This is a genomic window from Tsukamurella pseudospumae, from assembly GCF_001575195.1.
In the GTDB taxonomy this organism is placed as follows: domain Bacteria; phylum Actinomycetota; class Actinomycetes; order Mycobacteriales; family Mycobacteriaceae; genus Tsukamurella; species Tsukamurella pseudospumae.
This window is the reverse complement of record NZ_LSRF01000058.1, coordinates 1,008,157-1,062,685: the sequence shown is the minus strand read 5'-3', so window position 1 is coordinate 1,062,685 and position 54,529 is coordinate 1,008,157. Positions and strand designations below refer to the sequence as shown.

The window sequence follows — 54,529 nt, the reverse complement described above, 5'->3', positions numbered from 1 at the left end:
AGAGCGCCAGGGCCGACTTGCCCGTACCGGCCTTGCCGCCGAGGGAGACGATGCCCACCGACTCGTCGAGCAGCAGGTCCAGCGCGACGCGCTGCTCCGCACTGCGGCCGTGCAGGCCGAAGGCCTCGCGGTCGCCGCGGACCAGCTGCAGCTGCTTCTCCGCGGTCACCCGGCCCAGCGCGCTGGACGTGCCGCCCAGTAGCCGAACGCCGGTGTTGCACGGCAGGTCCCGTGCGGCGTCGTGATCGACCACGCCGCCCGCGAACAGCGCGTCGATCACCGCGCGCGGAACCTCCAGCTCCTCCATGCCCGTCCACCCGGAGGTCACCACGTCCTGCGCCCGGTACTCGTCGGCCGGCAGGCCCACCGCGCCGGCCTTGACCCGCAGCGGGATGTCCTTCGACACCAGCACCACGTCCCGGCCCTCGGCGCGCAGGTTCAGCGCGCAGGCGAGGATGCGGGAGTCGTTGGTCTCGGTGCGGAATCCGACCGGCAGCACGGTCGGGTCGATGTGGTTGAGCTCCACCTGAGCCGTGCCGCCGCCCGGCGTGGGGATCGGCTGGTCGAGGCGGCCGTGCTCGAGGCGCATGTCGTCGAGCATGCGCAGCGACTCGCGGGCGAACCAGCCGAGCTCGGCGTGGTGGCGCTTGCCCTCGAGTTCGCTGATCACCACGAGCGGGAGCACGACGTCGTGCTCGGCGAAGCGGGTGATGGCCCAGGGATCGGACAGCAGGACGGAGGTGTCGAGCACGTACGTGCGGGGGGTCTCACGGAAAGACACGGTGACGCTCCTAGCCTGCGCGGCGCCCACGCAAGCGTGTAGCTGCGGCCGGCCGGTCCAAACGTCTCGGTGCGCGGTCTACGCCCCGACGACGAGGACCGGGGCCGGCCCTCTCGCGACGATCAGTCGAGTCACGGTTGGAACCTCCCGGGACGAACTGCTTCCCCGCAATCCGTCACCGTCAAACTAACGCCGAACGCGCCGCCCGGGCGGGACCCGGAGCGGCGCGTTCGTTAACAGTTCGTGACGACTTAGAGTGCGAGACCCCACGTCGCGAGGAGCCCGTTCAGGATCTCGCGGTCCCGCTCGGGCGAGCTGATGCCGGCCTCGGTGACGATGCGGCGGGCCTCGTCGAGCCCGTCGGCGGTCTCGGCACCGATCGGCGACGCGACGCGCGCCTGGCCCAGCAGGGCGTCCTTGACGTGGCCCTCGTTGACGTCCAGCGCGACGGTGAGCAGCTCGGTCCAGTACTGCTGCTGCACGCGGTCGTCGTTCGCGATCTTGCGCAGCGTGGTGACGAGGCCGGCGGGCGTGCTCTCGACGGTGTCCGCGTAGTCGGCGAGCCGGTCGAAGTAGTCGGCCGACAGCGCCTCGTGCACGATCACCATGGCGATCTGCTCCGCGATCTTGATCTCCTCGCGGGTGCCCTCGTACTGGCGGTAGCCGCGGGTCACGGCCTCGAGGCGCCACATCTCCAGCTGCTCGACATCGCAGGTGCGGCTGACCACGACGTGATCGCGCAGCGCGATGCCGTGGCGGTTCTCCTCCGCGGTCCAGTGGCCGACGAACTTGCCCCAGTCCGACTCGATGAGGTGGTGCTGCGCCAGCAGGCGGTGGAAGGACGGCAGGTGGTCCTTGGTCAGCAGGCCCAGGATGAGGCCGTTGCTGACCACCGCGTCGACCTTGACGTCGGCGGGGACGAAGTCCTCGCCGCCGAGGAAGGCGTAGTTGCGGCCGTCGTCCCACGGGATGTAGTCGTGCGGCTGCCACGCATCGCCGGCCTCGACATAGGCCGCGCGGATGTCCGGCAGCGCCTTGTCGATGGCGAGCGTCAGGTCGTCGTCGGAGATGCTGGAAGTCACCCGGCCACTCTAAAGCAGGCCCCACCCGGCCTTCAAATCCCAGGTGGGAGAGGTGACGAACCCGGAACCCGGGTTCAGCGCGAGAGCAGGCCCCAGTCCTCGAGGCCCTCGTACAGCGGCACCTCCAGTGCGAGCGCCGAGACGCGGGCGCGCAGCGCGGCCGTGTCGGCCGCCTTGCCCTGCGCGAGCGCGGTGCCGATGATGTCGGCGACCTCGGTGAACTCCTTGTCGCCGAAGCCGCGGCTGGCGAGCGCGGCGGTGCCGATGCGCAGGCCGGAGGTGACCATCGGCGGGCGCGGGTCGAAGGGCACGGCGTTGCGGTTGACGGTGATGCCCACCTCGTGCAGGAGGTCCTCGGCCTGCTGCCCGTCCAGGTCGCTGTTGCGCAGATCGACGAGGACCAGGTGCACGTCGGTGCCGCCGGTGAGCACGGTGACGCCGGCATCGGCCACGTCCTTGCCGTTCAGTCGCTCGGCGAGGATCCGCGCACCGTCGAGCGTGCGCTGCTGCTTCTCGCGGAACTCCTCCGTGCCCGCGACCTTGAGCGCGACGGCCTTGGCGGCGATCACGTGCATCAGCGGGCCGCCCTGCTGGCCGGGGAAGACCGCGGAGTTGAGCTTCTTCGCCCACTCCTGCTTGGCCAGGATGATGCCGGAGCGCGGGCCGCCGAGGGTCTTGTGCACGGTGCTGGACACGACATCGGCGTGCGGGACCGGGCTCGGGTGCAGGCCCGCGGCGACGAGGCCGGCGAAGTGCGCCATGTCGACCCAGAGGTGGGCGCCCACCTCGTCGGCGATGGAACGGAAGGCGGCGAAGTCGAGGTGGCGCGGGTACGCGGACCAGCCGGCGACGATCACCTTCGGCTTGGAGTCCAGCGCGATCTTGCGCACCTCGTCCATGTCGACCCGGTGGTCCTCCTTGGACACGCCGTAGAAGACGTTCTCGTAGAGCTTGCCGGAGAAGTTCAGGCGCATGCCGTGGGTGAGATGGCCGCCGTGCGCGAGGTCGAGGCCCATCAGCGTCTCGCCCGGCTCCATGAGCGCCTGCAGGACCGCGGCGTTCGCCTGCGCGCCCGAGTGCGGCTGGACGTTCGCGAACTCGGCGCCGAACAGCTCCTTGGCCCGGTTCCGGGCCAGATCCTCCACGACATCGACGTACTCGCAGCCGCCGTAGTAGCGGCGACCCGGGTAGCCCTCGGCGTACTTGTTGGTGAGAACCGAGCCCTGGGCCTGCAGCACCGCACGCGGCACGAAGTTCTCGGAGGCGATCATCTCCAGCGTGTCCCGCTGGCGCGCGAGCTCGCCGTTCATGGCGGCCGCGACCTCGGGATCGAGTTCGGCCAGGGACGCGGAGTTCACGCTGGAATCGCTCATGCGGTCATCCTAGTTCGAGGGTCGGCGATCTCACGCGGCGGCCGCCATCTCCCGCCGCAGCGCCGACGGGGTGAGGGGCTCGTCGAGCAGACGGCCGAACCGATCCAGTCGCGCCGCCCCCGGCTCCGCCTCGTCGAGCCACGCGCCGAGCAGCGCGTAGCCCTCGACATAGGTCGAGATGTAGGCCCGCCAGAGCGGCGACCCCACGAACCGCAGCGCCTGCCGCGCGCTGTTCTCCGCCATCAGCCCCCAGCGCTGCAGGTACGCGGCCACGGCGTCCTCCCCCGCGTTCCGGTCGTGCAGCAGCAGGGCCGCATCCTGGCGCACGTGGAGCAGCCCCGACGATGCCGCCGCGATCCGTTCGGCGAGGTCCCCGTCGAAGGACAGGCCCAGGTCGGCGTAGATCTCCTGCGCCCAGCGGCCCCAGCCGGGCCCGATCGCTGCGCCGAGCGCGTGGTCGGCGAGGCCCTCGGCCATGAGGCACTGCGGGGTGTTGACGAGGAAGATCGTCTGCTCCGGCTGCTGCGCTCCGCTCTCGGGGGACGCGACCAGTAGTTGCTCCTTGCGGCAGTGCTCGGTGTGGTGGCCGGGGTAGGCCTCGTGCGCGATGAGGTGCGGCAGCGACGACAAGTACTGCGGCAGGTCACCGTTCACGGCGACCCGCGATCGGTAGTCGCCGAGGTAGTAGTTGAAACCGGACCAGGGCTTGTCGTGCTCGATCTCGAAGGCCACGGTCTCGGCCTCCGGCAGCGGGTACCGCCCGCGCACGACATCGCGCAGCGCGCCGGCGAGCGCGTCCACCACCTCGGGCACGCGCTCCGTCGGGACCGCGAACCGCTCGCGCTGCGCCTGCATGCGGGGCTGCAGGGGGCCGGTGCCGGGAAGCAGCTCGTCGAGCTTCGCGTGCGCCGCCTCGTAGTCGGCGGTGTCTCCCATCGCGATGTCCACGTCGAAGTAGGCCTTGACCTCGTCGACGAAGCCGATCGGCGCACCGTCGAACTTGTGGGCCGAGCATTCGAGCGCGGAGACGTGCCCGACGAGGAACTCGCGCCGTGCCGGACTCAGGGAGGTGTCGGTGGCCAGGTCGCGCAGGAGCGCGCGGGCCTCGTCGGCGAGACGGGCCGGTTCGGGGGCGTCGTCGGCCTCCACGGCCCGACGGTGCGCCGGGTCACCGAAGTACGCGTCGACGAATCCTGATTCGATGCGGTCGAACCGCAAGCCGAGCCGCAGGTAGCGGTCAGTGAGACTGAGCTCGTCCATACATGCCAGACTAGGGATATGCCTTCCCCGGTGTGTCACGGAGTCGCCGCGTGAGCGAGCCGAGTCCGTACATCGAGATGGACCGAGCGCAGTGGCGGGAACTGCGGCAGTCCACCCCGCTCTCGCTCACCGAGGACGACCTGTCCCACCTGCGCGGCCTGGGCGAACAGGTCGACCTGGCCGAGGTCGCCGAGGTCTACCTGCCGGTCTCGCGTCTGATCCACCTGCAGGTCGCGGCGCGGCAGCGCCTGTACGCGGCCACCGCGACCTTCCTCGGGGAGCAGCGGCACGACGCGCAGGTGCCCTTCGTGATCGGCGTCGCCGGGTCGGTGGCGGTCGGCAAGTCGACGACCGCACGCGTGCTGCAGGCGCTGCTGGCGCGCTGGGACTCGCACCCGCGGGTGGACCTGGTGACCACCGACGGCTTCCTCTACCCCACGGCCGAGCTCGAGCGGCGCGGCATCATGCACCGCAAGGGCTTCCCGGAGTCCTACGACCGGCGGGCGCTGCTGCGCTTCGTGACCACGGTGAAATCGGGCGCGCAGGACGCGACCGCACCGATGTACTCGCACCAGCTCTACGACATCGTGCCCGGCGAGACCATCCACGTCCGGCGGCCCGACATCCTCATCGTCGAGGGGCTCAACGTGCTGCAGACCGGGCCGCGGCTGATGGTCTCGGACCTGTTCGACTTCTCGGTGTACGTGGACGCGCGGATCGAGGACATCGAGCGCTGGTACGTCGATCGGTTCCTGTCGATGCGGACGACCTCGTTCGCCGATCCGTCCTCGCACTTCCACCACTACTCGGGACTGTCCGACGTGGAGGCCCGGGACCGCGCCGAGGGCATCTGGGCGGGCATCAACCGCCCCAACCTCGTGCAGAACATCCTGCCCACCCGGCCGCGCGCAACCCTGGTGCTGCGCAAGGACTCCGATCACTCCATCAACCGGGTGCGCCTGCGCAAGCTCTGACGATGCGGCTCAGGCCCCGAAGCGACGGTGCCGGGCGGCGTAGTCGCGCAGCGCGCGCAGGAAGTCGACGCGCCGGAATTCGGGCCAGTAGGCCTCGGTGAACCAGATCTCGCTGTAGGCGCTCTGCCACAGCAGGAATCCGGAGAGCCGCTGCTCCCCGGACGTACGGATCACGAGGTCCGGGTCGGGCTGGCCCTTCGTGTACAGGTGCTGGTCGATCCCCTCGACGGTGACCGCGTCCACCAGTTCCTCGGCCGACATCCCTGCCGCCAGCCGATCCTTGAGCAGCGACTGGACGGCGTCGACGATCTCCTTGCGGCCGCCGTACCCGACCGCCACGTTGACGTGGGTGCCGGTGCGGCCCTTGGTCCCCTCGGCGGCGGCGGTGAGCCGGCGCGCGGCGTCGGAGGGCAGCAGGTCCATCGCGCCGACGATCTTCACCGACCAGTTCTTGTCGGGGCCGGAGATCTCCTCCACGACATCGGTGATGATCTCCAGCAACGCGGACAGCTCGTCGGGGTCGCGCTGCAGGTTCTCGGTGGAGAGCAGGTAGATGGTCGCGAGCTCGATACCGGCCTCGTCGCACCACTCGAGCATCTCGGCGATCTTCTTGGCACCCATGCGGTAGCCGTGGCTGACATCGGAGAACCCGGCGGCGCGGGCCCAGCGTCGGTTGCCGTCGCAGAGCACGGCGACGTGCCGGGGACGTTGCGCGCCGTCGCGGTACGCGTGCGCCAGCTCCGTGGCCAGCCTGCGCTCGTAGATCGCGTACACGGGGGACGCGATCGCCCGGGCAGGCCCGGACGGCAGCGACACTGGCAGTTTCGGGACGCTCACCACGCGTGCAAGACTACGCCGCGCGACCTGTGCGACAGCTGAGGTTCAGCCGTGGGCGGCGTAGATCGCCTCCGCGAGCTCGGTGCGCAGCGCCTGGAACTCGGGCGTCGCCGTCACCGACGGGTCGCGGACGGTGTCGGGCCCGTCGCCGGGCAGCTCGACCTTCCGGTCGATCACGATGCGGCCCGGGCGGGCGCTCATCACCAGCACGCGGGTACTGAGGAACACCGCCTCCTCCACCGAGTGGGTGATGAACACGATCGTCTTGCCCGCCTCGCGCCAGATCCGCAGCAGATCCACCTGCAGCCGCTCGCGCGTCAGCGCGTCGAGCGCGCCGTAGGGCTCGTCCATCAGGACGATCGCCGGGTCGTTGACCAGGACGCGGGCGATCTGCGCGCGCTGCTGCATGCCGCCGGAGAGCTCGTAGGGCCGCTTGTCGCCGAAATCGCCGAGCCCCACCAGGTCCAGCATCTTCTGCGCCCGCTCGCGGCGCTGCGTCTTACCGACCCCGCTGACCTTGGGTCCGAACTCGACGTTGCCGCGCACCGTCAGCCAGGGGTACAGGGTCGGGGCCTGGAAGACCACACCCCGGTCGGCCGACGGTGCCGTGACCCGTTCGCCGCCGACCTCGACGACGCCGGCCGTCGGGTCCTCGAAGCCCGCGACCAGGCGCAGCAGAGTCGTCTTGCCGCAGCCCGAGGGCCCGACGATGGAGACGAACTCCCCCGGCTCGACGGTGAGGTCCGTGGGCTGCAGCGCGACGGTCTGCCCGCTGGCGGTGTCGTAGGTCTTGCCGACGCCCGTGAGTTGGACGCGTTCGGTGCCGCTCATTTCGCCTCCTGTGCCGCGGTCGCGGACACGCCGTCGGTGTAGTGCTGCGCCGGCCCGACGCCCTGGACCTGCCCCTGCTGGAGCAGGAACTCGGCCGTCTTGCGGATGTCGGCACCCAGCTGGCCGCCGAGGTGATCGGGGCCGGCCTGGGTCTTGGCGTCGAAGTAGGCGTACCCCTTGACCTGCGTGAGCACCTGGTCCAGTGGTACGCCGAGCTGGCCGGCGATGTGTTCGGCGGCCTTGTTCGGGTCGGTGTTCAGCAGGTTCGCCGCCCAGCCCTGCGCCGCGGTCCAGATCTTCAGGAAGGCCGGGTTGTCGCGCACGAAGTCGCTGCGCGCGCCCTCGAGGTCGTAGGTGGGCGCGCCCTGTTCGGCGACCTTCGCGCTGTCGGTGAGGACCGTGCCCTTGAGCTGACTGAGAGTGGGTTCCCAGATGTAGGTCGCGTCGATCTGCCCGCCGCCCCAGGCACCGCGGATGGCGTCGGGGGCCAGGTTGATGACCTGCGCGTCGGTGACGCCGGCCTTGTCGAGCGCCGTCAGCAGGCTGTAGTGGGCGGTGGAGGCGAAGGGCACCGCGATCCGCTTGCCGTGCAGGTCGGCGACGCTCTTGATGCCGTCGCCGCGGGCGACGAGCGACTCCGCCGCCCCGATCCGATCCTGGATCCAGATCACCTTCATGTCGATATCGAGCGGGGCGCTGAGTGCTTTCGCCGCGGGCGCGCTGCCGAGCAGTCCGACGTCGAGGCTGTTCGCTCCGAAGGCCTGGATGACATCGCCGCCGGAGGCGAACTTGCTCCACACGACGTTCACGTTGGGCATGCACGTCTTGAGCAGGCTGGTGTCCTTGACGATCAGGTCACCGTTCGGGATCTCCTGCCAACCGATCCGGACGGTGCCGCGCACCGTCGGATCCGGGGCGACGGGGCACGGGGTGCTCCCGCCGATCGACCGGGACTGTTCGGCCCTGCCGGACTCCACGATGCAACCGGAGGCCAGCAGCCCGACGGTGCCGACCACGAGCGCCGTGCGCGCCAGGCGCGTGAGGCGGTTCATGCCTTCCCCTTCCACGGGACGGCCAGCAGGCCGATCCACTTGATGAGCGAGTCCAGCAGGAGCGCGGTGATGCCGATGACGATGATGCAGGCGATGGTCAGGGGCGTGTTGAGCTGCTGGCCGGCGAGGTAGGCGAGGCCGCCGATGCCGGGGATGCCGTTGTTGAGCTCGGCCGCGACGACGGTGGTCCAGGCGAACCCCACGGCGATGCGGATGCCGTTGATGACCTCGGGCAGCGTGGCCGGGACGATGACGCCGCGAATGGTCTGCAGGCGGTTGGCGCCGAGCGCGCGGGCGGCGTTGATCTGATCGACGCTGACGCCCTGGACGCCGTTGACCGTGGAGATCGCGATGGCGGGGAACGCGGCGAGGAAGAGCAGCCAGATCTTGGACGTGTCGCCGATGCCGAACCACACGATGAGCAGGCCGATGTAGCCGAGCGGGGGCAGCGCGCGGAGGAAGTTCAGGTAGGGCTCGATGATCGTGTTGATCGTCTTCGAGGTACCCATCGCGAAGCCGAGGATCGGGCCCACGACAATGGCGGCGCCCACGCCGGCGAAGATCCTCTGCAGGCTGGCGACCAGGTGCTCCCAGAGGAAGTAGTTCTGCTCGCCGAGCACCTCGCGCGGCACGCCCGGCGCTACCTGGTGCCACGTGCTGGCGCGGACGGCGGCGTCCCACACGGACTTCGGCGTGGGTAGGAACTTCTCGTCGATCAGGTGCAGAGCGCTGATCAGCCACCAGACCGCGACGAACACGACGAGGGCGACGATGCGGACGAGCCACGCGCGGACCGTCTGCGGCAGCGGTTCGATGACGGCGTTCTTCACCCGCAGCAGCGGGGGCTCTCCGGCCATGGATTCCTCTCCGGTGCCCTGTCGGGCACACGAACAGTTGACCCTGTCAGGAGAAGGTTCGCACGGGAACCGTTCGAATCTCGCTGATCGTTAGGTCCTCCGGTGCACGTTCCGAGCGGCTACCTGGTCCCGGGGCATGATCTGGATCGAGTCGATGTTCACGTGCGGCGGGCGCGTAACGGTCCAGGTCACGGCGTCGGCGATGTCATCGGCGGTGAGGTTGTCGACGCCCTCGTAGATCTTGTCGGCCGCCGCCCGATCCCCACCGAGGCGGACCACGGAGAACTCGGTCTCCACGAGGCCCGGGTCGATCTCGATGACGCGGATCGGCTCGCCCTTGAGTTCCAGGCGCAGCACGCGGGTGACGGCGCGGGCGCCGTGCTTGGCGGCGTTGTACCCCGCGCCGGTCTCGTACGCCTCCAGGGCGGCCACGGAGCCGATCGTCACGACGGAGGCCGCCGGGGACGCCCGCAGCTTCGGCAGCAGTGCCTGCGTGACCCGGAGGATCGAGAGCACGTTGATGTCGTACATCCGCGACCAGTCGGCCTCGTCGGCCGTCTCGATGCGGTCGACGCCGAGCGCGCCACCGGCGTTGTTGACCAGCACGTCGACCTTCTCGATCGCGCCGGCGAAGGCCGTCACGGAGGCGGGGGCCGAGACGTCCAGCGGCAGGGCCGTGACGATCCGCTCGGGATGCTGGGCCTCGAGGTCGGCCTTGAGCTGCTCCAGCCGCTCGAGCCGACGAGCCCCGATCACGACGTCGAATCCCGCGCGCACGAGGTGCCGCGCCGTGGCGGCCCCGATCCCGCTGCTCGCTCCGGTGACGACGGCGATCTCGGCCATGGGTTCTCCTGCATCTCGATCGGTACGGGTGAACCATCACCGTATCGCCGAGCGCTGCGGACCGCCCGGCCGAGGCGGAACGACGCGACCGATTCCCGCCAGCGCCGGACGACGGGGAGCGGTGGAATCGGTACATGCGCACCATCCCGTTGCAGTTCGCGGCCCTCGCTCTCGCGTGGGGATCCAGCTTCCTGTTCATCAAGGAGGGGCTCGCCGGCCTCTCCCCCGCCCAGGTCACCACCGCCCGCATGACGATCGGGGCACTCACGCTGTTCGTGGTCGCGGTCGTCGTGCGGGCGCCGCTGATCCGGGACCTGCGGGCCGTGGCGCACATCGGCGTCGTCTCGATCACGCTGTGCGTGCTGCCCTTCACCCTGTTCGGCTGGGCGGAGCAGCGGATCGACTCGAGCCTCGCGAGCATCTTCAACGCGACCACGCCGCTGATGACGGTGCTGGTGACGTGCGTGGCCCTCAGGTCCGAGCGGCCGACGCGGAACCAGCTGCTGGGGCTGGGAATCGGCTTCGCGGGCGTCCTCGTCGTGCTCGCACCGTGGGCGTTAGGCGGCTCAGGTTCGGTGTCCGGACAACTCGCCTGCCTCGCGGCGACGGCGAGCTACGGCGTCGCCTTCGTCTACCTGCGGCGATTCGTCACCCCGTTGCAGCTGCCCGCGGCCTCGGTCGCGCTGTACCAAGTGGGCATGGGCGCGGTCGTGATCGACGCGGGCGTGCTCCTCGCCGATCGTCATCACGCAACGGCGTCTCCGCGGGTGGTGCTGGCCATGCTCGCACTCGGCGCGTTCGGGACGGGCCTCGCGTACGTGTGGAACACGAACATCGTCGCCGAATGGGGCGCCGCGGCGGGCGCGTCCGTGACCTACCTGACGCCGGTCGTCGGTGTGCTCCTGGGTGTCACGGTGCTCGACGAACGGCCCGCGTGGCACCAGCCGGTCGGCGGCCTCGTGGTGCTCGCGGGGATCGTGCTCAGTCGCCGGGGCGCGGCGCCAGCCCCACGTCCACCCGGTGGTGCTCCAGGTCGTGCAGCGCGTACGTCGCGAACGATTCGACGGTGAACGCGGAACCGTTGGACCGCAGGCCCTTCCGGTGCCACTGGTCGTCGGCGACGGTGCGGTACGCCTCCGCGAAATCCGCCGCAGCGCGGGCCAGTTCGTCCGCGACGACGGCCGACTCCTGGTCGTTGTAGGCGTCCTCGACCGCGGTCGCGTCCTGGTCCCAGTTCGCGAAGGTCGCGCCGTCGACGACAGCCTCGTCGTAGCTCAGCATGAGCCCCAGTCGTTCCCGCATGATCCGGTGCACGTCCCGCAGGTGACAGCCGTATTCAAGGACCGACCACGTGTTCTCGTCCGGGCGGACCTTCGCGTCCGCCCGGGCCAGTGCGTCGCCCCACCCGTTCGCCGAACGCGCGATGCGGTCCGAGACCTCGGCGCGGCGCACCGTCGCCGGGTCGAATCCGCAGGCGGGACACGCCCGCTCGATGACCCACGTCCAGTCCTTGACATCCGGTTCGATCGCCACGGACTCAATCTACGTCCTCCGATCACCGCGGGCTCACGGCGGCCGGTGGCGCCGGCGGAAATGTGCGGTCATTCGTCTCAAGGATTCTTGAGACGAATGACCGCACATTTTCAGCGGTCCGCCCTCAGCGCAGCGCCGCGGCCAGGTCGTGCAGGACCGAGTCGGTGGTGGCGAAGTCCATGCACTTGTCGGTCACGGACTGGCCGTAGACGAGCGGCCCGGGCCCGGGCTGCTGCGCACCCGCGACCAGGAAGGACTCGAGCATGAGGCCGGAGATGTCGGTCTCGCCTGCGGCGATGCGCGCGGCGATCTCCCGAGCCACCTCGGCCTGGCGCACGTGGTCCTTGCCGGAGTTGGCGTGCGAGCAGTCCACCATCACCGACGGCGCGAGCCCGCTCTTCTCGAGCGCGGCGACGGCACCGGACACCGACGCGGCGTCGAAGTTCGGCCCGCCGCGTCCGCCGCGCAGGATGATGTGGCAGTTGTCGTTGCCGACGGTCTCGACGACGGCGGCGGAGCCCTCGTCGTCGGTGCCGAAGAAGACGTGCCGGGCCGCGGCGGAGAGCGCACCGTCGATCGCGACCTGCACGTTCCCGTCGGTCGCGTTCTTGAAACCGATCGGCATCGAGAGCCCCGACGCGAGCTGACGATGCACCTGGGACTCGGTGGTGCGGGCGCCGATCGCACCCCAGGCGACGGTGTCGGCGATGTACTGCGGGCTGGTGGGCTCGAGGAACTCGCAGCCCACGGGCAGGCCGATCTCGAGGATGTCGAGCAGCAGCCGCCGCGCGGTACGCAGGCCGCGGGGCACGTCGTAGGACTCGTCCATCCCGGGGTCGTTGATCAGGCCCTTCCAGCCGACGGTGGTCCGCGGCTTCTCGAAGTAGACCCGCATCACGATCAGCAGCTGATCGGCCAGTTCATCGGCGATCGGCTTGAGCCGCCGGGCGTAGTCGAGCGCCGCCTCGGGGTCGTGCACGGAGCACGGCCCCACGACGACGAGGAGCCGCTGGTCACGGCCCGCGATGACGCCGGCGACGGCGCGGCGGTCGGCCTCGACCTGCGCTGCCAGACGCGGCGCGAGCGGCAACTCGTCGCGCAGCTGAGCGGGCGAGGGGATCGGATGGAAGGCCCGGACGCGCCGGTTCGAGGTGGACGCCGGTGTGTCGAGTTCGATGGTCATCTCATGTCTTCCTGGTAGGCGACACCAGGCTGGACTCCCGGTGCCATAGAAAAAGGCAGCGAGTGCTCTCGCTGCCTTCGGCTCCGGGTCGTGACGTTCGGTACTAGCGCACACGCGCCTCACCGACGGCCCCACCCGGAGCCTCGGTAAAGCGCCAATACGCGTTCATACCCACGCAGCGAACATAGCACAGCTACGACGCGAGCTCCTCTGCGAGCGCCTCACCCCCGGTCACCGGCAGGGAGCAGACGGTGCCCCGGCACACGTAGGCCGCGGCCCGGCCGTCGACCGGCCCGCGGCCCTCCAACAGCGGATGCGAATCCCTCGCGCCGGCGACGACGACCGCACCGCCCGGTGCCAGACGGCGTGCCTCCGCGACGAGCGCGGCGGCGCCGGCACCGTCGGCCACCGCGATCTGCAGCCCCGCTGCAGCCTGCTCGGCGACGGCCAGGTGGTGGCCCGCTCCCCGCGGAACCCGGCGGACGAGCTCCCCGGACCGGGCCCGCGTGGCAGCGGCGAGAGCGGCGTACCGCTCCCCCAACAGGACCTCGGCGTAGGTCAGCGCCTCGGCGATGAGGCTCGCGCCCGCCGGTGTCGCACCGTCTGCGGGGTCCCGCGGGCGGGTCAGCAGGGCCTGTCCGTCCGACGGTGCGTCGTACCAGCTGCCGGCCGCCTCCGGGTCGGCGAAGCGGACGATCGCGGCGTCCAGGACAGCGGCCGCCGCTGCGGCCCAGTCGGATCCACCGGTCTGCTGCACCAGCGCCAGCAGTCCGGTCACCAGCGCGGCGTAGTCCTCGAGCATCCCGTCGGCGTCACCGACGACCCCGCCCAGCGAACTGCGGCGCAGGCGCTCACCGTCCCAATGGGTTCCGAGCACGTACCGCGCGACGGCCTCGGCCTGCTCGACCCTGCCCGCCTCCGCGAACGCGGTGATCGCGAGCCCGTTCCACACGGTGACGACCTTATCGTCACGGCCCGGTTGCGCCCGCCCCGAACGCGATTCGAACAGCCGCCGCCGGACGTCCGCGAGTCGTACCGGATCCGGCTCGCCGCGCAGCTGCAGCGTCGACGTTCCGTGCTCGAAGGTGCCGTCCGGCGTGACCGCGAAAACCTCGGCGGCCCAGGCGCCATCGGCCTCGCCGAGCACCTCGACGAGCTCGGCGGGCGTCCACACGTACGTCGCGCCCTCCACACCGTGCCCGTCGACGACGGTGTCCGCGTCGAGCGAGGACGCCAGCCCGCCACCGTCGACCCCGAGATCCCGGACCAGGAAGTCGGCGGTCTCGTCGGCGACGCGCAGCGCCAGCGGCGAACCCGTCCGGCGGCCGAGGTGCGCGTAGAAGCGGAGCAGAAGTGCGTTGTCGTACAACATCTTCTCGAAGTGCGGCACCACCCAGTCGGCGTCCACGGCGTACCGGGCGAAGCCTCCGCCGAGCTGGTCGTAGATCCCGCCGCGCGCCATCGCCTCGGCGCACCGCACGGCCACGCCGTAGGACGCGGGATCGCCGGTGCGCTCGTGGTGCCGCAGCAGAGCCTCGACGGTGGCCGACGGCGGGAACTTCGGGGCGCGCCCGAAGCCGCCCGACGGGTCCTCATCGGCGCAGATCGCGCGCACCGCGCCGGCCAGGTCCTCGGCGGAGGGGGAGGCACCGTCGGGCAGCCCGGCGGAGGCCTGGCGCAGGTGCGCGGCCACCTGCCCCGACACCCGACCGACCTCGTCGCGGCGCTCGCGCCAGGTGTCGGAGATGGCCTCGAGGAGCTGCGGGAAGCTCGCCTGTCCGCCCCGGGGTTCCGGCGGGTAGTAGGTGCCGCAGTAGAAGGGCTCGCCGGTGGGTGTGAGGAAGCAGGTCATGGGCCAGCCGCCCTGGCCGGTCATGGCGACCGTGGCGTTCATGTAGATCGCGTCGAGGTCGGGGCGCTCCTCGCGGTCGACCTTGATGCAGACGAAGCCCGCGTTCATCTGCTCCGCGATCGCCTCGTTCTCGAAGGACTCGTGCGCCATGACGTGGCACCAGTGGCAGGCGGCGTAGCCGATGGAGAGCAGGATCGGCACGTCGCGCTCCGCGGCCTCCGCCAGCGCGGCCTCCGACCACTCCTGCCAGTGCACCGGGTTGTCGGCGTGCTGGCGCAGGTAGGGGCTGGTGGACGCGCCGAGACGGTTCATGACCCCATCCTGCCTCAGTGCACTCGACCGGCGCACAGGTCGCGCCGCCAGGACCATAATCACCGGATGGGCCTCCTCACGTTCAGCCTCAACGTCACGCTGGACGGCTGCGTCGACCACCGGGAGGGCATCGCCGACGACGAGACGCACGCCCTCTTCACCGACCTGATGAACGCCGGCGGCGCCATGCTCTGGGGCCGCACGACCTACGAGATGATGGAGTCCTATTGGCCTCTGGTCGCGCGCGGCGAGGTCGAGGCGCCGTCGGCGATGCGCGAGTGGGCCCTCGCGCTGGAGGCGAAACCGAAGTACGTCGTCTCGACGACGCGCAGCGACTTCCCGTGGACGGGAAGCCATCACCTCACGGGGGACCTGCGCACCGCGGTGCGCGACCTCAAGGACCGCACGCCCGACGGGGTCCTGGTCGGCAGCGGCGCCCTCGCCACGGAGCTCGACCGGTTGGACCTGATCGACGAGTACCGGTTCCTCGTGCACCCCATGATCACCGGCCACGGACCCACCCTGTTCGGCGGCGGCCTGCCCGGCACGCGGCGCCTCGACCTCATCTCCTCGACTCCGCTGTCGAACGGCGCCGTCGCCCTGCACTACCGACGGTCCGACTGAGCAGCACGGCATCGGAGCACGCGTGCCGACCGGGCGCGCTACACGAGCTTGTAGACGATCGATCCACCCACGGTGGTCGCCGTGTAATGCGCCGCCACCCAGGTACCGATCTCGGACTTCCCGCCGCCGGGGCCGAATCCGCCGGACGCGATGTAGTACGAGACCTTCCCGTCCTTCACCCACTGCTGGAACTGCGCGAGGGTGGGTGCGGGATCGGAGCCGGTGAAGCCGCCGAGGGCGATCACCGGTCGGCCCGAGGTCAGCTGCAGCGTGCCCTGGCTCTGCGAGCCGCTCACCGCCGCCGCCCACTGGGTCGTCGTGCCCTTGAGCAGCGTGACCAGCTCGGTGTTCGCCCTGCTCCCGCCGCCGGGACCTCCCGCGCCGCCCTTCTCACCGACCGATCCGCCGGCCGACGGTCCACTGCTCGACGGTGCGACGCTCGACGGTGCGCCGGCCCCCTCCGACGGTCGCGTGCGGTCGCCACGGTCCCCGTCCCGACCGCCGAACCCACCGAACCCGTTGCCCGACTTCGCCGTCTGCACGGCCGTCGGGATACCGCCGCTGTGCGCGGTGCCCGCCGTCGACACGGAGAACGCCGCGGTCGCGACGCCGCCGGCGAGGAGCGCGAGCACCAGCGCGGAGGCGACGGCCCGTCGACCGCCCCGACGCGTGACGACGAGCGCGACGACGGCGAGCACCGTCAGCGCCCCGACGACCACCCCGAGCACGGGCCACGCGTACCCGGTCCGCCAGGCGCGGATCACGCCCCAGCCACCCGCCGCGACCACCAGCCCGGCCAGCGCGAGGCTGCCCGGCACCGTCGACCTGCGGCTCCAGGCGACGGCCGCACCGCCGCCCACGAGCACCGCGATCGCCGGGGCGAGTGCCACCGTGTAGTACGGGTGCACCGTGCCGCTCATGTACGAGAACACCAGGCCGGTCACCACGAGCCAGGTGCCGAAGACGGTGAGCCCCAGCGCGAGGTCGCGCTCCAGACGACGCCGCGCCACCAGCACGAGACCGATCGCGAGCACGAGCAGTGCAGCGGGCAGCAGCCAGGAGATCTCGTTGCCGAACTCGTTGCTGAACAGGCGGGCGAGGCTCGGCGTGCCGCCGAACGAGGTGCCCGTGGCCCCGTTGCCACCCGGCCCGCCGCCCCCACCGAAACCGCCGGAACCGGAGCCCCCACTGTTCCCGACGATCCGCGCCAGCCCGTTGTAGCCGAGCACGAGGTCCATGAAGGTGCCGTCCGTCGACCCGCCGATGTACGGACGCGAGGACGCCGGCCAGAGGACCGTCAGGAGCACGTACCAGCCGGACGCGACGACGACCGCCACGACGCCGATCGCCAGGTCGCGGGCGCGCCGGAGCCACGAGGTCTGCGCGAACAACAGGTAGGCGAGGCCGAAACCGGGTAGCACCAGCAGGCCCTGGAGCATCTTCGTCAGGAAGGCGAAGCCGAGGAGGGCGCCGCACGCCATCAGCCAGCGCCACGACGCCGCCTGGCAGGCCCGCACCGTGCAGTAGGCGGCAGCGGTCATGAGCAGCACCAGCAGGGCGTCGGGGTTGTTGAACCGGAAGATCAGCACGGCCGCCGGCGTCAGCGCGCACACCGCGCCGGCCAGAAGTGCGCCGCCCGTGGCGATGCGCCCGGGGACCGAACCGAGCAGGCGTCGCGTCGTCAGGTACACCAATCCCACGGTGCCGACGCCCATCAGCGCCTGCGGCAGCAGGATCGACCAGGACGAGAGCCCGAAGACCCTGACGAACAGGCCGGTCACCCACAGCGCCGCGGGCGGCTTGTCGACGGTGATCACGTTGCCCGGATCGAGCGAGCCGAAGAGCCAGGCCTTCCAGCTCAGCCCGCCGGCCTGCGCCGCCGCCGCGTAGAACTCGTTGCCGTATCCGTTGATCGACAGGTTCCAGCAGTACAGCAGCGCAGTGGCGGCGAGCAGTGCGGTCACGGCACAGCGCCGTGGAGTCATGTACTTCACGGAAGCCACCCTCGCGGGCGGAACTGGGCGGCCCCGGGCCTGAGCCTGGGAGGTGGCTGTGAGGCCCTACCGGGGCCCGTCGCCCCCGGCACCGTCGGCGCGGTCCGACGGTGCGCCGTCGCCCTTGCCGAGCGCGGCCCCGTCGGCCTCGATCCCGGCGTGGTCCGTGCCGCCGGCCTCGTCGCCCTCGCCCGGCGCCTCGTCGTCGAAGGACTCCGGCAGGTTCTTGACGTGCTTGTTCATGGAGCGGATGAGCAGGAAGGTCACCGCCAGCAGCGCGACGATCACCGCGAGCCCGAGGGGGCCGGACTTGCCGAACTCGGGGCCCTTGGGCTTCTGCGGGTCGGCGACGAGGACCGCCACGTCGGAGGCCAGCTGCAGGAGCGGTGTCATCACAGGTCGATTCCGCTGAACAGGTCCTTCTCGGGCATCCTGCTGCTCACCACGGTCTTGGCCAGCTCGTACTCCTCGGTGGGCCACAGGCGCTGCTGCCACTCCATCGGCACCACGAAGAAGGGCCCGTTGGGGTCGATCTGGGTGGCGTGGGCGCGGAGCGCGTCGTCACGGACCGGGAAGTACTCGCCGCACTCGACCTGCGTGGTCACGCGGGCCATCATGTCGTTCTTCTCGTCCTTCCACCGGGCGAGCCACTCGGTGTAGGGGTTCTCGAGGCCGTTCTTCTCGAACTCGTCGGCGAAGGCCTGGAACTTGCCGCGCAGGAATCCGTGGCTGTAGTAGACCTTCGAGATCTGCCAGGGCTCGCCGGCGTCCGGGAACTGCTCGGGATCCGCGGCCGCCTCGTACGCCGCCATGGAGACCGTGTGGGTCATGATGTGGTCCGGGTGCGGGTAGCCGCCGTTCTCGTCGTACGTGATCATCACGTGCGGGCGGAACTCGCGGATCAATCGCACCAGCGTCTCCGTCGGCACCTCGACCGGCTCGAGCGCGAAGCAGCCCTCCGGCAGCGGGGGCAGCGGGTCGCCCTCGGGCAGTCCCGAGTCGACGTAGCCGAGCCAGCGGTGCTCGACGCCCAGGATCGCCGCGGCCTTGGCCATTTCCTCGCGCCGGACCTCCGGGAGCCGGTCCTGGATCCCGGCGACGTCCATCGCCGGGTTGAGGATGTCTCCCCGTTCGCCGCCCGTGAACGTCGCGACCAGCACGTCGTTCCCCTCGGCCGCGTACCGCGCCATGGTTGCGGCGCCCTTGCTCGACTCGTCGTCCGGGTGCGCGTGAACGGCGAGGAGGCGGTATCCGGTCATGCCGTCCAGTGTCCACGATCCGCGCTGCCGCGCGCGCGCCGGGTGCACCCGACCGGGCACGCGCTGCGCGAGCGGGCGGGCACGCCCCGCGCGAGCGGACGGGCGCGGGCACCGCGCGGGCCGGTGGGCCGCCGCCATCGGGTGTGATTCGATGGATGCCATGTCGACCGCCCGCGTCCGCCCTTCCGATCGTTACCCCGACGAGCGCGATCCCGCCCGCGCTCGCCGGATCGGCGCCATCGGGCTGGTCGTGGTCGTGATCCTCGGTGTGCTCATCGCGTGGTTGGGGTATCAGAAGTTCTCCCGCCAACCCGTGACGGGCGAGACCGCGGGGTACAGCGTGCTCTCGGATTCGGCCGCGGAGGTCCAGGTCACCGTCACGCGGACGGACCCGTCGAAGGCGGTCAGCTGCGTCGTCTACGTCAAGAACAAGGCGGGCGACGAGATCGGTCGCCGCGAGTTCTACGTCGCCCCGTCGCCGGACACCGTCGTCGTGGTGAGCAGTGAGGTGCGCACCACCGAGCCGCCCGCCGTCGGCGATGTCTTCGGTTGCGGAACGGACGTGCCCGCGTATCTTGACCGTCCGTGAGCACTGACAACACATCCAAGTCTGGGCAGCCGGCCCGCAATCGCGCGCGGCCGGCGTTCGCCTCCGTCTCCAGCCACTACTTCCCCGCCCTCGTCGGCCTCTTCGTCGGCGTGATGATCATCAGCAACATCACCGGCACCAAGGCCGTGCTGTTCGCCCCGTCGTTGCACCTCGAGTTCCTCGGCCTGAAGATCGACGGCATCGCCACCGACGGCGCCTTCTACCTCTTCCCCCTCGCCTACGTCCTCGGCGACGTGATCTCGGAGGTGTACGGCTTCCGCGCGATGCGCCGGGTGATCCTCACCGGTTTCGCGATCCTCGCGCTGGCCGCCCTGTGCTTCTGGATCACCACCACCCTCCCCGCCGCCCCCGGCTGGCCCAACGACGAGGCCTTCCGGACCGTGGCCGGCGTCGTCCCGCGGTTCCTCGTCGCGGGCCTGGCCGGCTACCTCGTGGGTGAGTTCATGAACTCCTGGGTGCTGGTACGCATGAAGGCCTGGACGGGCGAGAAGCACCTCTGGTCCCGTCTGCTCGGATCGACGGTGGTCGGCGAGTTCTTCGACACCCTGGTGTTCTGCTCGATCGCCGCCCCGGCCCTCGGGTTCACCAGCCCCGGCCAGTTCCTCAACTACATGATCCTCGGTTTCGTGTGGAAAACGCTGGTCGAGATCGTGATCATGCCGTTCAGCTACGCCCTCTGCGGGTTCCTCAAGCGACGCGAGCCCACCTACCAGCAGGCATTGCTGGCGACCTGATCCGCCCAACCCGCTTGCCGCTTTCGTGCTAGGGTGGGCGGATACACGGTTCCGCATGGAGCCGTGTATTGCTGCATTTGCGGGCCCCGGGCACCGTTCCAGGGCCGGCTCGGCTGCGGAACGATCGCCCCGCGCCGGGCCCCGCCGACTACGACGAAGGACAGAGAAATGACGGACACTCAGGTGACGTGGTTGACCCCCGAGTCCCACGAGCGCCTCAAGAACGAGTTGGACGCGTTGATCGCCAACCGCCCCGTCATCGCCGCCGAGATCAATGAGCGCCGCGAAGAGGGCGATCTCAAGGAGAACGGCGGCTACCACGCCGCGCGCGACGAGCAGGGCCAGCAGGAGGCGCGCATCCGCCAGCTGCAGGAGCTCCTCAACAACGCGAAGGTCGGCGAGGCGCCCACCCAGTCCGGCGTGGCGCTTCCCGGCTCGGTCGTGAAGGTGTACTACGACGGTGACGAGAAGGACGTCGAGACCTTCCTCATCGCCACCCGCGAGGAGGGCGCGCAGGAGAACGAGCTGGAGATCTACTCCCCGAACTCCCCGCTCGGCGCGGCGCTCATCAACGCGAAGGTCGGCGACACCCGCGAGTACACCATCCCCAGCGGCGCCACCGTCAAGGTCACGCTGGTCAGCGCGGAGCCCTACCACTCGTAGGTCCCGCTCCGGCCTCGCAAAAGCGGGCCCGTCCCCTCGGGGGCGGGCCCGCTTTCGGCATGCGGGGCGAGGGAATCCGCGAGCGGCTACCCTGCGCGGGTGCGGAGCAGCTGGCTGACGGTGACGAAGGCGTACCCCTGGTCGGAGAGCGCCGTCATCGCGCGGTCGAGCGCGGTCGCGGACGAGACGAAGGTGTCGTGCAGCATCACGATCTGCCCGGGCTTCATCCCCATCAGTACCTGCGTGAGGCCGTCGGGATCGGCCTGGTAGTTGTAGTCCATCGAGTCCAGGTCCCACAGGACCTGCGTGAGCCCCAGGCGCTTGCCGGCGTCCACGACCGACGGCGAGGTGTGCCCGCCCATCGGCCGGAACAGCGTGGGCGTACTGCCCACGGACGTGCGGATCGCGTCGTTGGTCTGCTGCAGCTGAGCCGTCTCGTCGGCGTCCGACAGGGTGGTCATGTCGGGCTGCGTCCAGGTGCCGTTGGCCACCTCGTTCCCCGTGCCCGCGATCGCGGTCATGATGTCGGGGTTCAGGTTGACCTGCGCGCCGGTGACGAAGAACGTGCCCTTGCCGCCGTGCGCGTCGAGGGTCTGCAGGAACTGCCGCGTCACGGGGCCGGGGCCGCCGGAGAAGGTCAGCGCCACGCACTTGCTCTTCGCGCAGTCCACGCTGCCGTCCGGTAGCAGGACGGGCTTGGTCACCGAGCGCGCTTGCGCCTGCGCCGCCGGAGTGGGCGAGGTCGGACCACTCGGGGCACCGCCGCCCTGGCCCGACGGTGCGCCGCTCCCCCCACCGCTGCCGGCCGCGGGCTTGGGCGGCGCCGCGGGTGCCGGCGTCCCGGGCACGGTGGGCTGCGGCTTGGCCGCCGCGCTGGGCGGCGGAACGACGACGGTCATCGTGGCCGGCGCGGGCGGGGACGGAACCGGGGCGGTCTGCCCGGGGGGCAGCGCGCCGGGGTTGACGCCCGAACCGGGTGCGGCCGAGGCGCCCGACGGTGCCGAGGGCAACGGATCGAAGGTCAGGCTCGACCCTGCGCGGTTGGTACCGGTGCCGGTCACACCGCATCCGACCGCGACGGCCGCCGCGATCGCGAGGGCACTCCCCGCGACCGCGTAATTGCGGACCTTTCGGCTCTGATTGGGCCTCAAGAACTCACTCCAGCCACTTGTGTCATGTTCTACAACAAGGGCCACATTAGTCCCATGAACCCTGAAGGGGAAGTCGAAGGTTCAGATGGTGACCGAGTCGTTACGCCCGAGCGGGCCCCGGTCCGGCGCCGAATAGAATCGCGATCGTGCCGCCATGGGGATCGAGGAGACGTCGGTGAAGCTGGTGTACCTGCACGGCGTCGGGAGCGGCGATGCCGGCGGCAACTGGCTCACCGGCCTCAACTTCGGCCTGCAGCACATCGGCGCCGCCCCGGTCACCGCCGCCGACGTGCTCGCGCCCCGGTACTCCGACCACCTCCACGGCCTGCGTCCCGCCGTCGACCATCCCGCCATCACCTACACCGAGCAGGACGACGCCGATGCCCGCCAGGCGTTCGCCGCCCGGCAGGCACGACTCGCCGAGCGCATCCGCCGCTTCGAGGGCGTGCGCGGCCTGGCGTTCAACGACGTACCGAAGGGGCTGGTCGATCGTGTGCAGACGATCGGCCTCGACCACGCCGTGCTGGGCGCGCTCAAGCAGGTGCAGAACTACCTGACCGATGAGGGCGTTCGCGCGACCGTCCTGCAGCACATCCTCGATGTGCTCCCCACCGACGACGGCGAGATCGTCCTCGTCGGCCACAGCCTGGGCAGCATCATCGCCATCGACCTCCTCGACCACCTCCCGCCCGACCTTCATGTCCGGCGCTTCGTCACCATCGGCAGTCCCGGCGGCAACGAGACGCTGCACCGGGCCCCCGACCGGATCCTCCGGCGCTTCCCCCATTCCCGGGTGGGCGACTGGTCGAACTTCATCGATCCGCTCGATCCTGTCACCGCGGGCCGAGGGCTGTCGGACGTCTTCCCCGAGGCGAACGACTTCTGGATCGGCGGCAGCGCAGGCCATCTCGCGAGCATGTACACCTCGCACCCCGCGTTCGCGACCATCATCGACGACGCGCTGCAGCGCACCGTCGACGCCGAGGGGGCGCGACCGCGTCCGCGGCTCAGCGACGCCGATGCCGGGACCCTGCTCACGCTCGCCTACCTCGGCGTGATGAGCGAGAGCGTCGCCGGCAGTGCCGCCCGGGAGAAGCTCGACGGGGTCGTGAGCATGCTGCGGCGCAGCTACGTCGAGGAGATCGAGCACCGCGTCGGCGAGTTACCGCCGGAACTGGCTGAACTGGTCGCGGGGAACATGCCGGAGCTCCCCGCTCGCTGGACCCTGCGCGACGCGGTGACCCAGGTCGTGCAGCTCGCCTACTCGGACCTGGTCGCGCCGTACGGCATCGACATCACGGACGCGGCGATCGACGCGATCCCCACGATCCTGCGCCGGCTGGGCTTCCCGGACGCCGTCGGCGAGCAGGTCCGCGCCGGGGTCCGCAGGGTCGACGACCGGCTCGGCCCGAAACCCCTGTTCCGCACGCGGACCCGGCTCGCCCTCATCGCGACAGCCGGCATCCTGGTCGCTGCCGGCCCGCTGGGCGTGGGCGTGCGCAGGGCACCGGGAACGACCGGGACCGGCGCGGTGCGGACCGGACTCGCCGGGTTCGGGCCCGGCGGAGTCGCCGGTGGAGTCGCAGCGGTCGGCGGGCTCGCGCTGGCCGGCGTCGTCACGGCGATCACCGCCCTCGCCCGCCCCGGCTCGTACGCGGTCTTCGCCGATCCGACCGCGGTGCGGGTCCAGGTCGCGATCGCACAGTGCTTGCGCGATCTCGGCGTCGCCGAAAGCCCTGCGCCGGCCGCCACCGGCCGGGAACACCTCGGACGCGCAAGCGGCGCCCAAACGGGCGGCAAGGTCTGAGCCGGACGATCGAGTGGTGGTGAACACCTACCAGGCGCCGTTGCGACAGCGGAATCCGGCCGCGTTCGTCGCCGTCGCCGCCACCTCGGCGATCGCCTTCGTGCTCGTCGTCGCCGTCGCCGCACTGGCCGCCGCGTTCGGGATGCTCCTGCTCCTCGCCCACGCGCTGTCCGACCCTCTCGTGCACGACCGCCACGACGAGGGGTCGGTGCGATTCCGGGCGAGCCTGTTCAGCAGGGACAGCGCGCCCGGCAAGGACATGAGCGACTCCATGTGCCGGCGGATCCTGGGGTCGTTCGACGCCCGCGACCGGTGGTATCCGCCGGGCCGATGGCTCGTCGGTGCGGTCACCATCGCGGGCGACGACGCGACGGTCGCCGTGACACACCCCGTCACGGCGGGTGCCGATCGGGAGACGACGACGACCGTGCGCTTCCGCTACGAGGGCGGACTCTGGCAGTACTGCGGGGTCAGCTGAACGCGTTCTCCAGGTCCGCGATCAGATCGCCGATGTCCTCGATACCGACCGACAGCCGCACGAGGTCCTCGGGCACCTCGAGCTGCGAACCCGCGGTGGAGGCGTGGGTCATGGCCGCCGGGTGCTCGATGAGCGACTCGATGCCGCCCAGCGACTCGGCGAGCGTGAAGATCTCGGTCCGCGCGCAGAACCGCTGCGCCGCCTCGCGGCCGCCGGCCAGCCGCACCGAGATCATGCCGCCGAAGCGCTTCATCTGCTTGGCGGCGACGGCGTGGTTCGGGTGGCTGTCCAGGCCCGGGTAGAGCACCGTCGACACCTCCGGGCGCCCGGAGAGGAACTCGACGACCCGCTCCGCGTTGTCGCAGTGCCGGTCCATGCGCACGCCGAGAGTCTTGATGCCGCGCAGCGCCAGGTACACGTCGAACGGGCCGGGCACCGCGCCCGCACCGTTCTGCAGGAACGCGAAATCGGTGTCGAGCTGCTCGTCGTTGGTGATCAGTGCGCCGCCGACGGTGTCGCTGTGGCCGCCCAGGTACTTCGTCACCGAGTGCAGCACCACATCGGCGCCGAGCGTGAGCGGCGTCTGCAGGTAGGGGCTCGCGAAGGTGTTGTCCACCACCAGCTTCGCGCCGGCGTCGTGCGCGACGCCGGCGAGGGCCTCGATGTCGCCGATGTTGAGCAGCGGATTGGTGGGCGTCTCGATCCACACCAGCTTGGTGTTCGGGCGGATCGCCGCGCGCACCGCGTCGACATCGTTGATCGGCGCGGGGGTGTGCTCGATCCCCCACTGCGAGAAGACCTTGTCGATGAGACGGAAGGTGCCGCCGTAGGCGTCGTCGGGGATGACGAGGTGATCGCCGGGGCGCAACGCGGCGCGCAGCATGCAATCGGTGGCGGCCATGCCGGATGCGAAGCCGCGGCCGAAGGTTCCCTCCTCGATCGCGGCGAGGTTCGCCTCGTACGCGCGGCGGGTCGGGTTCCCGGTGCGGGCGTACTCGTAGCCGCCGCGCATTCCGCCCACACCGTCCTGGGCGAAGGTGGAGCTGGCGTAGATCGGTACGTTGACCGCGCCGGTCAGCGGATCGGGCTCGTAGCCGGCGTGGATCGCCCGGGTCGAGAAGCCCTGCGCCGCGTGCTTGTCGATCGCGCTCTTCTGCTCACTCATGATCGAGGCCCTTTCTACTTGCCGTGGGAGAGGTAGTTCAGCACGTCGTGCCGGGTGATGACGCCGACGGGCTTGCCGTCGTCGATCACCATCAGCGCGTCGGACTCGCGGAGCGCGGCGTTGGCCGCCGAGATCGGCTCTCCCGCACCGATGAGCGGGAAGGCCGGGCCCATGTGCTTGCTCACCGGATCGGCCAGTTCGGCGCGGCCCTCGAAGACCGCGGAGAGGAGCTCTCGCTCGGTGACCGCGCCCGCGACCTCGCCCGCCATGATCGGCGGCTCGGCGCCCACGACGGGCATCTGCGAGACGTTGTACTCGGCGAGGATCTCGATGGCGTCGCGGATGGTCTCCGACGGATGGGTGTGCACCAGGTCGGGGAGCTCGCCCTTCTTGCCGCGCAGGATGTCGCCGACGAGGGCCTCCTGCTCGTTGGGATCCAGCGGCGCGCGCAGGAAGCCGTAGCTCGACATCCACTTGTCGTTGAAGATCTTCGAGAGGTAGCCGCGGCCACCGTCGGGCAGAAGGACGACGACGACGGCCTCGGGATCCCGCTCCGCGACGCGCAGCGCGGCGACGACGGCCATGCCGCACGAGCCGCCGACGAGCAGCCCCTCCTCGCGGGCGAGGCGACGGGTCATCTCGAAGGAGTCGGCGTCGGAGACGGCGATGATCTCGTCGGGGATGTCGGGGTCGTAGGCGGTGGGCCAGAAGTCCTCGCCCACGCCCTCGACGAGGTACGGGCGGCCCGTGCCGCCGGAGTAGACCGAGCCCTCGGGGTCGGCGCCGACGACCTTGACCTTCCCGCCGGACACCTCCTTGAGGTAGCGGCCGGTGCCGGTGATGGTGCCGCCGGTGCCGACGCCCGCCACGAAGTGGGTGATCCTCCCCTCGGTGTCGCGCCAGATCTCGGGGCCGGTGGTCTCGTAGTGCGAGGCGGGGCCGTTGGGGTTGGAGTACTGGTTCGGCTTCCAGGCGCCGGGGATCTCGCGGGTGAGCCGGTCGGAGACGTTGTAGTACGAGTCCGGGTGCTCGGGCGCCACGGCGGTGGGGCACACCACGACCTCGGCGCCGTAGGCCTTGAGGACGTTGCGCTTATCCTCGCTGACCTTGTCCGGGCAGACGAAGACGCACTTGTAGCCGCGCTGCTGCGCGACGATCGCGAGGCCGACGCCGGTGTTGCCGGAGGTCGGCTCGACGATCGTGCCGCCGGGCTTCAGCTCCCCCGACTCCTCCGCGGCGTCGATCATCTTCACCGCGATCCGGTCCTTGCTGGACCCGCCGGGGTTGAGGTACTCGATCTTGGCCGCGACCAGGCCGGATCCGGGCTTCACCACGGAGTTGAGTCGCACCAGTGGGGTGTCGCCGATCAACTCGCTGACGTGTCCTGCGATACGCATGCCTCCATCGTCCCAGAACGGCCCGGCCCGCCTCACGGCCGGTGCCCGGGTCGGGCAGTAGATTGGCACTCATGGGGTACTCCCGAAGCCGCATGACGCGCGACGCGCTGTACACCTCGGCCGCCGCGGTCGGCGGCGCCGGAGCCACCTGGGGCGCCTACGCCCTGCTCACCAAGCAGGCGCGCACCGCGCGCACCGTCATCCCGCACCGCACCGACAAAGCACCGTCGAAGGACGGGATCTACTCCCCCGGCACCGCCGTCGTCGAGCGGCCCGGGCCGCACCACGTCGCGGACGTGAGCCTCATGGTCTTCGGGGATTCCACGGCCGCCGGTCTCGGGGTCGACGATGCCGAACACACGCCCGGCGTGCTCCTCGCGCGCGGCGTGGTGGCCGAGACGGGTCGCACCGTGCGGCTCGCGGTCAAGGCGATCGTCGGAGCGACGTCGAAGGGCCTCGCGGCACAGATCGAGGCCGCGTTCATCGCCAAGCAGATCCCGGACGTGGCGGTGATCATCGTGGGCGCGAACGACGTGACGGCGCTCAACGGCTTCGAGGCCTCGGCACGACGCCTGGGCGCGGCGGTGGCGCAGCTGCGCGGCGCGGGCGCCGAGGTGGTGGTGGGCACCTGCCCGGACATCGGCGTGGTGCAGGCGATCCCGCAGCCCCTGCGGTCGGTGATCCGGAGGTACGGCCTGCAGCTGGCGGCGCGGCAGCGCGCGTACGTGCTCGACGCGGGCGGCCGTCCCGTGCCCTTCGCCGACACCCTGACCCCCGAGTTCCTCGAGGCACCCGAGCGGATGTTCTCGCCGGACAACTTCCACCCGTCGGCTGCCGGCTACGAGCTGGCGGCGCGCCTGCTCCTCCCCGAGGTCCTCGCGGCGATCGGCGAGTGGCACGGTCCGTTGCCGTCGCCGCCGGAGGTCTCCGAGGCTGCCGACGCGAACGGTCTGACGGCACGTTTGACCCGGGTCCTGCACCGCGCCTGACGGCCCCGCAGACGCCGAACGCCCCACAGCCGGGGCTGCGGGGCGTTCGGACTGGGATACTACTAGTCGCGGCCGTAGAAGTAGCTCAGCAGGCGCAGGATCTCGACGTACAGCCAGACCAGGGTGACGGTCAGGCCGAGGGCCACGCCCCACGCCGCCTTCGACGGTGCGCCGGCGCGGATCAGCTGGTCCGCCTGGTCGAAGTCCAGCAGGAAGCTGAACGCCGCGATCGCGATGCACACCAGCGAGAAGATGATCGCCATGGTGCCGCCGCCGCGCAGCGGGTTGTCTCCGGTGAACAGGTAGAGAACCATGTTGCCGAGCGACAGGACCAGCACGCCGATCATGGCGCCGACCAGCATGCGGGTGAAGCGGGGCGTGACGCGGATGGCGCCGGTCTTGTAGACCACCAGCATGCCGATGAACACGCCGACGGTGCCGAGCACGGCCTGGCCGATCAACGCACCCGCGCTGATGTTCCCACTGACGTTGAAGGTGATCACCTTCGAGATCGAGCCCACGAACAGGCCCTCGAACGCGGCGTAGGCCAGCACGATGGCCGGGTTGTCCTGCTTACGACCGAAGCTGGCGACGAGCACCAGCACGAGGCCACCGAGGGCGCCCACGATCATGAGCGGCATGGCCAGGCTCAGGCTCTGGGAGATCAGCGCGAACGCGGCGATCGCGAAGACGATGAGCACGCCCAGCGTGGACGCGGTCTTGGTGACCACGTCGTCGATGGTCATGGACCGCGTTCCCGCACCCTGCTGGTACGGGGCCTGCGGCGACTGCTGGTACTGCATGCCCTGGGCGGCGCCCGCGGCGCCCATGCCCATGTTCATGCCCTGCTGGTAGCCCTGCTGCGGGTACCCCTGTTGGGGATAGCCCTGCTGCTGCGGGTAGCCCGCGGGCGCACCCGCCTGGCGGGTGTCCTTCGTCAGCCCGCGGAAGATCGGGTTGCTGCTCTCGCGCACCGTGGGGTCCTTTCCCTGGTCGTGCACCTACATGTCGTTCAACGAACGGGCCGACGCTTGCGTTCCCGCTGTCGACCGTTCTTTACGAACAGCTTAACCATCTCCCGGCTCTCCCGCAGGATCCTCACGCCGCGGGACGATCCAGCAGGTCGTACAGGCGCCGGCGCAGCTCGTCACGGGGCACGACGGACTCCACCGCGGCCAGCGACTCCGCATCGTCGCTGCGCAGCACACCGAGCACGACATGGGCGCCGTCGATGCTGCGATCCTTCCTGTTCACAGCCTCGCGGAGCGCGAGCTGCAGCGACCTCTTGGCGCCGGGCCCGAAGGGGATGTTTCCCGCGCGGAACCGCTTGCGAATGGGACGCAGAACGTCGAAACCGAAGCGCTCCGACACCGCGTCCGCGACGGCCGCCACGTCGATGCCGATCCCCTTGAGCGCGTCGGCATCCTGATCGGTCAGCACTCGCCCCACGTCCGCCGCGCGCACGGCGTCGACGGTGAGCCCGACCTCGCCGAGCTCGCTCTGCAGTTCCCCGTCGACGGTGCCGAGCACACCGAGCAGCAGGTGCGTGGGGGTGATCCGGTCGGCGCCCGCGTCGCGCGCCTCCTCCTGTGCGAGCACGACCGCGACGCGGGCGCTCCTGGTGAACCGTTCGAACATGATGTTCCCGCTTCCCGGCTACTTGCCGTACTTCTTGTGCACAGCTTGGCGACTGACCGCGAGGTGTTCCGCGATGTCCTGCCAGGACCATCCGAGGTTCCGGGCGTTGGACACCTGGACCGCCTCGAGCTGGTCGGCCAGCTTCCGCAGTGCGACGACGGCCCGGAGCCCCTCCGCGGGGTCCCGTGATGCCGCCGATCCGACGAGGGTGGGTGGTGAGCTCACGTTCGTCAATCTACGTTGACACAGTCCGGCTGTCAACGCATGTTGACAGGTTTGACGGTGCGCCGCGCGCTACGCTTTTCCCCGCGCCCCCATAGCCCAATTGGCAGAGGCAGCAGACTTAAAATCTGCGCAGTGTCGGTTCGAGTCCGACTGGGGGCACCGCACTTCCACCCCAACGACTGCCTTGAACACTACGGGGTGGGCGAAACTGGGCTGATGGAAAGCACCCGAGATCGAATCGCGTGGCTCACCACGATCAGAGCCGACGGCTCGCCACATACGACTCCGGTCTGGTTCGTACTCACCGCCGACCCCACGTTCTGGATCGCGAGCGCCAGCTCGAACATCAAGGTCGGGAACATCAGACGCGATCCGCGAGTATCCATCGCAGTGGACGGCTCAGGGGCGACACCGCTCGTCGCCGAGGGGCGAGCCCGCATTCATGACGATCTCAGCAACTGCACCGAGGCCACCTCTCTCCTCCGAAGGAAGTACGGCGGGTGGGATGCAGAAGATGGATCCGTCGACGGCGTCAGGGTACTGATCGAGATTCCCGTGCATCGCTGGCTGTCAGCGGTCCCGACCACGGGATGGATCGCTACGTGACCTCGAGGGACGGAGCCTCGCCGGCCTGACACTGGAGATGTTCGTCGTGACGTTTCACAGCAACCGTCATCGCGCCACCCGGTAGTGCACGAACTCGACGCCGCAGTCGAAGGTGCGGGAGCCCATCCGCTCGAGCGCGGTCATCCGCCCTTGCTGCGGGAAATAGGGAGTTCCGCCGCCGACCAGCACCGGGTACACCCGGACGCGGTACTCGTCGATGAGTCCCAGCCGGGCGGCCTCCGCGGCGAGGCCTGCACCACCGACGCCGATGCCGCCCTCGCCCGGCTCGGCGCGCAACCGCGCGATCTCCTCCGCCGGATCGCCGTCGGCGAGGCGGGTGTTGGCGCCGTGCACCTCGGTGAGCGTGCGCGAGAAGACGACCTTGGGGAGCGCCTTCCACAGCGCGGCGAAGACGCGCTCGTCGGCGTCGAGCGGCTGGGTCTCCTCGGCGGTGTCCCAGTACAGCATCGTCTCGTACAGCTTCCGTCCCATCAGGTGCACATCCAGCCCGCGGACCTCGTCGGTGGCGAACCGGAACACCTCCTCGTCGGGCTGGGACCAATCGAAGGTGCCGTCCGGCCCCACGATGTACCCGTCCGCCGACGTGCTCAGGGAATAGGTCACGCTGCGCATCAGCGATTCACCACCTCGTCGTGAACGTCTTCGGTCGCCTGCATTCTCCACCGTTTCGGTCCGGAAAGCGGCGCTGCGCGTGAAGATTCCTGCACAGCCGCCGAACCGGGAGGAAATCATGGAGGTCACCGACGATATCGGGACGACTCTCGCCGCATTCACGACCGGCCCCCTGATCGCGGTCGCCACAGCGTGGTTCTTCAGTGCCGTGATAGCCGGCGTGATCGCGGAGATCCGTGGCCGAAGCGGCTTCGGCTTCTTCTTCACCACCCTGTTCTTCCTCGGTCCGCTCGGGCCGGGATTCGCCCTCGTCGCACCCCGCGAGGACCGGGGACGCCCCGTCGCGCCGCGCCCGGGCACCGTCGACGTCCGTCCGGTCATGGAGGGCCGGCGGCGTTTCACGTGCCCCCGTTGCGGCGCTGCGAACGACATCCCCGAGGCTCATACCTCCTACGATTGCTGGCGCTGCGACGAACACCGGAAGGTCCGCCCGGCCTGACCGACACGCGCCGCGACCGTCACTCGGATCGTTCGGCTCCGATCGAGACGGGGAGCCCGGTGCGGTACGGCGGCGCGACGTCGTTCTCGTCGAAGGCGCGCAGGATCCGGCGCCGCAGCTCGCGCTCGACCGCCCATTGACGGTTCGCCCGCACCCGCACCGTCAACCGGATGCTCACACGGTCGGCGGTGGCACCGTCGACACCCAGCATGTCGGGGGCGCCGAGCACGTCCTCCGACAGCGGCTCCTCACCCACAGCCTCCAGAGCGGCCTCGAGCGCGACGCGGCAGGCGAGGTCCACGTCGGCGGAGTACGAGATGGGCAACTGCAGGAAGGCGACCGCGTAGTCCTGACTGAAGTTGGCCACGCGCATGATCTCTCCGTTGCGCACGTACCAGAGCGTTCCCTGGACGTCGCGCACCGTCGTGATCCGCAGGCCCACGGTCTCGACGGTGCCCGTCACCTCACCGACGTCCACGACGTCACCGACGCCGTACTGATCCTCGACCAACATGAAGATGCCGGAGATGAAGTCTCGCACCAGGTTCTGTGCACCGAAGCCGAGGGCGACACCCACGACGCCGGCCGACGCGATGAGCGGCGCCACGTTCACCCCGAGGATCGCCAGCGACTGGATGACGACCCAGATCAGCACGAGGAAGGACACCGCGGACTTCAGCACCGAGCCGATGGTCTCGGCCCGCTGTGCCCGCCGGGCGCGGTTCTCCCGATCCCGTTGCGCCTTACCGGGATCGTCGACGGTGCGCCGCCGCACCGCAGGGATCTTCCCGCCGCCGAGTCTGCCCAAGCCGAATCGTCGTGGGGCGGTGTCCTCTCCGCGGCGGTTGCCGCGGACGAGCCGGTCGATCCCCCGATGCAGCATGAAGCGCACCACGATGGCGAGGACGACGTACAGGCCGATCTCCAGGGGCCTGTGGATCAACCACTGTCGTCCGTTCTCACTGAGTTGCAGAGCCAGGTCGGACATGCCCCCGACGGTACGGACGCTCGCGTGACACGCAAGTTCCGCCAACGGCGGCTGGGCGGATCAGTGTTGGTGAACCACGTCGTAGACCACCTTAAGCACGCCGTTCGGGTACGCCTCCGATTCCCGCAGGCGCAGCGCGGTGGCGTCGCGGTCCGCGCGCCCGAAGATGCTCTTGCCCGCACCGAGGAGGTACGGGAAGACGAGGAGGTTGTACCGGTCGATGAGACCGGCGTCCGCGAGGTTCCGGGCGAGCTCGGGGCTGCCGTGGATGAAGATCGAGCCGCCCTCGGACTCCTTCAGCGCGGCGACATCGGCGGCGGAGCGCAGGATCGTCGTCTCGCCCCAGCCGTCCACGAGGTCGCCCTCGCCGATCGTCGTGGAGGCGACGTACTTCGGCAGGTCGCGGTAGGCAGCGTGGTCCCCGGACCGCGGCCACACCGCGCCGAACGCCTCGTAGCTGCGCCGCCCGAACAGCAGCGCGGTGGTCTCCCCCAGCTCTTCGCCCTTGAGCGAGAAGGCATCCGGCAGGAACTCGTGCCGCGCGACCCAGCCGCCGCTGCGGTGGCCCTCGACGGTCCCGCCGGGCGAGTCCGCAACCTCGTCGAGGGTGATGAAGCCGGTGTAGACCAGTTCGCGTGCCATGCCGATCACCCTAATCGCCGATCCGCGCCGCGATCACCCGAGTTGCCAACCGCGCGGGCTCGGGTACCCTCAGGGACGTCGAAGGACATCCGGACGAGGCGCACCGTACCCGGCCAGCGAAAAGACGGTGCGAACCTGAGGAGGTTCGCATCATGGCATGGATCGTTCTCGTTGTATCCGGTGTTCTCGAGGCCGTCTGGGCCACCGCGCTCGGCAAGTCCGAGGGATTCTCCCGCCTCACACCGTCGATCGTGTTCGGCGTCGCTCTCATCGCCAGCATGGGCGGGCTCGCGTACGCGATGCGAGAGTTGCCGGTCGGCACCTCGTACGCCGTGTGGGTCGGCATCGGCGCCACCCTCACCGTCGTCTACGCGATGGTCACCGGCGCGGAATCCGCGTCGCTGGTCAAGGTCGTCTGCATCATGGCCATCGTGGGCGGCGTCATCGGGCTCAAGCTCGCCCACTGACGCCGCCGGACCCGTGCCGGCGCCCACCGGCGCTCAGGCCGCGCGGACGGCCAGCCGGTTGCCGGGATCCAGCACGCGGTCGACGGTGCCGTGCCGCGCCTCGGCGCGGCGCACCGCGGTCTCCCACTGCTCCGGGTCGCCGAGATCGGCGACCAGGGCGTAGACATCGCCCGACAGCACGGAGACCACGTCGCGGAAGTTCGATCCGACGGCCGTGACTCGGGTCCCGGAACAGCACAGGTCACTCACCAGGCGGGCTGTCGCATCGGTGCCGTCCAGCACCACGATCACGCCCTCCGCAGCAACGTTCTTCATCTCCGACTCCCTTCGCCGTACGCAGATGACGTTAGGCGACGAAACCTCCCCGCGCGCTGCCGCGAGGCTGTGAGTTCGTCAACAGTGCGTTAATTCGCGGGGGCGGCGTCGGCGAGCCCCATGGCGACGCCGTCCAGGATGTCGTGCTCCGACACGACCAGCTCGGTGACGCCGACCGCGGCGAGCCGCTCGGCGAGGCGCAGCGCGACCAGCGCACCGCCGCCGATCACGTCGGCGCGGCCGGGGTGCATGGGGCCCAGCGCGAGTCGCTCAGCGGCGGTCATCCGCACCAGGCGCCGGCAGAGGACGCCGAGGTCGCTGAGCGGAACTCGTGCGCCGTGGATCCGGACGGGGTCGTACTCGTCGAGGCCGAGCGCGAGCGCGGCCAGCGTGGTGAAGGTGCCGGCGACGCCGATCCAGGTGCGCACGCCCTCGAGCGGCACGACGGCGGTCGCCCCGTCGAGCGCGGCGTCGATGTGCAGGGTCGCCTCGGCGACCTCGGCGGGAGGCGGCGGATCGGTGTGCAGCGCGCGCTCGGTGATCCGCACGCAGCCGATGTCGGCCGAGAACGCATGTGCCACGGCGCCACCGGACCCGACCACCAGTTCCGTCGATCCGCCGCCGAGATCCACGACGAGCGCAGGATCCACGGACGCGAGCCCTACCGTGGCCCCGCGGTACGACAGTTCGGCCTCCTCGTTCCCGGGAATCACCTCGGCCCGTGCACCGGGCGTGATCCGCCCCAGGGCGGCGGCGGTGAGCTCGAGGAAGACCTCCCGGTTCGATACGTCGCGGGCGGCGGAGGTCGCGACCATGCGCACCCGCTCGGCGCCGAGATCCACGGCCGTGGTGACGTACTCGTCCAGCGCGACACGGACCCGCTCGAGCGCCTCGGCGGCGAATTCGCCGGTCGCGTCCACGCCCTGGCCGAGGCGGACGATCCGCATCTCCCGGTGCAGCTCCACGAGCCCGGCGGCGCCCGGCTCCGAGCGCGCCACGTAGAGGCGAATACTGTTGGTGCCGCAGTCGATCGCCGCGACGACGCCCGCGAAGGACGAGCTCACCGGCCGCCCCAGGGGAACTGCGGCTCGGGCCAGTCGGCGGGGACAGCGGTGCCGCACAGGCCGGCTGCGGCGGCGAGGGCCACGGCTTCGTCGCCCAGGCGGACGACGCCGGGCCCCTCGGCGAGCGCGTACGCGATGAGGACGTGCAGGCACTTCACCCGGTCCGGCATGCCGCCGCCGGTGAAGTCGGTTCCCAGGTCCTCCAACGCGTTCCGCGACTCCAAATAGTGTCGGTGGGCGGCGCGGTAGTTCTCGGCGATCGACTCGTCGGCGGCGAGCAGCGCCTCCATTTCGCGCATGATGCCCGCGCTCTCCTGCCGGCTCGCCTCGGCCGTGAGCCGCGGATCCGTCAGGTAGTACAGCGTCGGGAAGGGCGTACCGTCGGGCAGCCGCGGCGCGGTCTTGACGACGGCGGGCTCGCCGTCGGGCGTGCGGTACGCGACGGCGAGGACGCCGCGCGGGGCGCGGCCCAACTGCTCGGCGACCCGGTCCAGGTCCGCCTGGGCGACAACGGATCCATTCATCAGTGCGGCACCGCGATCGTGCGCCAGACATTGGTGTACCACGGGTTCTGCTTGGCCTGTTCCGCCTCGACCTGTTCGATCGAAGGCGCAGGCGCCCCGGGCACCTGCACGCGGTACGGCGTCTCCCCCGGCATCACGTACTGGAGCCGGATCCTGGCCTGCGCCTTGATGTACTCGGGATCGTCCTGCAACCGCTTCTGCTCCTCGAGCCGCGCGATGTCCGAGAGCAGCTGCGCGTGCTCGGCGGCCACCTTGTCCTCGCGCGCCTGCTCGGACAGGTACGTCCGCACGGGCACCGCGAGGGTGAGCGCCAGGACGCACAGCACCAGGAACAGCACGACGGTGCGCCCCGCACTCCGTCCATCCGAACGGCCTTCGCCGCCGGACGGGGTTCGCACGAGGCGGGACCTGCTGCTCACGGTGCTGTGCTCCTTCTGCTCTGGCTATCGATCGGTCAGCTGTTGAACTCGAAGCGCGGGAACGCGGTGTCGCCGGCGTACCGCGCCGCGTCGCCCAGCTCCTCCTCGATGCGCAGCAGCTGGTTGTACTTGGCGACGCGCTCGCTGCGGGCCGGGGCTCCGGTCTTGATCTGACCGCTGCCCACCGCGACCGCGAGGTCGGCGATGGTGGTGTCCTCGGTCTCGCCCGAACGGTGGCTCATCATCGACTTGTAGCCGTTGTTGTGCGCGAGCGCGACGGCGTCCAGGGTCTCCGTCAGGGTGCCGATCTGGTTGACCTTCACCAGCAGCGCGTTCGCGGCGCCGCGGGCGATGCCGTCCTCGAGGCGCTCCGGGTTGGTGACGAACAGGTCGTCGCCGACGAGCTGCACCTTGTCGCCGATGGCGTCGGTGAGGTCGACCCAGCCCTCCCAGTCGTCCTCGGACAGCGGATCCTCGATCGAGACCAGCGGGAACTCCCCGACCAGGCCGCGGTAGAACTCGCCCATCTCGGCGGCGCTGAGCACCTTGCCCTCGAACTTGTAGCCCTCGGGGGTGTAGAACTCGGTGGCCGCGACGTCCAGCGCGAGCGCCACGTCGGAGCCCAGCTTCAGGCCGGTCTTGCCGATGGCCTCGGAGATCAGGTCGAGCGCCTCACGGGTGCCGGCGACCGACGGGGCGAAGCCGCCCTCGTCGCCGAGGCCGGTGTTCAGGCCCTTGCTCTTGAGCACCGACTTGAGCGAGTGGTAGACCTCGGCGCCCCAGCGCAGCGACTCCTTGAAGGTCTCCGCGCCGATCGGCGCGACCATGAACTCCTGCACGTCCACGCCGCTGTCCGCGTGCGCGCCGCCGTTGAGGATGTTCATCATCGGCACGGGCAGGATGTGCGCGTTCGGGCCGCCCAGGTAGCGGAACAGCGGCAGCGCGGCGGACTCGGCGGCTGCCTTCGCGGCGGCCAGCGAGACACCGAGCAGCGCGTTCGCGCCGAGGCGGCTCTTGTCCGGGGTGCCGTCCAGGTCGAGCAGGGTCTGATCGATGATCCGCTGCTCGTCGGCGGGGATGCCGATCACCTCGGGCGCGATGACCTCGAGCACGCCCTCGACGGCCTTCGTCACGCCCTTACCCAGGTAGCGGTCGCCGCCGTCACGCAGCTCCACGGCCTCGTGCTCACCGGTGGACGCGCCGGACGGCACCGCCGCGCGGGCGAAGCTGCCGTCGGCCAGAACGATCTCCACCTCGACCGTGGGGTTGCCACGGGAGTCGAGGATCTCGCGGGCGCCTACCTGGATGATTTCGGACACGGTCTCTCCTTATGCACTGGCCGAGCTCGGGGGCAACTCACCGGCAAGCCTAGTGCCCGGCGGTCGTGACACGAAGCCCGGCGCGCACGATAGTGCGATCACACCGATCGAATCCGTTCATACCGCGCGCGTCCGGCGCTACCCTGCGGCCATGAGCGCCGTCCCCGTCCTCGACCTGTCTCTGCTCGATACGGAACCCGAGCGGTTCGACGGTGCCGTCCGTGCCGCCGCGCACGACGTCGGCTTCTTCTACCTGACGAGGCACGGCGTCGCGCACGAGCGGATCGACGAGGTGCTCGCACTGGCGCGCGAATTCTTCGCGCTCCCGCAGGCCGACAAGGACGCGATCGCGATGACGAACTCACCCCACTTCCGCGGCTACACGCGGCTCGGCGGAGAGCTCACCCGCGGGGCGGTGGACTGGCGGGAGCAGATCGACCTCGGACAGGAGGGCGTGAGCCCGGCGCGTCCCCCGAGCACCACGGTGGCCCCGGACGAGCACGGACAGGAGAGCGCGGCACCGTCGGCCTCCGTCCCCGCGGGACCGGACTACCTGAACCTGATCGGCCCGAACCAGTGGCCCGCCGCGCTCCCCGCTCTGCGGACGGTGATGGAGCGCTGGGACGCCGACCTCGCACGCGTCTCCCGCGCGCTGCTGCGGGCGTGGGCCCGATCACTGGGCGCCGACCCGCAGGTCTTCGACGCCGCCTTCGCCGTCGAGCCGGCGACGCTCATCAAGATCGTCCGGTACCCCGCGGGCACGGACTCGGATCAGGGCGTCGGCGCGCACAAGGATTCGGGCGTCCTGACTCTGCTGCTCGTCGATCCCGACTCGGAGGGGCTCCAGGTCCTGCCGCCGGGCGCCCGGGAGTGGGTCGACGTGCCACCGATGCCGGGCGCGTTCATCGTCAACATCGGCGAGATGCTCGAGGTCGGCACGGACGGCTACCTGCATGCCACGGAACACCGGGTGGTGAACCGCCGCGCGGGCGGGGACCGGATCTCGGTGCCGTACTTCTTCAATCCCGCCGTGACGGCGCGGATGCCGCACCTACCTCTCCCGGCGGACCTGCGGACGGGGGTCACCGTCGACCCCGACAACCCGATCTTCGACACCTACGGCGAGAACGCCTGGAAGAGCCGCCTGCGCGCGCACCCGGATGTCGCGGCGCGGCACTACCCGCAAACCGCTTCGTAACCCGACCTGCGTCCCTATCGTGGGGACCATGACCGGCGCAGCCCCGCTCGTCCTCGTCTACAGTTCCAACGCGCGGCACCGCGCGGAGATCACCGCCGCCCTGGGCGCCCGGCCCGCGCCGGACAGACCTCCGATCACGGTGCTCGAGGCGGCCACCGCGCAGGCCGTCATCGCGCGGCTCGACGAGGGCGGGGTCGCCCTGGTGGTGCTCGACGGTGAATCATCCCCGACGGGCGGGATGGGCCTCGCCCGGCAAGTGCGCGACGAGATCGAACCGTGCCCGCCGCTGCTCGTGATCACCGCGCGGCGCGCGGACGGCTGGTTGGCACGTTGGTCCCAGGCCGACGACTGGGTGAGCCACCCCCTCGACCCGTTCGAGCTCGCGGAGGCGGCGGGCCGCCTGCTCGCGACGGCCACGCTCTGAGTCGACACGCTCGCCCCAAAACCCCACCCCGATCAAACGTTGGACCTATAGTTGTGATGTAGCTCACAACTTCACTCAGGGGAACCTAACCGGTTCTGCTGACGGGGATTTCGCTGACACCGCGGAAGGAGCATCGCCGTGAACCTGTACGTGCCCATCCTCGTACTGGGGGCGATCGCGGCCGCCTTCGCCGTGTTCTCCGTGGGCGTCGCCCGCTTCGTGGGGCCCCGCCGGATCAATCGCGCGAAGCTCGAGGCCTACGAGTGCGGCATCGACCCGTCCCCCGAACCCGCGTCGGGGGGTGGCCGGTTTCCGGTGAAGTTCTATCTGACGGCGATGTTGTTCATCATCTTCGACATCGAGATCGTCTTCCTCTATCCGTGGGCCGTGCATTTCGACGTGCTGGGCACCTACGGCCTGCTCGCCATGGGCCTCTTCCTGGTCAACGTCACGGTGGCCTACGCGTACGAGTGGCGACGGGGAGGACTCACGTGGGATTGAGGGAGGCACCCGAGGTGCGCCACGTTGACGGACCCGTCGGGAGCGAATCAGGCCGTGGAGTGGACGTGGCACCCGAGGTGCGCCACGCTGACGGACCCGTCGGGAGCGGGGTGTGGTCGTGGGCATAGAGGACAAGGTTCCAGGCGGTTTCCTGCTGTCCACGCTGGAGGTGGTGGCGGGGTACGCGCGGAAGGGATCGCTGTGGCCGGCCACGTTCGGGCTGGCGTGCTGCGCGATCGAGATGATGGCCACCACCGGCCCGCGATTCGACATCGCCCGCTTCGGCATGGAGGCCTTCCGCGCGTCGCCGCGGCAGGCGGACCTGATGATCGTCGCGGGCCGCGTCAGCCAGAAGATGGCGCCGGTGCTGCGGCAGGTGTACGACCAGATGGCGGAGCCGAAATGGGTGCTGGCCATGGGGGTCTGCGCCAGTTCGGGCGGCATGTTCAACAACTACGCGGTGGTGCAGGGTGTGGATCACGTGGTGCCCGTGGACATCTACCTCCCCGGCTGCCCGCCGCGTCCCGAGATGCTGCTCAACGCGCTCCTGGCCCTGCACGAGAAGGTGGCCGAGACGCCGATGGGCGTGAACCGCGAGTCCGCCCGGCGGGCCGCGGAGGAAGCCGCGATGGCCGCACGACCCACGATCGAGCTCAAGGGCCTGCTGCGATGACCGACTCCTCCGAGGGCCCCGAGGCGGGCGGCACCGTCGAGCCCGCCGGACCGCAGCCGGACGTGGTGCGCACCCGCACCGGCATGTTCAGCGGCGGCACCGGCGACACCTCGGGGTACGGCCGGATCACCCGTCCGGTCGCCATGCCCGGGCCGGGCTCCGAGCCCCTGCCCGACGGCTACGAGGGGGTACTAGCGGGTCTGCGGGACGCACTCGCGGAGGCCGACGGTGCGCCCGGGCTCGCCGAGGCTCTCGGCGCGGTCGTCGTGCATCGGGGCGAGGTGACGCTGCGCGTGCCGCGGGAGCACGTCGTGACGGTGGCGCGACTCCTGCGTGATCGGCCGGATCTGCGGTTCGAGATGTGCCTCGGCACCTCGGGTGTGCACTTCCCGGAGGACGCGGGCGCCGAGCTGCGCGCGGTCACCCACCTGCAGTCCATCACGCACGGCCGGCGGCTGCGCCTCGAAACCTCCTGTCCCGACACCGATCCGCACGTCCCGTCGTTGTTCGCGGTGTACCCCACGACGGACTGGCACGAGCGCGAGACCTTCGACTTCTTCGGCATCGTCTTCGACGGGCATCCGTCGCTGACCAGGATCGAGATGCCGGACGACTGGGAGGGCCACCCGCAGCGCAAGGACTACCCGCTGGGCGGCATCGGCGTTCAGTTCCACGGCGCCGAGGTCGCGGCGCCCGACACCCGGAGGTCGTACTCGTGACCACGGACCAGAGCGAGTTCACCGCGATGGGTTCCGACTGGGACGACATCGCGGCCGAGGCCATCGGCCAGGAGCGGATCGTCGTCAACATGGGCCCGCAGCACCCGTCCACGCACGGGGTCCTGCGACTCATCCTCGAACTCGACGGCGAGACGGTGACCGAGGCGCGGTGCGGGATCGGCTTCCTGCACACGGGTATCGAGAAGAACCTGGAGTTCCGCACCTGGACCCAGGGCACCACCTTCGTCACCCGCATGGACTATCTGGCCCCGCTGTTCAACGAAACGGCGTACTGCCTCGCCGTCGAGAAGCTGCTCGGCGTCACCGAGCAGATCCCGGAGCGCGCCACCGTGATTCGCGTGATGCTGATGGAGCTCAACCGGATCACCAGCCATCTCGTGGCGCTGGCCACCGGCGGCATGGAACTGGGCGCGGTCTCCCCCATGCTCAAGGGGTTCGAGATCCGCGAGCAGATCCTCGACGTCTTCGAGACCATCACCGGGCTGCGGATGAACCACGCGTACATCCGGCCCGGCGGCGTGGCTGCCGACCTGCCCGAGGAGGCCGTCCCGCAGATCCGGAACCTGCTGAAGACACTGCCGAAGCAGCTCGCCGCGATGTCGGCGATGCTCACCGAGAACCCGATCTGGATCGCCCGCACCAAGGACATCGGGTACCTCGACCTCACCGGGTGCATGGCGCTGGGCATCACCGGGCCGGTGCTGCGCTCCGCCGGCCTGCCGCACGACCTCCGGCGCAGCGAGCCCTACTGCGGCTACGAGGACTACGAGTTCGACGTGATCACCGATACCGGCTGCGATTGCTACGGCCGCTACCTGATCCGGGTACTGGAGATGACCGAGTCGCTGCGCATCGTCGAACAGTGCCTCGACCGGCTCGCTCCCGGGCCGGTCATGATCGACGATGCGGGGCTCGGCTGGCCGGCGGACCTCGCGGTGGGGCCTGACGGGCTGGGCAATTCGCGGGCCCACATCGCGGAGATCATGGGCGAGTCCATGGAATCCCTGATCCACCACTTCAAGCTGGTCACCGAGGGCTTCGCGGTGCCGCCCGGGCAGGTGGCGGTGTCAGTGGAGGCGCCGCGCGGGGAGCTGTTGGTGCACGCGGTGAGCGACGGCGGTACCCGCCCGTACCGGGTGCACTTCCGCGATCCGTCGTTCACGAATCTGCAGGCGGTGGCGGCGATGTGCGAGGGCGGCATGGTCTCCGACGTGATCGCGGCCGTCGCCAGCATCGATCCCGTGATGGGAGGGGTGGACCGATGAGCGAACCCGTCTTCCTCGAATTCGGTGCGCGGCCGCAGGAGTCGGTGCAGCTGTACCGCCCCGGCGCGCCCACCGAGTACCCGGCCGACGTGGCCGAGCGACTGACCGCCGACGCGGCGGAGTTGGTCGCACGCTACCCCGAATCCCGATCGGCCCTGCTGCCGCTGCTGCACCTCGTGCAGTCCGAGGACGGGTACATCACCCCGGCGGGCATCGAGTTCTGCGCCCGCACACTGGGACTGACTGCGGCCGAGGTGGTCTCCGTGGCCACCTTCTACTCGATGTACCGGCGCGGGCCCACCGGCGAGTACCTGGTCGGCGTGTGCACCACCACGCTGTGCGCGGTCCTCGGGGGCGACGCGATCCTCGCCTCGCTCTGCGACCACCTCGGCATCGCCCCCGGCGGCACCACCGAGGACGGCTCGGTCACCGTCGAGCGGATCGAGTGCAACGCGGCCTGCGACTACGCACCGGTCGTGATGGTCAACTGGGAGTTCTTCGACGACCAGACGACCGCCGGCGCCCGCGAGCTGGTCGACGCGCTCCGAGCGGGCCGGGCACCGTCGCCCACCCGCGGCGCTCCGCTGGGCACCTTCCGTGAGACCGCCCGGCTGCTGGCGGGTTTCGATGACACCCGGCCCGGAGCGGTCTCGGCGTCCGGCGCCGGCGGCGCCCCGACGATGGCCGGCCTGCGGGCGGCACGGGAGGCAGAGGGAGGTGCCCCGTCATGACCGCGCACCTGACCCCGGTCCTCTCCGCGCACTGGGGCGACCCCGAACCGTGGACCCTCGACGCCTACCGCGCAGCGGGCGGGTACGCCGGTCTGGACCGCGCGCTGGCCCTGTCGCCCGACGAGGTCATCGAGCTGGTGAAGGAGTCCGGCCTGCGGGGCCGCGGCGGCGCGGGCTTCCCGACCGGCCTGAAGTGGAGCTTCATCCCGCAGCTGCGCGAGGGTGAACCCCCGAAGCCCGGCGCCGACAAGCCGCACTATCTGGTGGTGAACGCCGACGAGTCGGAACCCGGAACGTGCAAGGACATGCCGCTCATGTTCGCGACGCCGCACACCCTGGTGGAGGGCGTGATCATCGCGTCGTACGCCATCCGCGCGCGGCAGGCGTTCATCTACGTGCGCGGCGAGGTGCTCGGCGTGCAGCGACGCCTGCGCGCGGCGGTCGCCGAGGCGTACGCCGCCGGCTACCTGGGAAAGCCCATCGGCCCGAGCGGGTTCAGCGTCGACCTGGTGGTGCACGGCGGCGCCGGCGCGTACATCTGCGGCGAGGAGACGGCGCTGCTGGACTCGTTGGAAGGCCGTCGCGGCCAGCCGCGGCTGCGTCCGCCCTTTCCCGCCGTCGCGGGCCTGTACGCCTCGCCGACGTGCGTCAACAACGTCGAGTCGATCGCGAGTGTTCCGGCGATCCTGGCCAACGGCGCGGACTGGTTCCGCACAATGGGCAGCGAGAAGTCGCCCGGATTCACGCTGTACTCGGTGTCGGGCCATGTGGTCCGCCCCGGCCAGTACGAGGCGGCGTTGGGCGTGACGCTGCGGGAGATGCTCGAGCTGGCCGGCGGAGTCCGTCCCGGGCACGAACTCAAGTTCTGGACGCCCGGCGGTTCGTCGACCCCGCTGCTGACGGCCGAGCATCTCGACGTGCCCCTGGACTACGAGGGCGTCGCCGGCGTCGGCTCGATGCTGGGCACGAAGGCGCTGCAGGTCTTCGACGACACCGTGTGCGTGGTGCGGGCGGTGCTGCGCTGGCTCGAGTTCTACGCGCACGAGTCGTGCGGGAAGTGCACGCCGTGCCGCGAGGGCACCTACTGGCTGGTGCGGCTGCTGCGCCGGCTCGAGGAGGGCGAGGGCCGCACGGAGGATCTTCAGACCCTGGCGGACGTCGCGGACGGGGTGCTCGGCAAGGCCTTCTGCGCTCTCGGCGACGGCGCCGCGAGCCCGATCATGTCCTCGCTGAGGTACTTCCGTGAGGAGTACGAGCGCCACGTCGCGGAGGGCGGGTGCCCCTTCGACCCCGCGGCATCCCTGCGCGAGGCGCCCGTTCCGGGAGGTGCGCTATGAGCGAGACGGTCCGGGCCAATATCGACGGCGTCGAGATCGAGGTCCCCGCAGGGACTCTCGTGATCCGCGCCGCGGAGCAGCTGGGCATCGCGATCCCCCGGTTCTGCGACCACCCGCTCCTCGCGCCCGCGGGCGCGTGCCGGCAGTGCCTGGTCGACGTGGAGGGTCAGCGCAAGCCGCTCGCCTCCTGCACCACGACGGTGACCGAGGGCATGGTGGTGCGCACACAGGCCACGTCCGCGGCCGCGGCCGGCGCGCAGCGCAGCGTCATGGAACTGCTGCTGGTGAACCACCCGCTCGACTGCCCGGTGTGCGACAAGGGCGGCGAGTGCCCGCTGCAGAACCAGGCCATGTCCGCCGGTCGCGCCGTCTCCCGCTTCCCGGCCGCCGACAAACGCACCTACCCCAAGCCGATCCCGCTGTCCGCCGAGATCGTGCTCGACCGCGAGCGGTGCGTGCTGTGCGCGCGCTGCACCCGCTTCTCCGAGGAGATCGCGGGCGACGACTTCATCGAGCTCATGGATCGCGGTGCGCTGCAACAGGTGGGCGTCGCCGGCGATCAGCCGCTCGACTCGTACTTCTCCGGCAACACGGTGCAGATCTGCCCCGTGGGCGCGCTCACCAACACCACGTACCGGTTCCGCGCCCGGCCCTTCGACCTGACGTCCACGCCATCGGCCTGCGAGCACTGCGCCAGCGGCTGCGGCCTGCGCACCGATCACCGGCGCGGCGAGGTGCTGCGCCGCCTGGCCGGCGACGACCCCGAGGTCAACGAGGAGTGGAGCTGCGACAAGGGCCGCTGGGCCTTCGCCTACGCCACGCAACCGGACCGGCTGACCACGCCGCTGGTGCGCGGCGCCGACGGTGCGCTGGCCCCGGCCTCGTGGCCCGAGGCGATCGCCGCAGCCGCGAAGGGCCTGGCCGGCCGCGCCGCGGGAGTCCTGGCCGGAGGCCGCGGCACCGTCGAGGACCTCTACGCGTACTCCACCTTCGCGCGGATCGCGCTGCACACGAACGACATCGACTTCCGGATCCGGCCGCACAGCGCGGAGGAGGCGGCCTTCCTCGCCTCGGGCACCGCGGGCGGGGTGACCTACGCCGACCTCGAACGTGCGCCGGTGGTGCTGCTCGCGGGCCTCGAGCCCGAGGAGGAATCGCCCATCGTGCATCTGCGGCTGCGGAAGTCGGTGCGGGCGGGCGGCACCCGGGTGCTGTCGATCGCGCCGTTCGCCTCCCGTGGCCTGTCCCGCCTGGACGGCGAGTTGATCAGTTGCGCGCCCGGCGGGGAGCCCGCCGCGCTCACCGATCCGTCGCTGGCGGAGCGCCTCCACGGTGAGGGATCGGTCGTCCTCGTGGGCGAGCGGCTCACGCAGTCGCCCGGTGCGCTCGCCGCCGCCGCCGCTCTGGCGGAGACCTCAGGAGCGCGGCTCGCGTGGATCCCGCGCCGCGCCGGGGAGCCCGGTGCGGTCGACGCGGGCGCCCTCGCCGGGATGCTCCCCGGCGGTCGGCTCACGGCCAACCAGGCGCACCGGACCGAGCTCGAGACCTTCTGGGGCGGTCCGCTTCCCGAGGGTCCGGGCCGCGATACCGCCGGCATCCTCGCGGCTGCGGCCGCCGGCGATCTTCCCGCTCTGGTGTGCGGCGCCGTCGACATCACCGACCTTCCCGACCCCGACGCGGCGCGCCGGGCCCTGGACGCGGCGTTCGTGGTGAGTCTGGAGCAGCGCGAGTCCGAGGTCACCGCCCGCGCCGACGTGGTGCTCCCCGTGGCGACGGTGACCCAGCGCTCCGGCACCTTCCGAAACTGGGAGGGGCGCGCGCGGGCCTTCGGCGCCGCCCTGCCCGCACCGGGCGCGCTCGCCGACGCGCGGGTGCTCGCCGTCCTCGCCCGCGCCCTGCGCGCCGACCTCGGCTTCACGGACGTCGACGGTGCCGCCGCCGCCCTGCGCGAGTTGGGCACCGTCCGGCCGCCCCGGCGGCCCGTGCCCGCCAGGGCCGCCACCGTCGGCACTCCCGGGCCGGGCGAGGCGCTGCTCGCGTCGTGGCGGCAACTCCTCGACCTGGGGCGCGGGCAGGACGGTGAGCCGGACCTCGCGGCGACGGCTCGGCGTCCGGTCGCACGACTGTCGGCGGACACCGCCCGCGAGATCCAGGTGCCCGACGGTTCCCTCGTCGTCGTCTCCACCCGGCACGGCTCGATCACGCTGCCACTGATGATCACGGAGATGCCCGACCGCGTGGTGTGGGTGCCGCAGAACTCGCCGGGCAGCGCGGTGTTCGAGACGCTCCGGGCCACCTCCGGTTCGGTCGTGTCGATCAATCAGTGGGGGTACCCGCGATGACCCGCACGCTCACACTCGGGCCGCACGCCCCCGTCGACCTGTCCGCGTTCGGCCGCGACCCGTGGTGGCTGGTCCTCGCGAAGGCGGTGGCGGTCTTCGCGTTCCTCGTCCTGACGGTGCTCGCCGCGATCCTCATCGAGCGCAAGGTCATGGCGCGGATGCAGCACCGCTACGGGCCGAACCGGGTGGGCCCCTTCGGCATCCTGCAGTCCCTGGCCGACGGCATCAAGCTGGCGCTCAAGGAGGGCATCACCCCCGCCGGTGTGGACAAGCCCGTGTACCTGCTCGCGCCGATCATCGCGACCATCCCCGCGTTCATGGCGTTCGCGGTGATCCCGTTCGGCCCCGAGGTGTCGGTCTTCGGTACGCGGACGCCGTTGCAACTCACCGACCTTCCGGTCGCGGTGCTCTACATCCTCGCGATCACCAGCATCGGCGTGTACGGCATCGTGCTGGCGGGCTGGTCGTCCGGCTCGACCTACCCGCTGCTCGGCGGCCTGCGCTCCACGGCCCAGGTGATCAGCTACGAGGTGGCGATGGGCCTGAGCTTCGCCGCGGTGTTCCTGTACGCCGGCACGATGGCCACGTCCGGCATCGTGGCCGCCCAGAACGGCACCTGGTACGTCTTCCTCCTGCTGCCCTCGTTCGCCGTCTACGTGGTGTCGATGGTCGGCGAGACCAACCGCGCGCCCTTCGACCTCCCCGAGGCGGAGGGCGAGCTGGTGGGCGGCTTCCACACCGAGTACAGCTCGCTGAAGTTCGCGATGTTCATGCTCGCCGAGTACGTGAACATGACCACCGTCTCGGCGCTGGCGACCACACTGTTCCTCGGCGGCTGGCACGCGCCGTGGCCGCTGAACATGTGGGACGGCGCGAACTCCGGCTGGTGGCCGGTGATCTGGTTCGTGGGCAAGGTGTGGTGCTTCCTGTTCGGCTTCATCTGGCTGCGCACCACCCTCCCGCGCCTGCGCTACGACCAGTTCATGCGGTTCGGCTGGCAACTGCTCATCCCCACCGCGCTGGTGTGGGTGCTCGTCGCCGGGGCGGTCCAGGCGTGGGCACTGGCGGGGCACGACGCGTCGGTGCTCGCCCCCGCGGTCTCGCTGGTCTTCACCCTCGCCGTGCTCGCGATCCTCGTGCTGCGGCACCGTCGCCAGACGGAACCGGAGCCCCGTCCGGACCCCGAGACCTTCTCCCTGCCCTTCGATCCCCTGGCCGGCGGCTTCCCGGTGCCGCCGATGCCCGGCCAGTACCTGCCCGAACCCGCCCGACGAGCCCTGCCGAGCGAGGCCCACGCGAAGGAGGCGTCCCATGGCTGATCCCCTCGGACTCGCCGGGTTCGGCGTGACCCTGCGCACGATGTTCAGCAAGCCGGTCACCGAGAACTACCCGGAGCAGAAGGCGCCCGTGGCCGGCCGGTACCACGGCCGGCACCAGCTCAACCGGTACGCCGACGGCCTGGAGAAGTGCATCGGCTGCGAGCTGTGCGCGTGGAGCTGCCCCGCCGACGCGATCTACGTGGAGGGCGCCGACAACACCGAGGAGGAGCGCTACTCCCCCGGTGAACGGTACGGGCGTACGTACCAGATCAATTACCTGCGGTGCATCGGCTGCGGGCTGTGCGTGGAGGCGTGCCCCACCCGCGCGCTGACCATGACCGACGACTACGAGATGGCCGACCGCGACCGCGGCGCGCTCATCTACGACAAGGAAGACCTGCTCGCCCCGCTGCACGAGGGCGAGCAGCCCCCGCCGCACGCCCTGCGCGAGGGCCTCACCGCCGCCGACTACTACCGGGGCGAGGTGGACGAGTGACCGGAGAGGAATGGGCCTTCTGGATCGTGGCCGTGCCGGCGGTGCTGTTCGCGCTGGGCGTGGTCCTCGCGTCCAAGGCCGTGTACTCGGCACTCTGCCTGGCCGCCACCATGATCCTGCTCGCGGTGGCGTACATCGCGCAGGGCGCCCTGTTCCTCGGCGTCGTACAGATCGTGGTCTACACCGGCGCCGTGATGATGCTGTTCCTCTTCGTGGTGATGCTCGTGGGCGTCGACTCCTCGGACTCCCTGGTGGAGACTCTGCGCGGGCACCGCGTGGCGGCCGCCGTCGCCGGACTCGGCTTCGGCATCCTGCTGATCAGTCTCGTGGCCCGCGCCGTGCTGCCCGCCCCGGACCCCGGCCGCGCGAGGTCGCCGTACCCGCCGAACTCCGTCGAGGCCCTCGCCGACACCGTCTTCGTGCGCTTCCTCTGGGCGTTCGAGCTCACCGCAGCACTGCTCATCACCGCGACGCTCGGCGCGATGATCCTCGCCCACCGCGAGAAGCTCTCCACCGCGCTCTCCCAACGCGAGCAGTCGATCCGCCGATTCCGCGAGGGCCGCCGGGCCACCCCGCTGCCGAATCCCGGGGTGTACGCGCTCGGCAACGCCGTCGACCTCCCCGCCCTGCTGCCCGACGGTACGCCCGCTCCCGACTCCGTCAACCACACGCTCGTCCCGCGCTCCCCCGAACAGCGGCGGGCCCTGCCCGGACGCGCGAACACGCTGGACGACGAGACACCGTCGACCCTGCGGGACGACGCCCGGACCCCGGACGGGAGCGAGGTGTCGTCGTGAATCCACACCTGTACCTGTACCTCGCGGCGCTGTTGTTCGCGATCGGCTCCGCCGGGGTGCTGCTGCGCCGCAACGCCATCGTCGTGTTCATGTGCGTCGAGCTCATGCTCAACGCCGCCAACCTCGCGCTCGTGACGGCCGGCCGGATCCACGCCGTGCCGCAGGGACAGGTGCTGGCCTTCTTCACCATGGTCGTGGCCGCCGCCGAGGTGGTCGTGGGGCTGGCGATCATCATCGCGATCTTCCGGGTCCGGCGGTCCGTGTCCGTCGACGAGCCGCACCTGCTGAGGCGGTGAGACATGAGCGGACTCCTCGCGGCTCTGCCGCTGATCCCCCTCGCCGGAGCGGCGGTGCTGCTGCTCGGCGGGCGCCGTACGAATGCGTGGGGGCACCTGTTCGGGACCGCGATCGCGGCGGCGTCCTTCGTGGTAGCGGTGATCGCCTTCGTGCTGCTGCTCGGCCGCGCGGCCACCGATCGGTCGGTGAGCACCGTGCTCTACCACTGGTTCTCGGGTGGCGACCTGTCGGTGGACCTGGCGCTGCGGCTCGATCAGCTGTCCGTGTGCTTCGCGCTGCTGATCACGGGCGTGGGCACGCTGATCCACGTGTACTCGATCGGCTACATGGCGCACGACGCCGGGCGGCGCCGGTTCTTCGGCTACCTCAACCTGTTCCTCGGCGCGATGCTGGTGCTGGTCCTCGCGGACGGCCTGGTGGTGCTGTACCTCGGCTGGGAGGGCGTGGGCCTGGCCTCGTACCTGCTCATCGGGTTCTGGCAGCACAAGCCCTCGGCGGCCACCGCGGCGCGGAAGGCGTTCATCGTCAACCGCGTCGGCGACATGGGACTGGCGCTGGCCGTCGCCGTCACGCTCATGACCTTCGGCACCACCACCTTCGGCGAGTTCCTGCCCCGCGCCGGCGAGGCGGGCGAGGGCACGATCACGTGGCTGGGCCTGCTGCTCCTCCTCGCGGCGTGCGCGAAGTCGGCGCAGGTACCCCTGCAGAGCTGGCTGGGCGACGCGATGGAGGGCCCCACTCCCGTGTCCGCCCTCATCCACGCCGCCACGATGGTCACGGCCGGTGTCTACCTCATCGTGCGCTGCGGACCGGTCTTCGAAGCGGCTCCGGTGGCGCAGGGCTTCGTCCTCGCGGTCGGCGCGATCACGCTGCTGTTCGGCGCGATCATCGGCTGCGCGAAGGACGACGTCAAGAAGGCCCTGGCCGCGTCCACGATGAGCCAGATCGGCTACATGGTGCTGGCCGCGGGACTCGGCCCCGCCGGATACGCCCTGGCGATCGCGCACCTGCTGGCGCACGGCTGCTTCAAGGCGGGACTCTTCCTCGGCGCCGGATCGGTCATGCACGGCATGGACGACGAGACCGACATGCGCCGGTACGGCGGGCTGGGCCGGCTCATGCCGGTCACCGCGGTCACCTTCGGCCTCGGCTACCTCGCGATCATCGGCGTTCCACCGCTGTCCGGCTTCTACACCAAGGACGGGATCATCGAGGCGGCGCTCGGCCGCGGCGGGTTCTGGGGAATCGTGCTGGGCGGCATCGCGATCCTCGGCGCGGGGATCACCGGCTTCTACATGACGAGGGTGATGGTGCTGACCTTCTTCGGATCGCCCCGCTGGCACGAGGGCACCCACCCGCACGAGTCGCCGAGCGTGATGACCGCGCCGATGGTCGTGCTGGCCCTCGGGAGCATCGGTGCCGGTGCCTTCCTGGTGATCGGCAGCAGGATCACCGACTTCCTTGCGCCCGCCGTCGGTTCCGCTCCCGAGGCGCACCACGCGATCCCCGCGTGGGCGGTCACCGCGCTCGTCCTCGGCTCCGTCGCGATCGGCGTGGCCGTCGCGGTCCGGGCGACGCGCACGGTGCCGGTCGAGGCACCGTCGGACGTGAGCGCCGTGACCCGGGCCGCCCGGCAGGACCTGTACGGCGACACGGTCAACGAGACCCTGTTCATGCGGCCCGGGCAGGCGGCGACGGCGGCGCTGGTCACGGTGGAGCGCAAGGGGATCGACGGTGCGGTGGACGCGATCCCCGCGGGCGTGCACGTGGGTTCGCTACTGCTGCGCCGCTCGCAGACCGGGTACGCCCGCAGCTACGCGCTGACCATGCTGGCCGGGACGGCGGTGCTCATCGGCGCCGCGGCGGTGTGGCTCTCATGAGCGCGCCGTGGCTGACGCTGCTGTGGGCGGCGCCGGCGGTCGGCGCGATCGCCGCGGCGGCCGTGCCCCGTGCGGCGCGGTGGATCGGGTTGGCGGCGTCCCTGCTCGCGCTGGCGATCGGCATCGGACTGGCCTGCGCCTTCGATCCCGCGGGCGGCTTCCAGTTCGTCGAATCACACTCGTGGATACCGTCCTTCGGCGCGGGCTACCGGCTGGGGCTCGACGGCACCGGGCTGGTCCTCGTCCTGCTCACGGCGGCGCTGCTGCCGATCCTGCTGCTGGCCGCGTGGAAGGAGACCGACCCCGGGAGTTCCAGGGCGGGAACCTATGTCGCGCTGACGCTCGCGGTCGAGGCGATGGTGCTGGTCAGCTTCGTCACCACCGACGTGCTGCTGTTCTACCTGCTGTTCGAGGCCATGCTGATCCCGCTGTACTTCCTCCTCGCCGGATTCGGTGGTACCGGAAGCGATCCGACGGTCCGGGCGCACGCCGCCGTGAAGTTCCTGCTGTACAACCTCGCCGGCGGGCTGATCATGCTGGCCGCGGTGGTCGGCCTGTACGCCGCGTCCGGCACCTTCGACCTGCGCGCCTTGATCGACGGTGCCCGACCCGGCCCCGGCATCGGCCAGGACCTGATGTTCCTGGCCTTCCTGTTCGCCTTCGCCGTGAAGGCGCCCCTGTGGCCGCTGCACACCTGGCTGCCCGGCGCCGCGGTGCAGACCAATCCGCCGACGGCCGTACTGATGATGGCGATCGTCGACAAGGTGGGCACCTTTGCGATGCTGCGCTACTGCCTGACCCTGTTCCCCGACGCCGCCGCCCGGTTCGCGCCGTGGATCGCCGCCCTGGCCGTGGTGGGCATCGTCTACGGCGCGATCCTGGCGATCGGCCAGAGCGATGTGATGTCGCTCATCGCGTACACCTCGATCAGCCACTTCGGCTTCATCATCCTGGGCGTCTTCGCCCGCACCGGCGACTCCCAGGCGGGCTCCGTGCTCTACATGGTCAACCACGGCGTGGCCACCGCCGCGCTGTTCCTCACCGCCGGGATCCTGGTCGCGCGGCGCGGCAGCCGCGAGATCGCCGACTTCGGCGGCGTGTGGTCGCGCGCCCCGAAACTGGGCGCGGTGTTCCTCATCGCCGGCCTGGCGACGCTCTCGCTCCCCGGCCTCGGCCCGTTCGTCTCCGAACTCCTCGTGGTGGTGGGGACCTATCCGCGGTGGGCGATCGCCGCGATCGTGTCCGTGATCGCGCTGGTGCTGTCCGCGATGTACGTCCTGTGGACCTACCAGCGCATGTTCACCGGCCCGGCCCCTGAAGCCGTGACGCGGACCGTCGACGATGCCCGGCCGCGCGAGCTGATCGTGCTGGTCCCACTCGTGGTCGCGCTGTTCGCGCTGGGCCTGTTCCCCGCCCCGGCGCTGGACGCGATCAACCCGTCCGTCTCGCCCACGGTCGCGGAGGTCGCGCGATGAACCCGTCCGTCGAGTACGCGGAGATCGCGCCCGCGCTGATCGTGTTCGGTGCGGCGATCCTCGGCGTGCTCGTGGAGGCCTTCGCGCCGGCCGGGCTCCGCGCGAAGATGCACGCGGTGCTCGGTGGGGGCGCAGTGTTCGCCGCCCTGATCGCCGTCGCGCTGCTCGCCGACGCCGGGGCGCGGCCCCGCGCGGTCCTCGCCGGTTCCGTCGCGGACGACGGGCTCTCCCTCGCCCTGCAGGGACTACTGCTGGTGTCGACGCTGCCCGCCCTGGCGCTGATGGTCGGACGGTACGACTCGCTGACGCACACAGAGGCGGTGCCGCTCACCCTCTTCGCGCTCGGCGGCATGCTCGCCTTCGTCTCCGCTCAGGACCTGCTGACGCTGTTCGTCGCGCTCGAGGTCTTCTCGCTACCGCTGTACCTGCTGTGCGCGCTCGCTAAACGGCGCGGGCTGCTCCCGCTCGAGGCGGCGCTGAAGTACTTCCTGCTGGGCGCGTTCAGCTCGGCGATCCTGCTGTTCGGCGTCGCGCTGCGGTTCGCCGCCACGGGTTCGACCTCGCTCGCGGCGGTGCCGCAGGACGCCGTCCTCGGAACCCTCGGCGCGGCGCTGATCGGCGTCGGGCTGCTGTTCAAGGTGGGCGCGGTCCCGTTCCACTCGTGGGTGCCCGATGTCTACCAGGGCGCCCCCACACCGGTGACCGCCTTCATGGCGGCGGCGACCAAGATCGCCGCGTTCGGCGTGATTCTGCGGCTCACCCCGATCGCCTTCCGCGACGTGCCCTGGCGCCCGGTGATCGCGGTGGTCGCAGTGGTCACCGTGATCGTGGGCTCGGTCATCGCCGTCACCCAGTCGGACGTCAAGCGACTCCTGGCGTACTCGGCCATCGCGCACACGGGCTTCCTCCTCATCGGCGTGTACGCGGGGACGGTCCGCGGCACCGGCGCGGTGTGCTTCTACCTGGCGGTGTACGGCCTGAGCACCGTCGGCGCGTTCGCGGTAGCCGGCGCGGTCCGCGAGAGCAGGCCGGACGGCGGCACCGTCGAGGTGGGCGATCTGGACCGGTGGGCCGGGCTGGGCCGCACCCGCCCGTGGCTGGCGGGCGCGATGGCCCTGTTCCTGCTGTCCTTCGCCGGCATCCCGCTGACCGGCGGGTTCGCCGGCAAGTTCGCCGTGTTCACCGCGGCGGCGCAGCGCGGCGGCGGGTGGCTCGTGGTGGTGGGCGTGCTGGCGAGCGCGCTGGCCGCCGTGTTCTACATCCGAGTGCTCATGACCATGTACTTCGCGCCCCCGCACGAGTTCGCGCCGGACGTGCCCCGAGTGGACCCGATGACCGGTTTCGCGATCGCGCTCGGCATCGTGGCGGTGGTCGCGCTGGGCCTGTTCCCCCAGCCGCTGCTGGACCTGTTCGCCGACATCACGGTGTTCTCGGGCCGGTAAGTAGAATCGTCACCCATGAGTGACAAGCCGCTTCCGTTCAGCAACGGCCTCAACCTGAAGGCCATGGGTGCAGTCCTGCTGCTGGTGCTGGCGGTGCTGATCTGGCGCCTGTCCGACGCGCAGAACACGACGCAGCGGGTGCTGTACGGGGTCGCGATCGTCTTCGAGCTGCTCTTCTTCGTGGGCCTGCTGTTCGCCAGCCGCTACATCAAGCGCCAGCACGACAAGGCGGAGGCGGCCTACCGGGCGCAGGTCGCGACGCAGGCGAAGCGTTCGGAGGCCGACGGTGCGGCACCGTCGGGCCCGGACACCGGTGCCGGGGCACCCGACGCGGACACACCGTGACCTCGACCGCCAAGCCCCGCAAGCGGATGACCGCGGCGGAACGCCGCAATCAGCTCGTCGACACCGCGCGGTCGGTGTTCGCCGACCGCGGGTACGCGGCCGCGACGATCGAGGAGGTCGCGGCGAAGGCGGGGGTCTCGAAGCCGGTGGTCTACGAGCACTTCGGCGGCAAGGAGGGCCTCTACGCCGTGGTCGTGGACCGCGAGATGGAGATGGTGCTCGAGGTGTTCTCCAGGGCGCTGCTCGAGGACCGCTCCAAGACGCGGATCGAGCAGATCACCCTCGCG

General features: G+C 70.7%; 59 protein-coding genes, 1 tRNA gene and 1 riboswitch (2 of these 61 running past the window's edge). Of the genes, 31 read left to right on the top strand and 29 right to left on the bottom strand.

Going from position 1 to position 54,529, the window contains the following annotated elements; genetic code table 11:
- The 4 genes from phoH2 to AXK60_RS23720 all read right to left on the bottom strand — a co-directional run.
- Nucleotides 1-751, bottom strand: partial view of an RNA 5'-3' helicase PhoH2 gene (gene phoH2 / locus AXK60_RS23735; protein WP_068574984.1) — the 5' portion only. Its footprint begins 527 nt before the window's first position; only the first 751 of its 1,278 coding nucleotides appear in the window; its start codon is at nt 749-751; its stop codon lies off the left edge, out of view.
- Nucleotides 752-1,032: 281 nt separating this feature from the next.
- Nucleotides 1,033-1,863, bottom strand: a complete 831-nt coding sequence (locus AXK60_RS23730; protein WP_068574983.1) for an acyl-ACP desaturase — start codon at nt 1,861-1,863, stop codon at nt 1,033-1,035.
- Between the two features lie 74 nt (nt 1,864-1,937).
- Nucleotides 1,938-3,236 (bottom strand): serine hydroxymethyltransferase, encoded by a 1,299-nt coding sequence (gene glyA, locus AXK60_RS23725; protein WP_068574982.1) that lies wholly within the window; start codon nt 3,234-3,236, stop codon nt 1,938-1,940.
- Nucleotides 3,237-3,266: 30 nt separating this feature from the next.
- Complete coding sequence (locus tag AXK60_RS23720) at nt 3,267-4,496, bottom strand: hypothetical protein (protein WP_068574981.1); 1,230 nt, start codon at nt 4,494-4,496, stop codon at nt 3,267-3,269.
- Nucleotides 4,497-4,528: 32 nt separating this feature from the next.
- Between AXK60_RS23720 and coaA the strand changes: the two genes are divergently transcribed.
- Entirely contained in the window at nt 4,529-5,470 is a 942-nt protein-coding gene (gene coaA, locus AXK60_RS23715) for a type I pantothenate kinase (protein WP_269451185.1), read from the top strand.
- Nucleotides 5,471-5,479: 9 nt separating this feature from the next.
- On the opposite strand, the gene AXK60_RS23710 is transcribed toward coaA, so the two are convergent.
- The 5 genes from AXK60_RS23710 to AXK60_RS23690 form a co-directional block, all read right to left on the bottom strand.
- The gene (locus AXK60_RS23710) at nt 5,480-6,256 is read right to left on the bottom strand and encodes an isoprenyl transferase (RefSeq protein ID WP_231855653.1); all 777 of its coding nucleotides are present in this window, start codon (nt 6,254-6,256) and stop codon (nt 5,480-5,482) included.
- Nucleotides 6,257-6,352: 96 nt separating this feature from the next.
- Complete coding sequence (locus AXK60_RS23705; RefSeq protein ID WP_068574979.1) at nt 6,353-7,138, bottom strand: ABC transporter ATP-binding protein; 786 nt, start codon at nt 7,136-7,138, stop codon at nt 6,353-6,355.
- Nucleotides 7,135-8,190, bottom strand: a complete 1,056-nt coding sequence (locus AXK60_RS23700) for a taurine ABC transporter substrate-binding protein (RefSeq protein ID WP_068574978.1) — start codon at nt 8,188-8,190, stop codon at nt 7,135-7,137. Before AXK60_RS23700 ends, AXK60_RS23705 begins: the two co-directional genes overlap by 4 nt.
- Entirely contained in the window at nt 8,187-9,047 is an 861-nt protein-coding gene (locus tag AXK60_RS23695) for an ABC transporter permease (protein WP_068574977.1), read from the bottom strand. The genes AXK60_RS23700 and AXK60_RS23695 overlap by 4 nt, the downstream gene beginning before the upstream one ends.
- A 90-nt stretch (nt 9,048-9,137) precedes the next feature.
- Nucleotides 9,138-9,890 carry an SDR family NAD(P)-dependent oxidoreductase gene (locus AXK60_RS23690; protein ID WP_068574976.1) on the bottom strand — a complete coding sequence of 251 codons (753 nt, stop codon included), beginning with the start codon at nt 9,888-9,890 and terminating at the stop codon, nt 9,138-9,140.
- Nucleotides 9,891-10,024: 134 nt separating this feature from the next.
- On the opposite strand from AXK60_RS23690, the gene AXK60_RS23685 reads away from it, so the two are divergent.
- Entirely contained in the window at nt 10,025-10,960 is a 936-nt protein-coding gene (locus AXK60_RS23685; protein ID WP_068574975.1) for a DMT family transporter, read from the top strand.
- Here the strand turns inward: AXK60_RS23685 and AXK60_RS23680 are convergent.
- The 3 genes from AXK60_RS23680 to AXK60_RS23670 form a co-directional block, all read right to left on the bottom strand.
- A complete protein-coding gene (locus AXK60_RS23680) occupies nt 10,872-11,423 on the bottom strand; it encodes a DinB family protein (RefSeq protein WP_068574974.1) in 552 nt (183 codons plus the stop codon). The two genes, AXK60_RS23685 and AXK60_RS23680, sit on opposite strands and share 89 nt — an antisense overlap.
- Before the next feature lie 124 nt (nt 11,424-11,547).
- Nucleotides 11,548-12,606 (bottom strand): 3-deoxy-7-phosphoheptulonate synthase, encoded by a 1,059-nt coding sequence (locus tag AXK60_RS23675; protein ID WP_068574973.1) that lies wholly within the window; start codon nt 12,604-12,606, stop codon nt 11,548-11,550.
- A gap of 193 nt (nt 12,607-12,799) precedes the next feature.
- A complete protein-coding gene (locus AXK60_RS23670; RefSeq protein ID WP_139058112.1) occupies nt 12,800-14,770 on the bottom strand; it encodes a thioredoxin domain-containing protein in 1,971 nt (656 codons plus the stop codon).
- 66 nt (nt 14,771-14,836) lie between these two features.
- Between AXK60_RS23670 and AXK60_RS23665 the strand changes: the two genes are divergently transcribed.
- Nucleotides 14,837-15,394 carry a dihydrofolate reductase family protein gene (locus AXK60_RS23665; RefSeq protein ID WP_068574971.1) on the top strand — a complete coding sequence of 186 codons (558 nt, stop codon included), beginning with the start codon at nt 14,837-14,839 and terminating at the stop codon, nt 15,392-15,394.
- A gap of 38 nt (nt 15,395-15,432) precedes the next feature.
- Here the strand turns inward: AXK60_RS23665 and AXK60_RS23660 are convergent, their stop codons facing one another.
- From AXK60_RS23660 to mca, 3 genes are all read right to left on the bottom strand, one after another.
- Entirely contained in the window at nt 15,433-17,379 is a 1,947-nt protein-coding gene (locus AXK60_RS23660) for an ArnT family glycosyltransferase (RefSeq protein ID WP_068575327.1), read from the bottom strand.
- A 75-nt stretch (nt 17,380-17,454) separates the two neighbouring features.
- A complete protein-coding gene (locus AXK60_RS23655; protein ID WP_068982572.1) occupies nt 17,455-17,781 on the bottom strand; it encodes a hypothetical protein in 327 nt (108 codons plus the stop codon).
- On the bottom strand, nt 17,781-18,647 hold the full coding sequence (gene mca, locus AXK60_RS23650) for a mycothiol conjugate amidase Mca (protein ID WP_068575326.1): 867 nt from the start codon (nt 18,645-18,647) through the stop codon (nt 17,781-17,783). The genes AXK60_RS23655 and mca overlap by 1 nt, the downstream gene beginning before the upstream one ends.
- Before the next feature lie 160 nt (nt 18,648-18,807).
- On the opposite strand from mca, the gene AXK60_RS23645 reads away from it, so the two are divergent.
- The 3 genes from AXK60_RS23645 to greA all read left to right on the top strand — a co-directional run bounded on the left by AXK60_RS23645 (nt 18,808) and on the right by greA (nt 20,654).
- On the top strand, nt 18,808-19,236 hold the full coding sequence (locus AXK60_RS23645) for a DUF4307 domain-containing protein (RefSeq protein ID WP_068747026.1): 429 nt from the start codon (nt 18,808-18,810) through the stop codon (nt 19,234-19,236).
- Nucleotides 19,233-19,991, top strand: a complete 759-nt coding sequence (locus tag AXK60_RS23640; RefSeq protein WP_068574969.1) for a queuosine precursor transporter — start codon at nt 19,233-19,235, stop codon at nt 19,989-19,991. Before AXK60_RS23645 ends, AXK60_RS23640 begins: the two co-directional genes overlap by 4 nt.
- Before the next feature lie 168 nt (nt 19,992-20,159).
- On the top strand, nt 20,160-20,654 hold the full coding sequence (gene greA, locus AXK60_RS23635; protein ID WP_068574968.1) for a transcription elongation factor GreA: 495 nt from the start codon (nt 20,160-20,162) through the stop codon (nt 20,652-20,654).
- Between the two features lie 86 nt (nt 20,655-20,740).
- Here greA and AXK60_RS23630 read toward each other — a convergent pair whose 3' ends face one another.
- A complete protein-coding gene (locus AXK60_RS23630) occupies nt 20,741-21,805 on the bottom strand; it encodes a polysaccharide deacetylase family protein (protein WP_139058111.1) in 1,065 nt (354 codons plus the stop codon).
- A gap of 154 nt (nt 21,806-21,959) precedes the next feature.
- Between AXK60_RS23630 and AXK60_RS23620 the strand changes: the two genes are divergently transcribed.
- Nucleotides 21,960-23,612: an alpha/beta hydrolase family protein gene (locus tag AXK60_RS23620; protein WP_068574965.1), complete on the top strand. Its 1,653-nt coding sequence runs from the start codon at nt 21,960-21,962 to the stop codon at nt 23,610-23,612.
- A 16-nt stretch (nt 23,613-23,628) separates the two neighbouring features.
- Nucleotides 23,629-24,090: a hypothetical protein gene (locus AXK60_RS23615; protein ID WP_139058110.1), complete on the top strand. Its 462-nt coding sequence runs from the start codon at nt 23,629-23,631 to the stop codon at nt 24,088-24,090.
- On the opposite strand, the gene AXK60_RS23610 is transcribed toward AXK60_RS23615, so the two are convergent.
- Entirely contained in the window at nt 24,083-25,255 is a 1,173-nt protein-coding gene (locus AXK60_RS23610; protein WP_068574963.1) for a cystathionine gamma-synthase, read from the bottom strand. The genes AXK60_RS23615 and AXK60_RS23610 overlap by 8 nt on opposite strands.
- Nucleotides 25,256-25,269: 14 nt before the next feature.
- The gene (locus tag AXK60_RS23605) at nt 25,270-26,652 is read right to left on the bottom strand and encodes a cystathionine beta-synthase (protein WP_068574962.1); all 1,383 of its coding nucleotides are present in this window, start codon (nt 26,650-26,652) and stop codon (nt 25,270-25,272) included.
- Nucleotides 26,653-26,723: 71 nt separating this feature from the next.
- On the opposite strand from AXK60_RS23605, the gene AXK60_RS23600 reads away from it, so the two are divergent.
- Complete coding sequence (locus AXK60_RS23600) at nt 26,724-27,641, top strand: SGNH/GDSL hydrolase family protein (protein WP_068574961.1); 918 nt, start codon at nt 26,724-26,726, stop codon at nt 27,639-27,641.
- Nucleotides 27,642-27,703: 62 nt separating this feature from the next.
- On the opposite strand, the gene AXK60_RS23595 is transcribed toward AXK60_RS23600, so the two are convergent.
- The 3 genes from AXK60_RS23595 to AXK60_RS23585 form a co-directional block, all read right to left on the bottom strand.
- On the bottom strand, nt 27,704-28,615 hold the full coding sequence (locus AXK60_RS23595) for a Bax inhibitor-1/YccA family protein (protein ID WP_068575325.1): 912 nt from the start codon (nt 28,613-28,615) through the stop codon (nt 27,704-27,706).
- Between the two features lie 124 nt (nt 28,616-28,739).
- A complete protein-coding gene (locus AXK60_RS23590; RefSeq protein ID WP_068574960.1) occupies nt 28,740-29,279 on the bottom strand; it encodes a Clp protease N-terminal domain-containing protein in 540 nt (179 codons plus the stop codon).
- 18 nt (nt 29,280-29,297) lie between these two features.
- Entirely contained in the window at nt 29,298-29,504 is a 207-nt protein-coding gene (locus tag AXK60_RS23585; RefSeq protein ID WP_068574959.1) for an RNA polymerase subunit sigma-70, read from the bottom strand.
- A gap of 85 nt (nt 29,505-29,589) precedes the next feature.
- Here AXK60_RS23585 and AXK60_RS23580 point away from each other — a divergent pair.
- A tRNA-Leu gene (locus AXK60_RS23580) sits at nt 29,590-29,663 on the top strand.
- Nucleotides 29,637-30,110 (top strand): TIGR03618 family F420-dependent PPOX class oxidoreductase, encoded by a 474-nt coding sequence (locus AXK60_RS26025; RefSeq protein WP_244881160.1) that lies wholly within the window; start codon nt 29,637-29,639, stop codon nt 30,108-30,110. Before AXK60_RS23580 ends, AXK60_RS26025 begins: the two co-directional genes overlap by 27 nt.
- A 66-nt stretch (nt 30,111-30,176) precedes the next feature.
- Here AXK60_RS26025 and AXK60_RS23575 read toward each other — a convergent pair whose 3' ends face one another.
- Nucleotides 30,177-30,743 carry a dihydrofolate reductase family protein gene (locus tag AXK60_RS23575; RefSeq protein ID WP_068574958.1) on the bottom strand — a complete coding sequence of 189 codons (567 nt, stop codon included), beginning with the start codon at nt 30,741-30,743 and terminating at the stop codon, nt 30,177-30,179.
- A gap of 118 nt (nt 30,744-30,861) precedes the next feature.
- On the opposite strand from AXK60_RS23575, the gene AXK60_RS23570 reads away from it, so the two are divergent.
- The gene (locus AXK60_RS23570) at nt 30,862-31,242 is read left to right on the top strand and encodes a hypothetical protein (RefSeq protein WP_068574957.1); all 381 of its coding nucleotides are present in this window, start codon (nt 30,862-30,864) and stop codon (nt 31,240-31,242) included.
- A gap of 19 nt (nt 31,243-31,261) precedes the next feature.
- Here the strand turns inward: AXK60_RS23570 and AXK60_RS23565 are convergent, their stop codons facing one another.
- Nucleotides 31,262-32,230 (bottom strand): mechanosensitive ion channel family protein, encoded by a 969-nt coding sequence (locus AXK60_RS23565; RefSeq protein ID WP_068574956.1) that lies wholly within the window; start codon nt 32,228-32,230, stop codon nt 31,262-31,264.
- A 60-nt stretch (nt 32,231-32,290) separates the two neighbouring features.
- The gene (locus AXK60_RS23560; protein ID WP_068575324.1) at nt 32,291-32,872 is read right to left on the bottom strand and encodes a dihydrofolate reductase family protein; all 582 of its coding nucleotides are present in this window, start codon (nt 32,870-32,872) and stop codon (nt 32,291-32,293) included.
- A 72-nt stretch (nt 32,873-32,944) separates the two neighbouring features.
- A riboswitch (guanidine-III (ykkC-III) riboswitch) is annotated at nt 32,945-33,006 on the top strand.
- A gap of 18 nt (nt 33,007-33,024) precedes the next feature.
- Here AXK60_RS23560 and AXK60_RS23555 point away from each other — a divergent pair.
- On the top strand, nt 33,025-33,339 hold the full coding sequence (locus AXK60_RS23555) for a DMT family transporter (RefSeq protein ID WP_068574955.1): 315 nt from the start codon (nt 33,025-33,027) through the stop codon (nt 33,337-33,339).
- A 33-nt stretch (nt 33,340-33,372) separates the two neighbouring features.
- On the opposite strand, the gene AXK60_RS23550 is transcribed toward AXK60_RS23555, so the two are convergent.
- From AXK60_RS23550 to eno, 5 genes are all read right to left on the bottom strand, one after another.
- Nucleotides 33,373-33,654 carry a hypothetical protein gene (locus AXK60_RS23550; RefSeq protein ID WP_068574954.1) on the bottom strand — a complete coding sequence of 94 codons (282 nt, stop codon included), beginning with the start codon at nt 33,652-33,654 and terminating at the stop codon, nt 33,373-33,375.
- An 89-nt stretch (nt 33,655-33,743) separates the two neighbouring features.
- Entirely contained in the window at nt 33,744-34,718 is a 975-nt protein-coding gene (locus tag AXK60_RS27460) for a Ppx/GppA phosphatase family protein (protein ID WP_068574953.1), read from the bottom strand.
- Entirely contained in the window at nt 34,715-35,242 is a 528-nt protein-coding gene (locus tag AXK60_RS27455) for a DUF501 domain-containing protein (protein ID WP_068574952.1), read from the bottom strand. The genes AXK60_RS27460 and AXK60_RS27455 overlap by 4 nt, the downstream gene beginning before the upstream one ends.
- Nucleotides 35,242-35,661, bottom strand: a complete 420-nt coding sequence (locus tag AXK60_RS23535; protein ID WP_082778214.1) for an FtsB family cell division protein — start codon at nt 35,659-35,661, stop codon at nt 35,242-35,244. Before AXK60_RS23535 ends, AXK60_RS27455 begins: the two co-directional genes overlap by 1 nt.
- A 35-nt stretch (nt 35,662-35,696) precedes the next feature.
- A complete protein-coding gene (eno, locus tag AXK60_RS23530) occupies nt 35,697-36,980 on the bottom strand; it encodes a phosphopyruvate hydratase (RefSeq protein WP_068574950.1) in 1,284 nt (427 codons plus the stop codon).
- Between the two features lie 151 nt (nt 36,981-37,131).
- Here eno and AXK60_RS23525 point away from each other — a divergent pair, with 151 nt between their 5' ends.
- From AXK60_RS23525 to AXK60_RS23440, 18 genes are all read left to right on the top strand, one after another.
- Nucleotides 37,132-38,178, top strand: a complete 1,047-nt coding sequence (locus AXK60_RS23525; protein ID WP_068575323.1) for an isopenicillin N synthase family dioxygenase — start codon at nt 37,132-37,134, stop codon at nt 38,176-38,178.
- A gap of 28 nt (nt 38,179-38,206) precedes the next feature.
- Complete coding sequence (locus AXK60_RS23520) at nt 38,207-38,602, top strand: DNA-binding transcriptional response regulator (protein ID WP_068574949.1); 396 nt, start codon at nt 38,207-38,209, stop codon at nt 38,600-38,602.
- Between the two features lie 138 nt (nt 38,603-38,740).
- On the top strand, nt 38,741-39,103 hold the full coding sequence (locus tag AXK60_RS23515; RefSeq protein WP_068574948.1) for an NADH-quinone oxidoreductase subunit A: 363 nt from the start codon (nt 38,741-38,743) through the stop codon (nt 39,101-39,103).
- 118 nt (nt 39,104-39,221) lie between these two features.
- The gene (locus tag AXK60_RS23510) at nt 39,222-39,776 is read left to right on the top strand and encodes a NuoB/complex I 20 kDa subunit family protein (RefSeq protein WP_068575321.1); all 555 of its coding nucleotides are present in this window, start codon (nt 39,222-39,224) and stop codon (nt 39,774-39,776) included.
- Nucleotides 39,773-40,495 (top strand): NADH-quinone oxidoreductase subunit C, encoded by a 723-nt coding sequence (locus AXK60_RS23505; protein ID WP_068574947.1) that lies wholly within the window; start codon nt 39,773-39,775, stop codon nt 40,493-40,495. The genes AXK60_RS23510 and AXK60_RS23505 overlap by 4 nt, the downstream gene beginning before the upstream one ends.
- 26 nt (nt 40,496-40,521) lie before the next feature.
- Entirely contained in the window at nt 40,522-41,781 is a 1,260-nt protein-coding gene (locus tag AXK60_RS23500) for an NADH-quinone oxidoreductase subunit D (RefSeq protein ID WP_068575322.1), read from the top strand.
- Nucleotides 41,778-42,512, top strand: coding sequence for an NADH-quinone oxidoreductase subunit NuoE (nuoE, locus tag AXK60_RS23495; protein ID WP_068574946.1), 735 nt, complete (start codon nt 41,778-41,780; stop codon nt 42,510-42,512). Before AXK60_RS23500 ends, nuoE begins: the two co-directional genes overlap by 4 nt.
- On the top strand, nt 42,509-43,849 hold the full coding sequence (nuoF, locus tag AXK60_RS23490) for an NADH-quinone oxidoreductase subunit NuoF (RefSeq protein ID WP_068574945.1): 1,341 nt from the start codon (nt 42,509-42,511) through the stop codon (nt 43,847-43,849). Before nuoE ends, nuoF begins: the two co-directional genes overlap by 4 nt.
- On the top strand, nt 43,846-46,191 hold the full coding sequence (locus AXK60_RS23485; RefSeq protein ID WP_068574944.1) for an NADH-quinone oxidoreductase subunit G: 2,346 nt from the start codon (nt 43,846-43,848) through the stop codon (nt 46,189-46,191). Before nuoF ends, AXK60_RS23485 begins: the two co-directional genes overlap by 4 nt.
- Entirely contained in the window at nt 46,188-47,510 is a 1,323-nt protein-coding gene (nuoH, locus tag AXK60_RS23480) for an NADH-quinone oxidoreductase subunit NuoH (protein ID WP_068574943.1), read from the top strand. The genes AXK60_RS23485 and nuoH overlap by 4 nt, the downstream gene beginning before the upstream one ends.
- Nucleotides 47,503-48,006 (top strand): NADH-quinone oxidoreductase subunit NuoI, encoded by a 504-nt coding sequence (gene nuoI / locus AXK60_RS23475; protein WP_068574942.1) that lies wholly within the window; start codon nt 47,503-47,505, stop codon nt 48,004-48,006. Before nuoH ends, nuoI begins: the two co-directional genes overlap by 8 nt.
- Nucleotides 48,003-48,803 (top strand): NADH-quinone oxidoreductase subunit J, encoded by an 801-nt coding sequence (locus AXK60_RS23470; RefSeq protein ID WP_068574941.1) that lies wholly within the window; start codon nt 48,003-48,005, stop codon nt 48,801-48,803. Before nuoI ends, AXK60_RS23470 begins: the two co-directional genes overlap by 4 nt.
- Entirely contained in the window at nt 48,800-49,099 is a 300-nt protein-coding gene (gene nuoK / locus AXK60_RS23465; RefSeq protein WP_068574940.1) for an NADH-quinone oxidoreductase subunit NuoK, read from the top strand. Before AXK60_RS23470 ends, nuoK begins: the two co-directional genes overlap by 4 nt.
- Nucleotides 49,100-49,102: 3 nt before the next feature.
- Nucleotides 49,103-50,980, top strand: coding sequence for an NADH-quinone oxidoreductase subunit L (gene nuoL, locus AXK60_RS23460; RefSeq protein WP_068574939.1), 1,878 nt, complete (start codon nt 49,103-49,105; stop codon nt 50,978-50,980).
- Complete coding sequence (locus AXK60_RS23455) at nt 50,977-52,455, top strand: NADH-quinone oxidoreductase subunit M (RefSeq protein ID WP_068574938.1); 1,479 nt, start codon at nt 50,977-50,979, stop codon at nt 52,453-52,455. Before nuoL ends, AXK60_RS23455 begins: the two co-directional genes overlap by 4 nt.
- On the top strand, nt 52,452-53,897 hold the full coding sequence (gene nuoN, locus AXK60_RS23450; RefSeq protein ID WP_068574937.1) for an NADH-quinone oxidoreductase subunit NuoN: 1,446 nt from the start codon (nt 52,452-52,454) through the stop codon (nt 53,895-53,897). Before AXK60_RS23455 ends, nuoN begins: the two co-directional genes overlap by 4 nt.
- 15 nt (nt 53,898-53,912) lie before the next feature.
- On the top strand, nt 53,913-54,242 hold the full coding sequence (locus tag AXK60_RS23445) for a hypothetical protein (RefSeq protein ID WP_068574936.1): 330 nt from the start codon (nt 53,913-53,915) through the stop codon (nt 54,240-54,242).
- A gap of 26 nt (nt 54,243-54,268) precedes the next feature.
- Nucleotides 54,269-54,529, top strand: the start of a protein-coding gene (locus AXK60_RS23440; protein ID WP_068575320.1) for a TetR/AcrR family transcriptional regulator. It continues 354 nt past the right edge of the window; only the first 261 of its 615 coding nucleotides appear in the window; its start codon is at nt 54,269-54,271; its stop codon lies beyond the right edge, outside the window.

Excerpts from the sequence above, each read along its gene's own strand:
- glyA (WP_068574982.1), bottom strand. The coding sequence starts at position 3,236 with ATGAGCGATTCCAGCGTGAACTCCGCGTCCCTGGCCGAACTCGATCCC.
- AXK60_RS23720 (WP_068574981.1), bottom strand. The coding sequence starts at position 4,496 with ATGGACGAGCTCAGTCTCACTGACCGCTACCTGCGGCTCGGCTTGCGG.
- AXK60_RS23705 (WP_068574979.1), bottom strand. The coding sequence starts at position 7,138 with ATGAGCGGCACCGAACGCGTCCAACTCACGGGCGTCGGCAAGACCTAC.
- AXK60_RS23700 (WP_068574978.1), bottom strand. The coding sequence starts at position 8,190 with ATGAACCGCCTCACGCGCCTGGCGCGCACGGCGCTCGTGGTCGGCACC.
- AXK60_RS23695 (WP_068574977.1), bottom strand. The coding sequence starts at position 9,047 with ATGGCCGGAGAGCCCCCGCTGCTGCGGGTGAAGAACGCCGTCATCGAA.
- AXK60_RS23690 (WP_068574976.1), bottom strand. The coding sequence starts at position 9,890 with ATGGCCGAGATCGCCGTCGTCACCGGAGCGAGCAGCGGGATCGGGGCC.
- AXK60_RS23685 (WP_068574975.1), top strand. The coding sequence starts at position 10,025 with ATGCGCACCATCCCGTTGCAGTTCGCGGCCCTCGCTCTCGCGTGGGGA.
- AXK60_RS23675 (WP_068574973.1), bottom strand. The coding sequence starts at position 12,606 with ATGACCATCGAACTCGACACACCGGCGTCCACCTCGAACCGGCGCGTC.
- AXK60_RS23670 (WP_139058112.1), bottom strand. The coding sequence starts at position 14,770 with ATGAACCGTCTCGGCGCGTCCACCAGCCCCTACCTGCGCCAGCACGCC.
- AXK60_RS23665 (WP_068574971.1), top strand. The coding sequence starts at position 14,837 with ATGGGCCTCCTCACGTTCAGCCTCAACGTCACGCTGGACGGCTGCGTC.
- AXK60_RS23660 (WP_068575327.1), bottom strand. The coding sequence starts at position 17,379 with ATGACTCCACGGCGCTGTGCCGTGACCGCACTGCTCGCCGCCACTGCG.
- AXK60_RS23655 (WP_068982572.1), bottom strand. The coding sequence starts at position 17,781 with ATGACACCGCTCCTGCAGCTGGCCTCCGACGTGGCGGTCCTCGTCGCC.
- mca (WP_068575326.1), bottom strand. The coding sequence starts at position 18,647 with ATGACCGGATACCGCCTCCTCGCCGTTCACGCGCACCCGGACGACGAG.
- AXK60_RS23645 (WP_068747026.1), top strand. The coding sequence starts at position 18,808 with ATGTCGACCGCCCGCGTCCGCCCTTCCGATCGTTACCCCGACGAGCGC.
- greA (WP_068574968.1), top strand. The coding sequence starts at position 20,160 with ATGACGGACACTCAGGTGACGTGGTTGACCCCCGAGTCCCACGAGCGC.
- AXK60_RS23620 (WP_068574965.1), top strand. The coding sequence starts at position 21,960 with ATGGGGATCGAGGAGACGTCGGTGAAGCTGGTGTACCTGCACGGCGTC.
- AXK60_RS23610 (WP_068574963.1), bottom strand. The coding sequence starts at position 25,255 with ATGAGTGAGCAGAAGAGCGCGATCGACAAGCACGCGGCGCAGGGCTTC.
- AXK60_RS23605 (WP_068574962.1), bottom strand. The coding sequence starts at position 26,652 with ATGCGTATCGCAGGACACGTCAGCGAGTTGATCGGCGACACCCCACTG.
- AXK60_RS23600 (WP_068574961.1), top strand. The coding sequence starts at position 26,724 with ATGGGGTACTCCCGAAGCCGCATGACGCGCGACGCGCTGTACACCTCG.
- AXK60_RS23590 (WP_068574960.1), bottom strand. The coding sequence starts at position 29,279 with ATGTTCGAACGGTTCACCAGGAGCGCCCGCGTCGCGGTCGTGCTCGCA.
- AXK60_RS23575 (WP_068574958.1), bottom strand. The coding sequence starts at position 30,743 with ATGCGCAGCGTGACCTATTCCCTGAGCACGTCGGCGGACGGGTACATC.
- AXK60_RS23570 (WP_068574957.1), top strand. The coding sequence starts at position 30,862 with ATGGAGGTCACCGACGATATCGGGACGACTCTCGCCGCATTCACGACC.
- AXK60_RS23565 (WP_068574956.1), bottom strand. The coding sequence starts at position 32,230 with ATGTCCGACCTGGCTCTGCAACTCAGTGAGAACGGACGACAGTGGTTG.
- AXK60_RS23560 (WP_068575324.1), bottom strand. The coding sequence starts at position 32,872 with ATGGCACGCGAACTGGTCTACACCGGCTTCATCACCCTCGACGAGGTT.
- AXK60_RS23555 (WP_068574955.1), top strand. The coding sequence starts at position 33,025 with ATGGCATGGATCGTTCTCGTTGTATCCGGTGTTCTCGAGGCCGTCTGG.
- AXK60_RS23550 (WP_068574954.1), bottom strand. The coding sequence starts at position 33,654 with ATGAAGAACGTTGCTGCGGAGGGCGTGATCGTGGTGCTGGACGGCACC.
- AXK60_RS27455 (WP_068574952.1), bottom strand. The coding sequence starts at position 35,242 with ATGAATGGATCCGTTGTCGCCCAGGCGGACCTGGACCGGGTCGCCGAG.
- AXK60_RS23525 (WP_068575323.1), top strand. The coding sequence starts at position 37,132 with ATGAGCGCCGTCCCCGTCCTCGACCTGTCTCTGCTCGATACGGAACCC.
- AXK60_RS23520 (WP_068574949.1), top strand. The coding sequence starts at position 38,207 with ATGACCGGCGCAGCCCCGCTCGTCCTCGTCTACAGTTCCAACGCGCGG.
- AXK60_RS23505 (WP_068574947.1), top strand. The coding sequence starts at position 39,773 with ATGACCGACTCCTCCGAGGGCCCCGAGGCGGGCGGCACCGTCGAGCCC.
- AXK60_RS23500 (WP_068575322.1), top strand. The coding sequence starts at position 40,522 with ATGGGTTCCGACTGGGACGACATCGCGGCCGAGGCCATCGGCCAGGAG.
- nuoE (WP_068574946.1), top strand. The coding sequence starts at position 41,778 with ATGAGCGAACCCGTCTTCCTCGAATTCGGTGCGCGGCCGCAGGAGTCG.
- nuoF (WP_068574945.1), top strand. The coding sequence starts at position 42,509 with ATGACCGCGCACCTGACCCCGGTCCTCTCCGCGCACTGGGGCGACCCC.
- AXK60_RS23485 (WP_068574944.1), top strand. The coding sequence starts at position 43,846 with ATGAGCGAGACGGTCCGGGCCAATATCGACGGCGTCGAGATCGAGGTC.
- nuoH (WP_068574943.1), top strand. The coding sequence starts at position 46,188 with ATGACCCGCACGCTCACACTCGGGCCGCACGCCCCCGTCGACCTGTCC.
- nuoI (WP_068574942.1), top strand. The coding sequence starts at position 47,503 with ATGGCTGATCCCCTCGGACTCGCCGGGTTCGGCGTGACCCTGCGCACG.
- nuoL (WP_068574939.1), top strand. The coding sequence starts at position 49,103 with ATGAGCGGACTCCTCGCGGCTCTGCCGCTGATCCCCCTCGCCGGAGCG.
- AXK60_RS23455 (WP_068574938.1), top strand. The coding sequence starts at position 50,977 with ATGAGCGCGCCGTGGCTGACGCTGCTGTGGGCGGCGCCGGCGGTCGGC.
- nuoN (WP_068574937.1), top strand. The coding sequence starts at position 52,452 with ATGAACCCGTCCGTCGAGTACGCGGAGATCGCGCCCGCGCTGATCGTG.
- AXK60_RS23445 (WP_068574936.1), top strand. The coding sequence starts at position 53,913 with ATGAGTGACAAGCCGCTTCCGTTCAGCAACGGCCTCAACCTGAAGGCC.